A 57,671-nucleotide genomic window follows, 5' to 3' on the forward strand; every position below is an offset into this window, starting at 1 on the left:
TTTTACCCGCATCAATGGTAATAACTTGGCCGTTAGACAGGGTCACGGTCACCGGCGCTTGAGCTTCGTTGCTCAAGGTCGCGGTGTAGGTGATCTGACCGCCTTCGGTGATTGCGGTGTCAGTGGTCGACAGCGTCACGGTGGTGGTGTCGATCGAATCCGAAATGACGGTGGTTGGCGGATTAGTGTTGTCCGGTACCAACTTCTCGAAATTACCGCCAGTAGCGGTGGTGATCGTGGTGCTAACGGTCGAACCGTTGTTGTAGACGTCATTGACCGGAGTTTGGAAAACCACGGTACCCGTGGTTTTACCGGCATCAATGGTGATCACCTGGCCGTTGGACAGAGTCACGGTCACTGGCGCATGAGCTTCGTTGCTCAAGGTCGCGGTGTAGGTGATCTGACCGCCTTCAGTGATCGCAGTGTCGTTAGTCGACAACGTCACCGTCGTGGTATCAACCGAGTCGGTGATCGTTGTCACCGCTGGCGTAGTGCTCGGCACCAGGTTCTCAAAATTACCGCCAGTAGCCGCGGTAATGGTGGTGCTAACCGTCGAACCATTGTTGTAAACATCATTGGCTGGCGTATCGACGACAACCGTCCCGGTGGACTTCCCGGCTTCAATGGTAATCACCGAGCCATTGCTCAAAGTGACGGTCACCGGTGTCTGCGCTGGGTTAGTCAGGGTAGCGGTGTAAGTAATCTGACCGCCTTCGGTCACGCTTTCGCCCGCCGTCAGGGAGACGGTGGTGTTGTCGATCGAATCGGTAATGGTGGTAACCGCTGGCGTAGTCGCCGGCACCAGGTTCTCGAAGTTACCGCCGGTAGTCCCGGTAATCGTGGTGCTGATGGTCGAGCCGTTGTTGTAAACATCATTGGCTGGCGTATCGACGACAACCGTCCCCGTGGACTTTCCGGCTTCAATGGTGATCACCGAGCCATTGCTCAAGGTGACAGTCACTGGCGTCTGCGCGGGGTTGGTCAGGGTAGCGGTGTAAGTGATCTGACCGCCTTCGGTCACGGTATTACCGGCCGTCAGCGTGACCGTAGTGGTATCGATCGAATCGGTAATGGTGGTAACGGCTGGCGTAGTTGCCGGCACCAGGTTCTCGAAGTTACCGCCGGTAGTCCCGGTAATCGTGGTGCTGATGGTCGAGCCGTTGTTGTAAACATCATTGGCTGGCGTATCAACGACAACGGTCCCCGTGGACTTCCCGGCTTCAATGGTAATCACCGAGCCATTGCTCAAGGTGACAGTCACTGGCGTCTGCGCGGGGTTGGTCAGGGTAGCGGTATAAGTAATCTGACCGCCTTCGGTCACGGTATTACCGGCCGTCAGCGTGACCGTAGTGGTATCGATCGAATCGGTAATGGTGGTAACCGCTGGCGTAGTTGCCGGCACCAGGTTCTCAAAGTTACCGCCGGTAGCCCCGGTAATCGTGGTGCTGATGGTCGAGCCATTGTTGTAAACATCATTGGCTGGCGTATCGACCACAACCGTCCCGGTGGACTTCCCAGCTTCGATGGTAATCACCGAGCCATTGCTCAAGGTGACAGTCACTGGCGTCTGCGCTGGGTTGGTCAGGGTAGCGGTGTAAGTAATCTGACCGCCTTCGGTCACGGTATTACCGGCTGTCAGCGTGACAGTGGTGGTGTCGACGGTGTCGGTGATTTGGGTCACCGCCGGCGTGGGGTCGGTGGTCAGCACCAGGTTGTTGCCACCGGTGGTGCCGGTGACGGTGACGCTGATCTGGCTTGCATCGATGTACGGGGTGTCGTTGGGGGCCAGGGGCACATTCACGGTGCCCGTCAATTGGCCGGCCGGGATGGTGATCACCGCGCCATTGGACAGGGTGATGCTCAGGTCGCTGGTGGGCGCCTGCGTCACAGTGGCGGTGTAGGTCAGCACGCCGCCAGCTTCGGTGATGGTCGGGGTCGCGCCCAGGGTCAGGGTGGAGGCTTGCAGCACCAGGCCGCCCGCGTCGCTCGCCTGTCCGCCAGTATTCTGGGTCAGGGCCGAGGTGGTCACACCCAGGCCGGCCGTTGGGAAACCAATGGTCGGCGCGACGCTGGCCGCCGTTGCATCCAGCACTACAAAACTATGGCCGCCACCCGCTGCGCCCGTACCGGCTGCGGTCGGCCCTGCTGCGGTAGCTTCCAGGTCGGTGGTCGGGTCGGCGCCGGCAGCGATGGCTTGCTGCAGCTCGGCAACCGACGGCGCGGCCTGGGCAGTGGCTTGGGCCAGGTCGAGGCTGGAGTCCGGCGTGTCGGCGCTCCACTGGGTTTCACGGCCCAGGTCCAGTGTGCGGCCGTCGGCCAGTTCCAGGCTAACGGCGCCCGAGAGGCCGGTGTCTACCTGATCCCCTGCGAACAGTCGGTCGCCTTCGACAAGTACACGTCTGACTCCTTCTGGAGAAATGACGAAAACTTGGCCAACAATGCTTTTGACGATGGCAACAACACTGCTCATTGAAGATTTCTCCGGCGATCCGTTCGGGTAACTTCCATAGACCTGAGCACTGGTTAGCGTCAGTTTGGAGGTGCTTGGACTTTTGACAGGTGATTCGTCAATAATTTGGCTATAATTTTTCGGAATTAACTTTATGCCAAACTATTGACCTTATGGCCGCCATCCTAAACAATCGCCCCACTAATGTCACATTGATATTTATGCGGCGAACCGTCCTACATGTGTGAACCAGTTCCGCTTTTGAACTTTCCGACGTACGGTCATTACGGTTGCCATTTTCCGACACAGCGACTCGATCTGCTGTGATTTGAGACAAGAAGTCCTGGGGAATTTTTGAAATGCGTTTGCACCTGTTTAAGGCACTGCCGTTCGTCCTCGCCGCGAGTTTTGTACACGCCCAAACATTGCCACAGGCCATGCAGCAAGCGCTCGATGTGCATCCTGAAGTTCAGGCCGGCGTAAATAGCCGTATCGCCGCCGACTACCAATTGCGAGCCGCCCAAGGTGGCTACCTGCCGAAGGTGGATTTGGCCGGCGGCTACGGTCGCGAAGGTGTGGACAACTCCACCACTCGTGCCACCAATGGCCGCGGCAACAACCAATGGGACACGCTCAATCGCGGCGAATCGAGCCTGCGCCTGCAGCAAATGATTTTTGACGGTTTTGCCACTTCCAGCGAAGTAGGGCGTCAACAAGCCACCGTTAACTCCCGTGCTTATTCGTTGCTTGGCACCTCCGAGCGCACCGGCCTGACCGTTGCCCAGGTCTACCTGGACGTGCTGACCCGTCGTGAATTCGTACGCCTGGCTGAAGAGAACCTGCGCAACCACGAGCGCATCTACGACCAGATCAAATTGCGCACCCAGCGCGGCGTCGGTAACGGTGCTGACCTGGACCAGGCTGAAGCCCGTCTGGCTCAAGCCCGTAACAACCTGATCACCGAGCAGACCAACCTGGCCGACTCCCAGACTAACTATCTGAGTGCCGTGGGCCAGATGCCTGACCAGTTGGAGCGCCCGGCACCGTTCATGGCAATGCTGCCAGCCGATCTGAACGAAGCGCGTCGCCAGATGCTCGACAACAGCCCGATCCTGCGCTCGGCTGAATCCGACATCGTTGCAACCGAACAGCAGTACCAAGCCGCCAAATCGACGTTTTACCCGCGTTTTGATGCTGAACTCGGCACCAATGCCGACAACAACGTCAGCGGTGACCCGTCCCACAGCAATGGCTGGGAAGCCATGTTGCGCATGCGCTTCAACCTTTACTCCGGTGGCAGCAACAAAGCTGACCTGGAATCCAAATCGGCCCTGTCCAACCAGGCCCTGGATATCCGCAATAACGCCTTGCGCCAGTTGAACGAAGAGCTGGGCCTGGCCTGGAATGCCCTGAACAACGCCAACGCCCAAGTGCCGATCGCCCAGCAATACGTCGATCACAGCACCCGAGTACGCACTTCTTACCAGCAGCAATTCAGTTTGGGCCAACGTACCCTGCTCGATTTGCTCGACAGCGAGAACGAACTGTTCACCGCTTCCCGCCGTTTGGAAGAGATCAAAAATATTCAGTTATTTACTCAGTACCGAATCAAGGCGACCATGGGCGAATTGCTCAAAAGCCAGGGAGTGGTCGCGCCAATGGCCTCCGTCGTGCAAAACGACGTGAAGCCTAAAGTCCAACTGCCCGGGATGAATTGAGTCCCCCCTCAAGCCCCATCTGTTAGTCGAGAGTGCCCCGCGTGGAATCAGAAGTCAGTCGAGTTCATCTCAGTCATGATCCACGCACGCTGCACGACGACCCGTTACTTGACGGGTTGCTTGCGCTTTGCGCATTGCATCAGAAACCTGCCAGCGCGGCGATGCTCACCACTGGGCTGCCGTTGCCTGCGCAACGCCTGAGCGCCGAGCTGTTGCCTCGCGCCGCCGCACGCGCGGGGCTACAGGGGCGTTTGTTGCAACGCAAGCTGGAGCAGATTCCGACCATCGCCCTGCCGGCCTTGCTGTTGCTCAAGGACGGTCGCAGCACGGTGCTGGTCGGTTGGCATGGCGAGGACGAAGCCCGCATTCTGCTCAGCGAAAGCGACGGCGGTGAAGTCATCATCAAGCGCGACGTGTTGGCCGATGATTACACCGGCAAAGTGTTCTTCGCCCAACCCCAGCACAAGTTCGACGTCAACCACGGTACCTTGATCCCCCGTGCCCGCTCCTGGTTCCGCGACACCTTGAAGCGCTCGCGCTGGCTTTACACCGACGCCATCGCGGCCAGCTTCCTGATCAACATCATCGCCATGGCTGCGCCGTTGTTCGTGATGAACGTCTATGACCGCGTGGTGCCGAACCAGGCCACGGCCACCTTGTGGGTGCTGGCTATCGGTATTGCTGGCGCCTACCTGTTCGACCTGATCCTCAAAAGCCTGCGCAGTTTGTGCCTGGACCTGGCCGGGAAAAAAACCGACCTGATCATCTCGGCGACGCTGTTCGAGCGCATTGTCGGGATGTCCATGAAATACCGCCCGGCGCGGGTGGGCAGCTTTGCCCAAAACATCCACGAGTTTCAGAGCCTGCGGGATTTCCTCGCGTCATTGACCCTCACCAGCCTGATCGACCTGCCGTTCACCCTGCTGATTTTCCTGGTGATCGCTATCCTCGGCGGGCACCTGGTGTGGATTCCCGTGCTGGCGTTCCCGCTGGCCCTAGGCATCGGTTATGCCTTGCAAAAGCCCCTGGTGGCGACCATGGAGCGAACCATGGCCCTGGCCGCCGAGCGCCAATCGAGCCTGATCGAAACCCTCGCCGGGCTGGATGCGGTCAAGGTCAATAACGCCGAAAGCGAACGCCAATACCAATGGGAACAGACGATTGGCACCCTCAGTCGCCTGGAGCTGCGGGTGAAGTTGCTGTCGGGCCTGTCGATGAACATGACGCTGCTGATTCAGCAATTGGCGGGCGTCGTGATGATTTGCTTCGGTGTTTACCAGATCATCGACGGCAACCTGAGCATGGGCGGCCTGATTGCCTGCTACATGCTCAGTGGCCGTGCCTTGAGCCCGCTGGCTTCGCTGTCCGGCCTGCTGACCCGCTACCAGCAAGCCAAAGTCACCATGAAATCGGTAGACCAGATGATGGAGTTGCCCCAAGAGCGCAACTTCGAAGAGCGTCCGATGAGCCGCCGCACGCTGCAAGGTGCGATCGAATGCCGGGGCCTGAACTTCACCTACCCGGACCAGCAAAACGCCGCGCTGAAAAATCTCAACCTGGTGATCAAGCCCGGGGAAAAAATCGGCATTATCGGGCGCAGTGGTTCGGGTAAAAGCTCACTCGCCAAATTGATTGTCGGCCTCTACCAGCCTGACTCCGGCGCCTTGCTGGTGGACGGCGTGGACGTTCGCCAGATCGACGTCAGCGAGCTGCGCCATAACATCGGCTACGTACCTCAGGACATCCAACTGCTGGCCGGCACCCTGCGCGACAACCTGGTATCGGGTGCGCGCTATGTCGAAGACGAAATGGTCCTGCAAGCTGCGGAATTGGCCGGCGTCCACGAGTTTGCCCGCCTGCACCCCCAAGGCTACGAGCTGCAAGTCGGCGAGCGCGGGCAGAACCTGTCCGGCGGCCAGCGGCAGAACGTCGCGCTGGCCCGTGCCTTACTGCTCAACCCGCCTATCTTGCTGCTCGACGAACCGACCAGCGCCATGGACAACACCGGTGAAGAACGCTTGAAACAACGCCTGCTAGCTGTGGTGCAAAACAAGACGGTGGTGCTGGTCACGCACCGCGCCTCGCTGCTGTCCCTGGTGGACCGCCTGTTGGTGGTCGATCGGGGTCAGATCCTCGCGGATGGCCCGAAAGCCGTGGTCATGGAAGCGTTGAAGAAGGGGCAGATCAGTGTCGCTTAAGTCCGTCAAAAACTCGATTGGCCGCTACTTCAAAGGCTCCGACTCCCTGCAAGACCAGCCGCTGCCCGAGGTCAACAAAGCACTGATCGAAGATGCGCCGCGGGTCATCCGCTTGACCATCTGGGCGATCATCGCGTTTTTCCTGTTCCTGGTGTGCTGGGCGTATTTTTCCAGCATCGACGAAGTGACGCGCGGTGACGGCAAGGCGATTCCGTCCTCCAAGTTGCAGAAGATCCAAAACCTTGAAGGCGGCATCGTCGCAGAGCTGTACGTCAAGGAAGGCCAGATCGTCGAAGCCGGGGCACCGTTGATTCGTCTGGACGACACGCGTTTTGTGTCCAACGCCGGCGAAACCGAAGCCCTGCGGCTCTCGATGTTGCTGCGGGTCGAACGCTTGAGCGCGCAGGTGGATGACCGCCCGCTGAACATCCCGGACGACGTGCTCAAGGCCGCGCCAAGCCAGGCCGCCAGTGAGCGCTCGTTGTACGACAGTCGCCGTCAGCAGCTCAAGGACGAAGTCGGCGGGTTGCAGGAGCAACTGGTACAGCGTCAACAGGAACTGCGCGAGTTCTCCTCCAAGCAAGGCCAATACCGCAGCCAGCTGTCGTTGCAGCGCCAGGAAATCAACATGTCCGAGCCATTGGTGGCCCAGGGCGCGGTTTCTCCGGTTGAAGTGCTGCGGCTCAAGCGTGCGGAAATGGAAACCCGTGGGCAACTTGATGCAACCACCCTGGCGATTCCCCGTGCCGAATCGGCGATCAAGGAAGTGCAGCGCAAGATCGATGAAACCCGCGGCAAATTCCGCAGTGAAGCCCTGACTCAACTCAACGAAGCCCGCACAGAACTGAACAAGGCCGCGTCTACCGGCAAGGCTCTGGAAGATCGGGTAAGCCGCACCCTGGTGACCTCGCCGGTACGTGGCATCGTCAAGCAACTGCTGGTGAACACCGTAGGCGGCGTGATCCAGCCAGGCAGTGACATGGTGGAAATCGTGCCGCTGAATGACACCCTGCTGGTGGAAGCAAAGATACGTCCGCAAGACATCGCCTTCCTGCACCCGGGACAAGAGGCGGTGGTCAAGTTCACCGCCTATGACTACACCATCTACGGCGGCCTCAAGGCCAAGCTCGAGCGCATCGGTGCCGACACCATCACCGACGAAGACAAGAAAACCACCTACTACATGATCACCCTGCGCACCGACCGCAGCCACTTGGGCACCGATGAGAAGCCGCTGATCATCATCCCCGGCATGGTGGCTTCGGTAGACATCATCACCGGCCAGAAAAGCATCCTCAGCTACCTGCTCAAGCCGATCCTTAGGGCGCGGGCAGAGGCGTTGCACGAGCGCTGATCCCGACTGCACGCCCGGCCGTCCCCTGTGGGAGCCGGGCTTGCCCGCGATGAGGCCCTCCAAAACACCCAAGCGCCATGGCCTGTACAAAAGCCATATCGATATTCGTTAACGGTATTTAAAATGCCGTTCTTATGACTATAAAGTCACTCTCCTGACCGTCCGGGAGTGAACTCATGTCTGCCACCTCTACTGTTCCAACAGCGAACGACACTGCACAAACCTTTGAGATCCGTCCATTTCCCGGCAGTGTCGGTGCCGAGATCATTGGCCTGGACCTGACCCGCCCGGTCAGCGACCAGGACTTCGCCCGCATTCATCGCGCGCACCTGGACTATCACGTCGTGGTGTTCCGCGACCAACGCATCACCCCCGAACAACAGATCGCCTTCAGCCGCCGCTTCGGTGTGCTGCAAATTCATGTGCTCAAACAATTCCTGCTGGCCAACCATCCGGAAATCCTGATCGTCTCCAACATCATCGAGAACGGCCAATCCATCGGCCTGGGAGACGCCGGCAAGTTCTGGCACTCGGATCTCTCCTACAAAGAGCTGCCGAGCCTCGGCTCGATGCTTCATGCCCAGGAGCTGCCGTCCGAAGGCGGCGACACCTTGTTCGCCGACATGCACAAAGCCTGGGACCAACTGCCCGAGCGCCTGCGCAAGGCTGTCGAAGGTCGCAGCGCCGCGCACTCCTACACGGCGCGCTACAGCGAAACCAAATTCGAAGGCAACTGGCGCCCGACCCTCACCCCTGAGCAGCTCGCTCAGGTGGCGGAAGTGGTGCACCCGATCGTACGCACCCACCCGGAAAACGGCCGCAAGGCGTTGTTCGTCAGCGAGGGCTTCACCACCCGTATCGTCGGCCTGCCGGACGATGAAAGCCGTGACCTGCTGGCTCAGCTCTACGCCCACAGCGTGCTGCCCGAAAACATTTATCGCCATCAGTGGCAGCCCCACGACCTGGTGTTCTGGGACAACCGCTCGCTGATCCATCTGGCGGCCGGCTGCCCAAGCCACCTGCGGCGCAAGCTGTTCCGCACCACCATCCAGGGCGACGCGCCTTTCTGATCCGGAGCATGACCATGTCCAAGAAAATCCCATTGGCGCGCCTGGCTGCCACGGTCGGCCTGGGCGTCAGCCTGCTGGCCGGCAGCCTTGTTGCACCTGCCGCCGCCCAGGCCGAAGGCGAGATTCGCATCGCCGAGCAGTTCGGCATCGTCTACCTGTTGCTCAACGTGGTGCGCGATCAGAGCCTGATCGAGAAGTACGGCAAGCAGGAAGGCATCGACATCAAGGTCGACTGGACCCAGCTGTCCGGCGGCGCCGCCGTCAACGATGCGTTGCTCTCCGGTTCCATCGACATCGCCGGGGCTGGTGTCGGCCCGCTGTTGACCATCTGGGACCGCACCCACGGCAAGCAGAACGTGAAAGCCGTCGCCTCTCTGGGCAACTTCCCTTACTACCTGGTGAGCAACAATCCCAAGGTCAAAACCATTGCCGACTTCACCGAAAAAGACCGCATTGCCGTACCCGCAGTGGGCGTCTCCGTACAGTCGCGCTTCCTGCAATACGCCGCGGCCAAGCAGTGGGGCGACAAGGAATTCAACCGCCTCGACAAGTACACCGTGGCTGTCCCGCACCCGGATGCCACGGCTGCGCTGATCGCCGGTGGCACCGAACTGACCGGGCATTTCTCCAACCCGCCGTTCCAGGAACAGGCCCTGACCAACCCGAACGTGCACGTGGTGCTCAACTCCTACGACATCCTCGGCCCGAACTCGCCGACGGTGTTGTTTGCCACCGAGAAATTCCGCAACGACAACCCGAAAACCTACAAGGCGTTCGTCGAGGCGCTGACCGAAGCGGCCCAGTTCGCCCAGAACGACAAAGGCGCCGCCGCCGATACCTACATCCGTGTCACCAAAGCCAAGATCGACCGCGCCGACCTGCTGAAAATCATCGAAAACCCGCAGTTCGAATTCAGCGTCACACCGAAAAATACTTACCCGCTGGCGGAATTCCTCTACCGCGTTGGCGCGATCAAAAACAAACCCGAATCGTGGAAGGATTACTTCTTCCAGGACGCCAAACCGCTGCAAGGGAGCTGACATGAACGCACCCTTGCAAGGCCACACGGCCAGCAACCCGAAAACCACCGAAGCGTTGCTGTCGGTGGACCACGTCAGCCTTGAATACCGCACGCCGGAACGGGTGGTGCGGGCCACCCACCAGGTCAGTTTCGAGATCGACCCGGCGGACCGCTTTGTACTGTTGGGGCCTTCGGGCTGCGGTAAATCCACGCTGCTGAAATCCATCGCCGGCTTTATCAAACCCTGCGAAGGCGAGATCCGTTTGCTCGGGCAAAAAGTCGAGCAGCCAGGGCCGGACCGCATTGTGGTGTTCCAGGAGTTCGACCAACTGCCGCCATGGAAAACCGTCAAGCAGAACGTCATGTTTCCGCTGCTCGCCTCCAAGACCCTCAAGCGTCGCGAGGCCGAAGAACGGGCGCTGTACTACCTGGAAAAAGTCGGCCTTACGGCCTTTGCCGATGCCTATCCGCACACCCTGTCCGGCGGCATGAAGGCCCGCGTGGCCATCGCCCGGGCGTTGGCCATGCAGCCGAAAATCCTGCTGATGGACGAACCCTTCGCCGCCCTCGATGCGCTGACCCGACGCAAGATGCAGGAAGAGTTGCTGCTGCTCTGGGAAGAGGTGCGCTTCACGCTGTTGTTCGTCACCCACTCCATCGAAGAAGCGCTGGTGGTGGGCAACCGCATCCTGTTGCTGTCGCCGCATCCCGGGCGGGTGCGGGCGGAAATCCACAGCCATCAATACGACCTGCACAGCCTCGGCGGTGTGGAGTTCCAAGCTTCGGCGCGGCGCATTCATCGGCTGTTGTTTGATGAAGCGCCCGAGGCGGAAACCGAGCTGGGTTTCGCCGATATCCGCATCGCTTATTGAAGGGTTTCCACCATGCGCCAGGAATATGAAATCACTCTCGAACCGTTGCCCGGTGTTCGCGTAGAGCGCGAGTTGCCGTGGCGTCAGCGCTTGTGGCAACAAGGCTGGCTGCGTAAAAGCCTGATCCTGATCGTGCTCGCGATCCTCTGGGAAGCGGCCGCCCGTTATCAGAACAATGACCTGCTGCTGCCAAGCTTCCTGCAGACCCTGAGCGCGTTCTACGACGGCATGGCCAGTGGCGAGCTGTTGAGCAAGGTCAGCATCTCGCTGGTGGTGCTGATCAAGGGTTACCTGATCGGCATTGTGCTGGCGTTCGCCCTGACCACCCTGGCGGTGTCCACCCAATTGGGTCGCGACTTGCTGAGCACCCTGACCTCGATGTTCAACCCGTTGCCGGCGATTGCCCTGCTGCCGCTGGCGCTGTTGTGGTTTGGCCTGGGGCAGAACAGCCTGATCTTCGTGCTGGTGCATTCAGTGCTGTGGGCGCTGGCGCTCAACACCTATTCCGGGTTTCTCGGTGTCTCGGAAACCCTGCGCATGGCCGGTCGCAATTACGGCCTCAAGGGCATGCGTTTTGTGCTGTTCATCCTGATCCCGGCGGCGCTGCCGTCGATCCTCGCCGGGCTGAAAATCGGCTGGGCGTTTGCCTGGCGCACGCTGATTGCGGCCGAGCTGGTATTCGGCGCCACCAGCGGCAAGGGCGGGCTGGGCTGGTACATCTTCCAGAACCGCAACGAGCTCTACACCGACAAAGTATTTGCCGGCTTGGCAGTGGTGATCCTGATCGGTCTGCTGGTAGAGAACCTGGTGTTTGACACCCTGGAGCGCGTCACCGTGAAGCGCTGGGGCATGCAACGTTAATCACCTGCTGCTCCCTGTAGGAGCGAGCTTGCTCGCGAAAAATGTCCAGGCAACGCGCCCCATCAGGATGCCCGCGTTACCGTTAACGTTCTTCGCGAGCAAGCTCGCTCCTACAGAGAAGCCTGCTACGATTGCGCCAAGTTCACTCCCAACCTATCACGAGTGCTTGGCATGCAATTACCGGACATGAACCTGCTGGTCGCCCTCGACGCCTTGCTCGACGAGGGCAGTGTGGTGGGTGCCGCACGGCGGATGAACCTGAGCCCGGCCGCCATGAGCCGCACCCTCACGCGAATCCGCGAGGCAGTGGGTGATCCGATCCTGGTGCGCGCCGGTCGCGGCCTGGTGCCGACGCCCAAGGCCCTGGAGTTGCAGGGCCAGGTGCGTAATGTGGTGGAACAGGCGGCGCTGCTGTTCCGCTCGGCGGACGAAGTGGACTTGCGCACGTTGCGCCGCCGATTCAGCGTGCGGGCCAATGACTTTTTTGTCGGGGTGTATGGCGGTCGGCTGTTCGACACCATGGAGCGCATGGCACCGCTGTGCGAGCTGCGCTTCGTGCCCGAAGGCGACACCGATGATGAAGCCCTGCGTGAAGGCCGGCTCGACCTGCGGGTGGGCAACACTATGCCGATCACCCCGGAAGTGAAGGTGCAGAACCTGTTCGCCACCACCTTCGTCGGGCTGGCGCGGGAAGGCCATCCGTTGTTCGATGGAGAGATCACCGCCGAACGGTTCGCCAGCTACTCCCACATCAGCATCTCCCGACGCGGCATCGCCCGTGGGCCGATCGACACGGCGCTGAACGCCCAGGGCCTGGAACGTCGAGTCGCCATGATCGCCCCGGGGTTTCACGGCGCGATGTTCATGCTGCCGGACTCCGACCTGATCCTGCCGGTGCCCAAGGAAGCGCTCTACAGCGCCAATCGCCTGAAGCTGCCGTTGCGCGCATTCACCCTGCCAATCTCCCTGCCCACACTGGTGTTGACCCAGGCCTGGCATCCGCGTTTCGACAAAGACCCGGCCCATAAATGGCTACGCGAGACCATGCGTGAATGCTGCGAGGCGACGTGGCAAGAAGCGCAACCCACGTGAGTCGCAAGTGAGCTCGGTCAATATGGGAGCTGGCTTGCCTGCGATGCGGGCGACCCGGTTTTTCAGGAATAGCGAGGTGATGCCATCGCGGGCAAGCCCGGCTCCCACAGAGATCGCCTACATTTTGATCATTGCGTCTGGTGCACTTATAAGCTTCCTATAAGTCACTTTTTGTCATGTCTAAGCCTGATTAAACTGCTCGGGTATTTCCTATTCCGAGTTGTAGTTCATGACGTCCCTCGCTGCTCCCGCACCCCTGGCCGCAGCCAAGCCGACCGCCATCACCCCGCCCGTTTTCGGCCCGCGCATCATCATCGGCCTGGTGGGCGTGTTGCTCGCAGTGCTGGTGTCCGGTCTCAACGAGATGGTGACCAAAGTTGCCCTCGCCGATATTCGCGGTGCGATGTACATCGGCTTCGACGAAGGCACCTGGCTGGTGGCTGCGTACACCGCCACCTCCGTCTCGGCGATGGCCTTTGCACCCTGGTGTTCGGTGACGTTCTCTCTGCGCCGTTTCACCCTGTGCGCCATTGGGCTGTTCACCGTGCTTGGCGTGCTGTGCCCGTTCGCACCGAATTACGAAAGCCTGCTGATTTTGCGCACCGTGCAAGGCCTGGCCGGCGGCGCTTTGCCGCCGATGCTGATGACCGTAGCGCTGCGGTTCCTGCCGGCCCACGTCAAGCTGTACGGCCTGGCGGGCTACGCCCTGACTGCGACCTTCGGCCCCAGCCTCGGTACACCGTTGGCGGCAATGTGGACCGAATACGTCGGCTGGCAATGGGCGTTCTGGCAGATTGTCGGGCCGTGCCTGCTGGCCATGGCCGCCGTGGCCTACGGCTTGCCTCAGGACCCGTTGCGCCTGGAGCGCTTCAAGCAGTTCAACTGGCGCGGCCTGCTGCTGGGGTTCCCGGCGATCTGCATGCTGGTGATCGGCCTGTTGCAGGGCAACCGCCTGGACTGGTTCGAATCACCGCTGATCACCTCGTTGCTGATCGGCGGCCTGGTGTTGCTGGTGTTGTTCATGATCAACGAGTGGTCGCACCCGATGCCGTTTTTCAAGTTGCAGATGCTCGGCATCCGCAACCTGGCGTTCGCGCTGATCGTGCTTGCCGGCGTGCTGATTGTGCTGCTGGCGGTGACCATCATTCCATCCAGCTACCTGGCTCAGGTACAAGGCTACCGCCCGCTGCAAACTGCCCCGGTGATGCTGATCATGGCGCTGCCGCAGTTGATCGCGCTGCCGTTGGTAGCGGCGCTGTGCAACCTGCGTTGGGTCGATTGCCGTTGGGTATTGGGCATCGGCTTGAGCATGCTGATCCTGTCCTGCGTGGGCGGGGCGCAACTGACGTCAGCGTGGATCCGCGATGACTTCTACGCGCTGCAATTGCTGCAAATCTTCGGGCAACCGATGGCGGTGTTGCCGCTGTTGATGCTCTCCACCGGCAGCATCACGCCGCAGGACGGGCCGTTCGCCTCGGCGTGGTTCAACACCGTCAAAGGTATGGCCGCCGTGGTCGCCACCGGCGTGATCGACGCCCTGACCACCCACCGCCTGCATTTCCACTCGACCATGTTGGTGGACAGCCTGGGCAACTCGCCCCTGGCCGACAGCGATGCCGCCGGCCTTGCCCATCGCTTGCACCAGCAGGCCGTGGTGCTCACTTCTTCGGATCTCTACTACGTCATGGCCGGTGTCGCGGCGGTGTTGATCCTGCTGATTTTCTGGATGCCGACGCGGATTTATCCGCCCCGCGCGCCGACTTGATTGCTCACTGAGCCAAAGGGATCGTTATGAAACGCAAAGACAAAATCGCTGTAACCGTCATCACCGTGTTCGCCGTGGGTGTGCTGGTTTACCTGCTGGCGCCGGGCGTGTTCGGCAGCAAGCGCCAGACCACCAACGACGCCTTCGTCGCCGCCGACTACACCCTGGTGGCGCCACGTGTGGCCGGGTTTATCAAGGAGGTGCTGGTGGAAGACAACCAGCGGGTCAAGGCCGGCCAGTTGCTGGCGCTGATCGATGACCGTGACTTCCGCGCCGCAGCCCAGGCGGCCGACGCCGATACCCTGGTGGCCCAGGCGCAGCTGAAAAACGCCACGGCGACTCTGGAGCGGCAAAGCTCGGTGATCGCTCAAGCTCAGGCCACGGTGGCGGCAGATCGCGCCGAAGTGGCATTTGCCGAACATGAACTGAACCGTTACAACCACCTCGCCGGCGTAGGCGCTGGCACCGTGCAGAACGCCCAGCAAGCCAAGACCCGCATCGACCAGGCCACCGCGCGCCTGGCGAATGCCACGGCGGTGCTGGCTGCCGAGCGCAAGCAGGTGGAAATCCTCAGCGCCCAGCGGGATGCGGCCGAAGGCGGTTTGAAACGTGCCCAGGCCGCACTGGAAATGGCCAGCTTTCAGCTGTCGTACACCCGCATCGTCGCGCCGGTGGACGGCATGGTCGGTGAGCGCGCGGTGCGGGTTGGCGCCTACGTGACGCCGGGCAGCAAGATCCTCGCTGTGGTGCCGCTGGCTGAGGCTTATGTGGTGGCCAATTTCCAGGAGACCCAACTGTCCCACATGCACGCAGGCCAAGCGGTTGAAGTGCGGGTCGACAGCCTCGACGGTGACGTGCTCAAGGGGCACCTTGAAAGCCTGGCGCCGGCCACTGGAGTGACGTTTGCCTCGGTCAAGCCGGACAACGCCACCGGCAACTTCACCAAGGTGGTGCAGCGCATTCCGGTGAAAATCATCCTGGAGCCCGGCCAGGCGTTGACCGAACGCCTGCGGGTCGGCATGTCGGTGGAAGCCAGCGTCGACACCCACGCCGCCGCCCAGCCACGCGAGGTCGCCCAGCAATGAGACGCCTCGCCTGGATTACCTTGAGCTTGTTCAGCCTGAGTGCCTGCACCGTCGGCCCGGACTTTCAGCGCCCGCAAAACCCGCTGGGCAAATGGACCGAGCCTCAGGGCCGACAAGCCGCCAGCCACGCGGTCAACGACCCGCTGGAGGAGCGCTGGTGGGAAGTGTTCCACGACGCACAACTCACCGCGCTCACCCGTCGCGCGCTGACCGATAACCTCGACCTGAAACTCGCCAGCAGTCGCCTGCAACAAAGCCGTGCGGCGCGCCAGGTGATCACTGCCGAGCGCTACCCGACCGTCAACGCCACCGGCGATTACCTGCGCCAACGCAACAGCGCCGATGGCTTGAGCGATCCCTCCGGCAAGAATGGCCACTCGGCCTTTAACCAGTGGGACATGGGCTTTTCCGCCGCCTGGGAGCTGGACTTCTGGGGCCGGGTAAAACGCGAAACCGAAGCCGCCGACGCCACCTTGCAAGTCGCCGAAAATGACCGCCGTGCGGTGCTGTTGTCAGTGCTGGCGGAAACTGCCCAGGACTACATCCAACTGCGCGGCGTGCAAAACACCCGGGCCGTCACCGAGCAAAACCTCGACGTCGCCCGCCACAGCCTCAAGCTGTCGCAGCTGCGCCTGGCCGACGGGGTTGCCACTGACCTGGACGTCGCCGAAGCCGCCGCCCAAGTCGCCGCCATCGAGGCGCGCCTGCCGGACTTGCAGCAACGCCAGGACCAACTGATCAACGCCCTGAGCTTGTTGATGGGCGAACCGCCACAAGCCTTGTATGCCGAACTGTCCAAGGACGCCGCCGTGCCGCAGACCCAGCGTCAGGTTGCCATCGGCCTGCCGTCGCAACTGGCCGAACGTCGCCCCGATATCCGTCAGGCAGAAGCGCGCTTGCATGCCGCCACCGCTTCCATCGGCGTGGCCAAGGGCGACTTCTACCCGCGCATCACCCTGTCCGGCAGCGTGGGCTCCCAGGCGTTGCAGTTGGCAGATCTCGGCTCGTGGAGTTCTCGTGCATTCGCCTTTGGCCCACAACTGAGCTTGCCGATTTTCAACGGTGGCCGATTGCAAGGCATGCTCGATCTGCGCGAAGCCCAGCAACAGGAAGCGGCCCTGGCCTACCAGCAAACCGTGCTGCGGGCCTGGCATGAAATCGACGACCAACTGACTCGCTACAACGCCAGCCAACTGCGCCGCGACAGCCTTGCCGAAGCCGTCCGGCAGAACCAGATCGCCCTTGCCACTGCACAGCATCAATACGTCGAAGGCGTAGTGGATTTCGTCAACGTGCTGACGGTGCAAAGCGCGTTGCTGGCGACGCAAGAGCAGTGGGTGGAAAGCTCCACCGGCGTGTCTCTGGCCATGGTCGGGTTGTACAAGGCGTTGGGCGGTGGCTGGGAATCGGTGTATCCGTTGCAAACCGCCGGACGCTGAATGACAAAGAACTTTGCCAGCCGCGCAACAAGGTGTAATGATAATTGCTCTCAATAACGTATCTGAGCTTTTCATGGACACCGCGACTGACGGCCGGCAACAGCTTCATCTCCTGTATCGCGACCATCACGGCTGGCTGCAAGGCTGGCTGCGCAAACGCCTGGGCGATCGCGAGCACGCCGCCGATGTGGCGCAGGACACCTTCCTGCGCTTGCTGGTATCGGGGCGCTTTCCCGGTGACAAGGAAAGCCGCAGCTACCTGACACAGATCGCCCGCAACCTGGTGATTGATCAATGGCGGCGCCTGCGCATCGAGCGCGCCTACCTGGAAAGCATCGCCCACCTGCAGGAGCCCGAGTCGCCGTCCCTTGAGACCCGCGCATTGATCCTTGAAACCCTGATGCAAATCGACGCCATGCTCGACCGCATGCCCGACAACGTGCGCCGCGCGTTCCTGTTGTCGCAGTTCGAAGGGCTGAGCTACGCACAGATCGCCGAGCGCCTGGAGGTGACCGTCAGCTCGGTGCAGAAGTACATGACCCGGGCGATTCTCGCCTGCTATCAGGTCGTCTACGAAGAATGAGAACCCGGCACGAAGCGCCGATTGCCCCGGCCATTGTGGAGCAGGCCAGCGAGTGGTTGATGCTGCAGTGGGGCGGCGAGATGGACGGCGATCAGCGCCAGGCCTTCGCGCGCTGGCAGGAGGCCGACCCGGAACACCGGCGCGCCTGGAAGCGCTTGCAACAGTTACAGCAAACCCTCGGCGGTGTGCCGGTCGACAGTGCCCGTGCGGTGTTACGCGATACACCGGACACCCAACGCCGCGCCGCCTTGAAACTGCTCGGGCTGTTGCTGGTGGCCGGTGGCAGCGGCTATCTGGTGCAAAGCAGCCAGCCTTGGCAGGCGGCGTTTGCCGAATACCGCACCGCCACCGGCGAGATTCGTCACCTGACCTTGAGCGATGGCACGCGCCTGGACCTCAACAGTAACAGCGCGGTCGACCTGCGGTTCAGCGCCAGTGAGCGGCGTATCCGCCTGATACGTGGCGAGATCCTGCTGACCAGCGGCCACGATCCGTCCCGGCCATTGATCGTCGAAACCCCGGCCGGAGATGTGCAGGCCCTGGGCACCCGGTTTGCCGTGCGTGAAGTGGACGATGGCAGCCGCGTCGACCTGTATGAAGGGCGCGTGCAGGTGCGTCCGGTGCGCGGTGCGGCGGTGCAGATGAATGCCGGGGACAGCCTGTGGTTCAGCGCCAGCCGGACTTCGACGCTGGCGCCTGTGAATGCCAACGCCAGCAGTTGGACCGAGAACCGCTTGATCGCCGAGCGCCAGCCGCTGGGGCAGTTCGTTGCCGAGTTGAGCCGTTATCGCCCGGGGCTGTTGCGCTGCGATGCGGCAGTAGCCGGCTTGCTGTTGACCGGCGTGTTTCCGCTGAATGACACCGACGCGATTCTCGACGCGCTTGCGCGTTCGTTGCCGGTGCAGGTACAGGCGGTGACGCGCTATTGGGTCACGATCAAGGCGCGGGTCTAAAAAAATTTTTTGCCTACGGCTTGTCGGTTTTCCAACCCCGTCCGGGATACCTCTTGAAAGCCAATCAAGAAGCGTTCTCACGGGGAGCCCTGCAATGTCGCACCACCCAATCCAACCTCTGGCCCGCGCCCTGCGCCGTGGCCTGTTTGTCAGTTTGCTGGCGACGGCGCCTGTGGTGCCGAGCGTGGTCCAGGCCCAGGAGAGCGCTGAAGCCCTGCGCCAATACAACATTCCCGCAGGCAACCTCGACCAGGCCTTGAACCAGTTCGCCAGCGCCTCGGGAATCCTGTTGTCGGTGGACGCCTCGCTGACCCAAGGCAAGCGCAGCGCCGGCTTGCAGGGCCGCTACGCCACCGGGCCAGGGTTGGAACGGTTGTTGGCCGGCAGCGGGTTGGTCGCGGTGCAATCCCAGGGCGGCTGGTCGTTGCAGGCGCTGCCGGCGAACGGTGCGCTGCAACTCGGGGCGACGCAGGTCAGTGGCCAACAGGATCAGGAAACGGCCTGGGGCGCGGTCGACGGCATCGTTGCCAAGCGCAGCGCCACCGGCAGCAAGACCGATTCGGCGCTGGTGGAAATCCCCCAGACCATCAACGTCATCACCGCCGCCGAGATCAAGGCGCGCGGCGCCCAAAGCGTCACCCAGGCGCTGCTTTATACGCCGGGCATGACCGCCGGCGGTTTTTCCGACCGCGTCAAACTGTTCGATGAACCCACCTCCCGTGGCTTCTCGCCGACGCCGCTGTACCTCGATGGTTTGCACTTGCCTTATGGCGGCGGCAGCACCGGCGGTGCATTGCAGATCGAGCCGTACTCTCTGGAACGCATCGAAGTGCTCAAGGGCCCGGCCTCGGTGTTATACGGGCAGAACCAGCCGGGCGGCATCGTCAATATGGTCAGCAAGCGCCCCAGCGAAACCCCGGTGCATCAAGTGGTGCTGGAAGCCGGCACCTACGAACACAAAAGCGCCGCCATCGACCTCAGTGGTCCACTGGATGAACAAGGCCAGTTTCTCTATCGCCTCACTGGCCTGGCCAAGGACGAGCAGGGCGAGATCAACTACGTCGAGAACAAACGCCAATTCATCGCCCCCAGCCTGACTTGGCAGCCCAACGACGACACGCGCCTGACCGTGTTCGCCCAGTACCAGAAAGACAAGGGCGTGCCCGAGGCCCAGGGTTTGCCCGCGTCCGGGACGATCTGGGACAACCCCAACGGCAAGATCAAGCGTGATGTGTTTATCGGCGAGCCTGGCGTCAACCAGTACAACCGCGAGCAGTACGTGTTGGGCTATGAGGTGTCCCATCGCCTGAACGACACCTGGACCCTCAAGCAAAATGCCCGCTACGCCGAGGTGGACGACCGTTACACCGCACCGCTGCACGGCTACAGATTTGTACCCAACCCGGCAACTGGCGTGCAAGACCAACGCTACCTGCAGCGCTTCGGCGTGGACTGGTCGCAGAACAACAAAGTGTTTGGCGTGGATAACATTGCCCAGGCGGAATTCGACACCGGCGCACTGTCCCATACGCTGATCGTCGGCCTCGATTACTACCACTTCAACTCGCAATTCCACGGCCTGTACGACCGTAATCCGCCGGTGATCGACCTGTTCAAGCCGGTCTACGGCCAGCGGATGAATTTCGGCCAGCCGTATCGCTGGGACCGCACCGTGACCCAGACCGGCCTGTATGTGCAGGACCAGATCAAACTGGATAAGTGGGCGCTGGTCCTTGGCGGGCGCTACGACTGGGCCAACGTGGTCAACAAGGAGCCGCTGGCCGACACCCGCACCAGCAGCAAAGATCAGGCGTTCACTGGCCGGGCCGGTTTGGTGTACCTGTTCGATAACGGCCTGGCGCCGTTTATCAGCTATTCCGAATCCTTCCTGCCGCTGTCGGGCACCGATATCAGCGGCAAACCGTTTGATCCCTCTACCGGCAACCAGTACGAAGTCGGCCTGAAATATCAGCCGCCGGGCCAGAAGAGTTTTGTGCAGGTCTCGGTCTACCAACTCGACCAGGAAAACGTGCTGACCACCAACCCGGTAGACACCACCTTCAGCACCCAGAGCGGTGCCATGCGCTCACGGGGTGTGGAGCTGGAAGCCAAGGCCTCCCTCAGCGATGCCTGGGACGTGGTCGCCTCGGCAGCGCGCAACGACATCAAATACACCAAAGACAATGACGGCCGCCAAGGCCGACACCCGGCAGGCATCTCACCGCTTACCGCTTCGGTGTGGGTCAATTACACCGTCCTCGGCGACACGCCCCTGGCGGGCCTTGGGGCAGGCGTGGGTACGCGCTACGTTCGCAGCAGCTTCGGTGATTACTACGCAGGAGCGTTCAGCATCCCGTCCTATACCGTCTACGACGCCAGCCTGAGCTACGACCTGGGTGCCTCGCCGTTCAAGCTCAAAGGTGTGAAGCTGGCGATGAATGTGCAGAACCTGACCAACAAAACCTACGTGTCGCAATGCACCAGCGACCTGGATTGTTATTACGGGGAAGGGCGCACGGTGGTGTCGAGTTTGACCTATGACTGGTAAACATTTGCGAACGGCGGCCGTTAACGTGTTTTAGCCAAACACCCTTCAGGAGATTTTCCGTGTCAGTGATCGACAACCCCTACGCGCCGCCGCAGGCCGAATTGAGCCAACCGCTCGCCGCTGCATCCACGTTTTTTGTGGTTGCACCGCGCAAGCTGGTGATCATGATTCTGCTGACCTCGGGTATGTATTTCGTCTATTGGTTCTACAAGCAGTGGACCTGCTATCGGCAGGCGACTGGCGCGAACGTCTGGCCGGTTGTGCGGGCGTTCTTCTCGGTGATTTTCCTTTACCCACTGATCATGAAAATCCGCCGGCAAGTTGAGGTCAAGGCTCCGACGTATCAATGGCAGCCACGCAGCGTGGCCATCGGGTTGGTTGTTTGCGGTGCCTTGCCCTACATGTACTCATGGGCCCTTGCGCCGCTGACCGCGATGAAGATCAGTGCTTGCCTGACGATTGTGCATCTCTACCTGATGGTGCAGGTACAGCGCGCGGTGAACCAAGTGGAGAATGACCTCAGGGGTGAGGTGAACAAGCGCCTGACCTTGGCCAACTGCATCTGGATCGCTATCGGGCTGTGTTTTTACGCGCTCTCGATTGTATCGGCGATGCGGTTAGCTGAGCTGGCGCGGGGTTAGAGGAGGAGCTGCTTCTGAGCTTGCAGCAGCATGAAGGTAATGTCGTCTTCGCCTTGGAGATCATCGAGGCTTTGGCCCGCAATAGCCTTAAGTTGTTCCGCGGGTGAGAGCTCAGCCCAAAAACCGTCAGTGGCCAAGATCCACTTCGTATCAGGGCCTGCTTGCAACGATTGGATATGCGGCTCATGCGGCCTGCGATAGCTCATGCAGTTCCACAGTGTTTTACGTGTAGGGCTGTTGGCGATAAGGTCGTGGCTAAGGTTGCTCTTCCAGTTGGGGCCGCAGTGAGGCGGGCTTAGCCAGTTTACCGCGCGCCCATCTTCCAGCTGTCCCAGGCAACAGTCACCTGCGTGAATGGAAACGGCGGTGTGGCCATGAATCATGAGTACGAGATAGCTGGCGGAGGCTAAGGGGTAATTTGCGCAAAGGGTTGAGCGTACTGCGCTGAGTGAAGTGAGTGTCAGATCAAGGGTTTTGTCGGGACAGGAAATCTCAGAGCGCTTGAGGTTGGAAAAGGAAGCCAGCACATAGTGAGTCAGTGCCCGCGCCAAGGCGCCGCTTTCGGGCTTTGAGGTGCCGTCTGCTATTACGTAAAGGTAGGCACCGCTGTTGTATGCCGAGCCGGCGGCGTCCCTGTTTTCCGCTCGGTTGGTTCCTTGGCGGGTTACGCTCACAGGTAGGGTCAAGCGTGCGCTCCGGATGCAATCATTGTGTTCAGCCGTTCATGAATCAACGTTTCACGATCAGGGTCCTGAGCTGTACTTTGAACCACGTCTAAAAACGCCGTAAGCCTCAGGAGTTCAGAAAGTTGTTGGCTGACGAACGTTCGTAGCTCGCTCGGCGCTTGCTTCATTTCTTCACCCAGCTCTTCGCGGCCATCAACCAATGCGATGATGTCTTCAATGTCGTTGGACATCAGAACATCCCCGTTTCCTCGCCCCTTATAGGCCTGCAGTTTCGCGGCAAGAAACCACGGCGCAGCGAATACCTTGATTCGAATGCCGTCGGGCAGGTCGTGGTAAACAGCATTTTCCAACCCGCCCACGAACCAGGTATTTGAAAACCCTAATACCTTTTCATCCGTCGGCATAAAGTCGACTTTCAGGGCGCCCAGGCGCAAGCGGCAGGTAACAGTGTCTTGTCCGGTATTCTTGAAGCCCTTGGATTTGAGATGATCCTCCAGCCGATACCAGTCAGCGGTACTTGTCAGATGAATGACCAGATCGACATCGTCGGTGCCACGAATGGATTCCTGAGTGAATTCATCGGTGATAAGCAGGACAGTGGTGCATCCGCCGACGAAGGCCACTTGTTCCCGCAGCTCCTCCCCCAGCGCCTCAGCAACCTCTCCAAGCATGCGCAGCATCATTGTTCTGTTTGAGTTCAAAGGATCCACTCCCGCAGCATGGCGTCGGCCACTTTGGTTTCTCGTGGGCCACCGATACGAATGGCGTCGACGAGGGCGAGGAAGTGGTAGAGAAGCTCGTCCTTTTTTACTGCGCCCGGGACAGTTTTATATAAGGGTGTGATTTCCTGACCTTTACTTTTGCCATAGGCATCAGGCCAAACAGGCATGAGGTCGCCGCCACTCATGACTTTCCCTGCCAGGATCGGGGCTGCGAATGCAGTCGGAATGCCTCTCACAATAGGGCCGGGCTTCACGGGAAATATATAGCGAATGCTGTAGGTCACCAGATCGAGAAGCGCTTTGCTTCTAACCAGTGGTGAACCGTCGGAGTGGTTTGTGTAAATCAGGCCAATGTCGCGGCAGCGATTGAGTGACGAGGACACTTCGGTTTTGCTTAGCCCGAGTGCGGAAGATAGAGCTCGCACGGAATAGCTTTGAAGATTGCCCTTCTCTACTTCTTCGTCGCGATCATCCCAGCCACGCCAATCTTCCGGCTCGGAAAACTGATAGGTCTTGAGATAACTGAAGGTGCCGTCAGAGTGCTGCATTCTCTGGGCCCATGGGTCATGCTCGTCATTGGGGACGGTAAATTCGCGCTTTTTTACGCGCTCCCCTTTTGCCCGCAGTTCAAGACTGATTAGTTTGAACAGAACTACGATATCTTGACTTTTCATGGGGCTCCGGTTCCGAGTGTCCTCTGTCCGCGGACAGAGGACACTTTCTTGCATAAAGTCTTAATCCGTGTCAAGCATCAGGTCGGATTCTGCAAAAACACCACATACCCACGAAACCACTCATTCCCCTTCAAATACCCCGGCTCCTCCCATTCCCCACCCTGAATCAACCCAATCTTGAACGGCACTCCCAGACGGTTCATGCGTGGCAGGTACGCCGCGTAGTCTGGGATGCTGTGGCGGCCCTGGTAGGTTTGCACCACCACTTCATCAATCACGCCTTTGAGTTGTGCGATGGCAGCCGGGTCAGCATTGCTGCTCCAGTCCATCAGCCCGGTGATGCTCAGGCGCAAATCCTTGGGCAGACGTTGGCGCAGGTCGCGCAGGAAGTCGGCGTATTCGTTGAGGTATTGCGTGCGTGCGTCGAAGTCGATCTGGATGCCAACCACCGGGTTGCCCGCGTCTCGCCAGCGTTGTACCTGGCCGAGCATCTGGCTGTAGACCGACTCGGGCCAGTGCAGGGTGTGGGCGCGGTACACCACCCAGATTTCACCTTGGGTGATGCGCGGCACACTCATGCCCTGGGCGATGAATTGCACGCCACGCTGGGGCGCGCGGCGGGTTGAGTTGATCTGGCCCTGGAGGATGTACAGGGTTTTCGCCTGCTTGAGCACCGGCTGCGGCGCGACGCCGCTCCACAGCCAGAACGCATCATGGTCGCGGGCGTCTACCGCGCCGAAGGCCGGGCTTGCCAGCAGGAGCAGGGCCAGCCAGAAGCGCTTCACGGCTTACCAGTAGTACTGCTGCGACTTGCCCCACTGGGTATCGGCAAACCCGGTTTTCAGCTGGCGGAACCAGCCTTTGCGCACCGCCTTGTCGACGTCTTCGCCACCGCAGCTGTTGTAGCCCGAAGGCCCATAGCAATTGATGGCGCGAAACAGTGCGTAGGCCTTGTCGTTGTGAGGGGCCTTGGGATTGCCGATCACCCGCTTGTAGCCTTCGAGCCGCGAGAAGGTTTCACCCTTGAAGGGCGAGGCGGTACTGCCCAGGCTGCCGGCGGAGCGCGCTTGTTCCAGGGGCATGCCGTCCAGACCGTTACGCAGGACGAATTCACCCAGGCAGTTCAGGCCCTGCGGGTTTTTCGGATCGGCCTGCAGGGTGCTGGCGATTTGCGCGATGCTCGGGCAGGTGTAGCCGGACTCGGCCTTGTCACCGTTCCATTGAAACAGTTTCAACGACTGGCCGCCGCCGTAGACGTAACCCAGGCTGGTGCCGAGCTTGTCGTCGGGAGCCGAGGCAGGCAGTTGTTTCAAGTCCTCGGCGAAGGTCTCGAATTGGCCGCGCATCAGGTCTTTATAAAGCAATGTGAATTGCGCGGTCTGACGCTCTACCGGGTCGCTGGCATCGGCAAGCCGTTGGCGCAGCAGATCGGGACCGGCGACGTTGCGCAGCAGGATATAGCGCACCTGTGTGGCAATGATCGGCGAATCGGCGGCGAATACCTTGGCCAGTTGGCCGCTGCGTTCGTAGTTCATCGCCAATGCCAGCTCCAGCTGGTCACGTTGCAACGGTTGCTTGGCCAGCGGCAGCAGTTGCAGCCACAGCGTTTCGGCGGCTTTCCAGTCTTCCTTGGCTTCCAGTGCCAGGCCGCGCAGGGTCTGCTGGCTGAAGGCGAAGTAATCGAGGTTCGACGGCACGTCCTGCGGCAACAGCTTCAAGGCGCGATCGGGTTGATGCTCGACGTACACGGCAAACGCCGCTTGCACGTAGGCGTACAGCGCCGGTTCCTGGGCGAATATCGACTTTTGCCCGTCAAGGGCTTCGCGAGTGAGCCTTGGCGGTTCACCTGCGCGCATCCACATCAGGTCGTTGAGGGCCAGGATCAACGGATTGTCCACGGGTGCCGTGGTGGTGGTCAGCAGCTTGGTGTCGGCTTCCTGCACCAGTTCATCCAGCGATACGTTGCGCTGGGCATCGGTGGCCTGGGTCAATTGCCAGGCAAAGTCGTTTGCCAGTTTGTCGGGGTTGGGCGCCAGCCAGTGCACCCGGCGCAGCAGTCCACGGGCGGAAGCGGCGTATTCGCCCTGTGGATAAGTTTTCAGGTAATCATCGAATCCAGTCTCGGCCCGTTGCAGGGCAGACTTATCCACATGCTCAAGCGAGGGGGTGCCGTATTCGTCGAAAGCATTTTGCTGGGCCTCGTTCAGCCCGGTGCGCGCCGTCATGTACAGCGCCGTTTCCTTGAGCCAGGGCAGCGAACTGCTCGTCAGCCCGGCAAAGCCTTTTTGTGCGTCGCTGAAGCGCCCGCTGTAAAAATCCCCGGCCGCTTGCAGGTAGGCCAGCAATGCCTGGCCGTCTGCCGATTTCAACTGATCAGCCTCGCCCGCAGGGACGCCGTCCGAGGAACAGCTGGTGAGCATCTGCAAGCGCAGTTTGGCCAGCAACTGGCGCTCGGCCTGCGGTACATCGGCCTTCACCACCTGGCTGATAAACGCGGCGGCGCTGTCATCGGCGTTGCTGCGGCAACGGCTGCCTTCGCCGGAAAGGAAGGCTTCACCGGCGGCCTTGTAGTCATCGCGCTTGATGCCCAGTGGGCTGAGCAGTTCATCCAGTTCGGCGGTGCGCGAGTCGTCGGGCTGGTTGTCGGGCTCATCCGCTGCGGGCGTGAGCCGATACGCCGGGAATGGCACCGGGCCAAAGCCTTCGGAAAAATCCTGCTCGCCCAGGTCATTCGGTGCCAGCGGCATGACGTTTTTGTCTGCCAGCAGCAGCCGCAGGTTGACCCGGCTGTCATTGCCCGGGCTTAAAAACGGCAGGTTGCTGCACACGTCCAGGCTGTTACGCGACACCCGCCAATCCGGGTAGCACGAATCATCGCCGCTGGCGTGGGCCTGAAGGGGAAGGGTGGTGAGCAATGCCAGTGCCAGGGGTGACAGAAGACCGATGCGCATGAAGTGTCCTTGATCCTGAATCCATGGAAGGCTGCAATCATAGCCTGATCCGGCCAACGCGTCGGAGAAGCCCTGCGCAAAATTCAGATTTGTCCGATTGGCGGATGGCGGCTCAAAACGAGCAAAACAGCGGGCGAATCGAGGTCTTTTCACCTAGAGTGGCGGGTGTTCGCGCAAGCGCAGGTTTGGTAGTGGGTGAGGAAGTAGAGGTGCGACGCTCTGTGGCGGAACAAGACAACAAGGCCGGGGCCTTTCCCGTGGTCAATCCTGGCCTGTGGGAGCATGCCGGTTGGCTCGCTCGATTGTGGTGGGTGCCGCTGGTGGCATTGGCTATGACCGTGCGCTTCTATGGTTTGACCGCCTCCGCGATTTGGGGAGATGAAGGTTCAAGCCTGCTGCTCGCCGAGTACTCCCTGGAAGACCTGTGGTTTCACGCCGCCCATGACGTTCATCCGCCGCTGTATTTCTTCATGCTGCGCGGCTGGATCGAGCTGTTTGGCGATAGTATTTTCTCCCTGCGCAGCATGAGTGCGATCCCAGGCGTGGTCGCCGTCGGCCTGGGCGTCTGGCTGACGCGCCTGGTCGCGACCCGCCGCGCGGCGGTACTGGCCGGAATTCTGTTGGCGTTGCTGCCCACGGCGGTGCGCTACAGCCAGGAAGTGCGGATGTATTCGCTGCTGGGCGTGTGGCTGCTGGCTGCCACCCTGGCATTGGTGTATTGGGTTCGCCAGCCTGAGCGCAAGCGGTATCTGGTGGTCTATGCGCTGTTAATGACCGCCGCCTTCTACACCCACTACTTCACAGCGTTGTGCGTGCTGGTGCACTGGGCTTGGCTGGTATTGCTGCGGCTGCCTCGGGCCGGCGGCCTGCGCCTTGTCACCCGTCCGGGCTGGTGGTTGGCCAACGTGGCGATTGTGTTGCTGTACTTGCCCTGGCTGCCGAACTTGCTCGGCCTGGTGCAGCACACTGAAGAACTCAAGGTGGGGGGTGATATTGGCTGGGAAGACCCGGTCAACCTGTATTCCCTACCGTCGATGGTGTGGCAGTTCCTCATTCAGGACCCGGGCGACCATGTGTGGCGGCCACTGTTTGTCGGGTTTCCGTTGTTGCTGGTAGCGCTGGTGGGCGTGACCGCCTGGCGCGATCAAAGTCGCTATCGCTTTGGCTGGTTGCTGGCGCTTTTCTTCATGCTGCCGGTGCTGCTGGTCTATGGGGTGTCGTTTATTTCCCCGGTGTTTATCGAACGGTATCTCACGGCCTACGCGATGAGCTTGCCGATCATCGTGGCGGTGGCTGTCGACCGTCTGTCGCACCGCGTGTCACTGGCCGCGGCGGCGCTTTTCGTGCTGTTTGTCGGGGTCGAACTGGTGGGCGTGAAGACCAACTCCACCGTCGATGAACATGATCAATTCAACGTCGCGGTGGAGTTCGTCAACCGCAACTACCAGGAAGATGACCGCATCGTCATCAGCGACATGCTGTGGTACTTGCCCTACGTCTATTACGACGAGACCGACGCCCAGTTGCAGCTCTTCACACCGCCGACCGCCACCGGCAAATCGACGCGGCCGAATGCCTATGGTTTTGGCACTTTGGTGGACCAGGATGGCGGGCGAATTTACCTGGATCGCCTGTCGGCGTTGCCGGCGGAAATCCAGCGTGTCTGGCTGATCAGCGCCGCTGACGGCCCGGATGATTTTGCCCCATTACCGGCAGGATGGCGCCAGCTCAGTCAGCAGGATGGCGGTGGCGCACGGGCCCGACTGTTTGTGCTGTGCAACGCGCCGGCAGGTGTTCACCGCACTGGCTGTGATTAATCTGCGCAGCACCTCAGAGGTTCTAGACTCAGATGAGCCCTCCTTCAGGAACACATCATGGAATCTCCAGTCCACAGCTTGCCGTCATTGTTCAAACAGCTTGGCTTGCCGGATGACCCGGTGAGCATCGAGCGCTTTATCGCGGTGCATTCCCCGCTCAAACCCGAACTGCATCTGGCGGAAGCGTTTTTCTGGACGCCAGGCCAGAAGGCGTTTTTGCGCGAAGAGATTTTGGAGGATGCGGATTGGGCGGAGGTGGTGGATGAGTTGAATTTGCGGTTGAGAGAGGGGCGAGGGGTGTAAAAAGAAATCTATAAAACCCCACTAATGTAAAAATAAATGGTGAGAGGTAAAAAAAACTGAGCTTTAATCTCCCTAGTTATTTTTTTCTAGGGACGCTCACCATGCCCGTCGTTGGATACGCTCATTTATGTGAGGCGTTGAGCCTTAAGGTCATCGCTCCCAAGCGCGTCGCCATGATCAAACCGGTGACCCGCATCACCTTGATTGGTGATTGCCTGGCGGTCCCGCAATCGGTAGCACCCGGACAAGATTCTTTATTCGAGCATGTGCTGTTCGCCCTCAAGCATGAAGGCATCAACCTGCCTGTTTTGGCTCAGACATTTGAGCAGTTTGGCCCTGAGCCTTTTCTGGCTGAACTCGCCAAGTCTCCCAATGGTGTGTTTATTCGCAAAGCCTGCTTCCTGTGGGAAGGGCTCACTGGACGCTCGCTGGATTACACGACGCCGGTGCGCGGAAGTGTTGTTTTTTTGTTCGATCCCAAGCGCTATGTAACTGGCCCCAGTACCCGCAATAGCCGCTGGCGAGTCGATTTCAACGGCCTGGGCTCGTTGCATTACTGTGCCACCGTAGAGCGCACTCCCCAGATAGAGACGTTACTGGCGCTGGATGTCTTGGGCCGCGCCAAGTCCTTCATGGCCACCCTCCCGCCTGAAATGATGGACCGCGCCATCCAGTGGGCTTACCTGCATGAAACCCGCGACTCGTTCGCCATCGAAAAAGAACAACCCAGCGAAGAAAAGTCCCGTCGCTTCGTTCAACTGCTGCGCCAGGCCCATGAAGGTCGCCTGCTCACCGAGGACTACCTGGTAGAGCTGCAAAACAGCACTGTATCCAATCCCTTCGACAAAGCGGTCGCCTTCCGTCACGAGCAGAATCACCTGCATAACGGTCTGAGGGGCGCTGCGGGCGTCAGCTACGTGCCCCCCGCGCCGGATTTGTGCCAGGAGTTGATGGAAGAGCTAATGGCTTTTGCCAACCAGCCAGTGCGAGACGTCGACCCATTGGTTGCAGCAGCAGTGACCGCCTTCGGTTTCGTGTTCTTGCACCCGTTCATGGACGGCAATGGGCGCTTGTCGCGCTTTCTGGTTCATCAGACGCTCTGTCATTACGGTGCTTTGGAAAACGGCCTGCTGCTGCCGGTATCGATCGCGATGAAGCATGAGGAACAAGCCTACCTGCAAGCCCTCAAGGCATTCTCACAACCCTCCCGGGAATTCTGGAATGTCACCTGGCTGGATGGCGACCAGATGGCCTTTGACTTCATTGGCCATCCTTCGATTTACCGCTATTGGGATGCCACCCGCTGCGTTGAATTCACCCTGCAGATGGCCCGCCGGGCTCTTGAAGTAGAGCTACGTGAGGAAACCGAATTCCTGGACCGTTACGACCGTGTGGTTAAAGCGGTGAACGAGCGGTACGACGTGCGCGGCAGCGATCTGTCAAAGCTGGTGATGATGTGCCTGGATAACGAGGGCAAGGTTTCCCGGCACAGGCGTAAGCAGTTCCAGTACAGCGTTGCGCAGGAGGTGTTTGAGTTTATTGAGGAGGAGGTAGGACGGGTGACGGCATAGCGGCGATCGGCTCGGTGCAAAAAAATCGCCTTTCGCACGGACGTTTCCGGCACATGAACTAGGGTAAAGAGCAGCGGTTCCTTGGGCTGCGTCGCTTCGCCACCTATCCGCAAATTTGTATCAAAACTTGACTGCTTTGGATCCATCGACCATATTGATAGTTAGCAAACTAACTGTATGCGAAGAATCCATTGTCCCAGACCCTCGAACAACTCCAGATGAACATCAGCAGCAGCATGGTGGTAGGTGCCAGAACCTGGCGCAAAATCTGCCAGACCACGCTCGTCAGCTATGGCATCTCCGAAGCCTGCGCCGTGCCGCTGCTGATGATCGGCCGCCTCGGCGACGGTGTGCATCAGGTCAAGGTGGCCCAGGCCGCCGGGATGGAAAGTCCGTCCCTGGTGCGTCTGTTGGACCAGCTGTGCAATTCCGGCTACGTGTGCCGCACCGAAGACATCCACGACCGCCGCGCCAAGGCCTTGAGCCTCACCGAGCGTGGCCGCGAGCTGGTGCAGGCGGTGGAAGAACAGTTGGTGCGCCTGCGCCGCGAGGTGCTGGCGACGATCGATCCCGATGACCTGGAAGCTGCCCTGCGTGTACTGCGGGCCTTTGAAGGCGCCAATCAACATCCCATGGTTGTGAGTTCTTGAACGGATTTTTTACCGGCATGCCGCCGGCCAAGGATTGGTTCTATGGCGTAAGGACATTCGCCGCTTCAATGATCGCGTTGTACATCGCCATGCTGATGCAAATGCCGCGTCCGTATTGGGCGATGGCCACGGTGTACATCGTTTCCAGCCCGTTCGTCGGCCCTACCAGCTCCAAGGCGCTGTACCGGGCGGTCGGTACCTTCATGGGTGCGGCGGCGGCGGTGTTTTTTGTGCCGATGTTTGTGCAGGCGCCTTACCTGCTGGTGGTGGTGATCGCGCTGTGGACCGGGATTCTGCTGTTCCTGTCCCTGCACCTGCGCACTGCCAACAGCTATGCGCTGATGCTGGCCGGCTACACCTTGCCGCTGATCGCCCTGCCGGTGGTGGATAACCCGCTGGCGGTGTGGGATGTGGCCGAGGCGCGTACCGAAGAAATCTTCCTCGGCATCGCCGTGGCGGCGGTGGTCGGTGCGATGTTCTGGCCGCGACGCCTGGCGCCGGTGTTCGATGACTCGGTGAGCAAGTGGTTTGCCGACGCACAGGTCTACAGCCAGCGCTTCCTCAGCCGCAACGTGCAGCCCGAAGAAATCAGCACCCTGCGCGGCGGCATGGTTGCCACCTTCAACACCCTGGAGTTGATGATCGGCCAGCTGCCCCATGAAGGCTCGCGACCGCAAACGGTGCGCAACACCAAGGAGCTGCGCGGGCGGATGATCCACCTGCTGCCGGTGATCGATGCTCTCGACGATGCCGTATACGCCCTGGAACACCGCGCGCCGGAATTGCTCGATCGCTTCACACCATTGCTGGCCGCCGCCAACGAGTGGCTGGACAGCACGCAAAAGGACGCGCCCCTCGAGCGCTGGCGTGTTCTGCGCGACCAGATCGAAGCCCTGCAACCCGATGCCGACGCCCTGGATGACCGCCACCAGTTACTGTTCTCCAACGCCCTGTATCGCCTCGGCGAGTGGGTGGATTTGTGGCAAGACTGCCGCAGCCTGCAAGCCGCTATCCAGTGCGAAAGCCAGGACAGCTGGCGTGCGGTGTACCGCCACTGGCGCCTGGGCCGGCTGACCCCGTTCCTCGACCGTGGCCTGATGTTCTACTCGGCGTTTTCCACCGTCACCGCGATCATCGTCGCCTCGGTGCTGTGGATCCTGCTGGGCTGGACCGACGGTGGTAGTGCGGTGATCCTTGCGGCGGTGGCCTGCAGCTTCTTCGCCTCGATGGACGACCCGGCGCCGCAGATCTACCGGTTCTTTTTCTGGACGGCGATGTCGGTGCTGTTCGCCAGCCTCTACCTGTTTCTGGTGCTGCCCAACCTGCATGATTTCCCGATGCTGGTGTTGGCGTTTTCGGTGCCCTTTATCTGCATCGGCACGCTCACGGTACAGCCGCGCTTCTACCTCGGCATGCTGCTGACGTTGGTTAACACCTCATCGTTCATCAGCATCCAGGGTGCCTACGACGCGGACTTCCTGGCCTTCGCCAACTCCAACCTGGCGGGCCCGGTGGGCTTGTTGTTCGCCTTTGTCTGGACCCTGATTGCCCGGCCGTTCGGCGCCGAACTGGCGGCCAAGCGCCTGACCCGTTTCAGCTGGCGCGACATCGTCACCCTGACCGAGCCCGCGACCCTGGCCGAGCACCGCAAGATGGGCGTGCAAATGCTCGACCGCCTGATGCAACACCTGCCGCGGCTGGCCATGACCGGCCAGGACACCGGCATCGCCCTGCGCGAAGTTCGGGTGGCGCTGAACCTGCTGGACCTGCTGGCGTACTCGCCGCGCATCCTCGGGGTTCCGCGTGTGTTGTTGAACCAGGTGGTGGAAGGCGTCGGCGGTTACTTCAAGGCCTGCCTGAAAGCCGGTGAACGTCTGCCGGCCCCCAGCGGTCTGCTGATGACCCTCGACCGTACCCGCCGCGCCCTCAACGGCCAGGGCCTGCAAGGTGAGGACGAAACCCGCCTGCACCTGCTGCACGCCCTTAGCGGCTTGCGCCTGGCGTTGTTGCCCGGCGTGGAATTTCTTGGTGGCACAGAGATGGAAGCGCCGTTACCCGATGGAGCGCCTTTATGATCGGTGATCTGGATATCAGCGGGGTGTTCCTGCCCACGCTGCTGGTGCTGATGGGCATTACGTATGTGTTGTACCTGGTGGTGCACGGGCTGTTGACCCGCGTCCACTTCTATCGCCTGGTCTGGCACCGGGCATTGTTCAATGTGGGTCTCTACGCTCTGTTGCTGGGCGCAGTGGACTCACTCAGTCGATACCTCATGACATGAAAAAACCTTTTTTGACCATCGGCCGTGTAGTCCTGACGTTATTGGTGGTGACCTTCGCCTGCGTCGTGGTGTGGCGCATGGTGATGTACTACATGTTCGCCCCCTGGACCCGTGACGGCCATATCCGTGCCGACATCGTGCAGATCGCCCCGGACGTGTCCGGGCTGATCCAGCAAGTGGACGTGCGTGACAACCAGTTGGTGGTGCGCGGCCAGGTGCTGTTCTCCGTCGACCAGGACCGCTTCAAGCTGGCCCTGCGCCAGGCCCAGGCCGCTGTGGCCGACCGCCAGGAAACCCTGGCCCAGGCTGTGCGCGAGAACAAGCGTAACCGTGGCCTCGGCAACCTGGTGGCCAGCGAGCAACTGGAAGAAAGCCAGTCCCGCGTGGCCCGTGCCCAATCGGCCCTGGCGGAGTCGCAAGTGGCGGTGGATGCCGCGCAGCTCAACCTGGACCGCTCGGTGATCCGCAGCCCGGTGGACGGCTACATCAACGACCGTGCGCCGCGTAACCAGGAGTTCGTGACCGCCGGGCGCCCGGTGTTGTCGGTGGTGGACAGCAACTCCTTCCACATCGACGGCTATTTCGAAGAGACCAAGCTCGACGGCATCCACGTCGGCCAGAGCGTCGACATCCGCGTGATCGGCGACAACGCCCGCCTGCGCGGGCATGTGCAGAGCATCGTCGCCGGTATCGAAGACCGTGACCGCACCAGCGGCTCCAACCTGCTGCCCAACGTCAACCCGGCGTTCAGCTGGGTGCGCCTGGCCCAGAGGATTCCGGTGCGCATCGCGTTTGACGACGTGCCGGCGGACTTCCGCATGATTGCCGGGCGCACTGCCACGGTGTCGATCATCGACGACCAACCCAAGTCGGAGAACAAGCCATGAAACGGCTTTTAGCAACCGCCGGGCTGGGGTTGTTGCTGTCGGCCTGCCAAGTGGTGGGCCCCGATTACAAACTGCCGGACAAGGCTGCCGTGAACCGCGGTGACCTTCAGGGCCAGTTGGCCGGGGAGGGCAACAATGTGGTGTCGGCGCCGGTGCCGGCCGACTGGTGGAAGCTCTATCAAGACCCGCGCCTGGATAAGCTGGTGGAGCAGGCCATGGCCTCCAACACCGACCTGCGGGTGGCTGCGGCCAACTTGCAGCGCTCGCGCTATCAGGTGCAGCAAGCCGAATCTGCCGGCGGCTGGAGTGCCGGGGCCAAGGCCGAAGCCCAGCGCTTGCAAGAATCCGGTGAGGCCTATTTGCTGACGGAAAAAGTCCCTGTGGCCAATATCGGCGCCGCGAGCATCAGCACCTCCTACCAATTCGATTTGTTCGGCACCTTGCAGCGCGGCATTGAAAGCTCCCAGGCCAGCGCCGATGCGGCCCAGGCGGCTGCCGATATCGCCCGTATCACCCTGGTAGCGGACGTGGTGCGGTCTTACACCCAAGTGTGCGCGGCCAACGAAGAGCTGGCGATCGCCAACGAGTCCCTCGACCTGCAAGCCCAGAGCACGCACCTGACCCAGCGCCTGCGGGATGCCGGGCGTGGTGATGAAACCCAGGTCACCCGTTCGCAAACCCAATACAAATCCCTGCGCGCCGAAATGCCGCGTTATGAAGCGTTGCGCCAGGCCGGGCTGTTCCGCCTGTCGATGCTGCTGGCCAAGCCACTGAATCAACTGCCGGCCGGCACCGCCCAATGCGCCGAGCTGCCGCATATCGCGCAATTGCTGCCGGTGGGCGACGGCGCCACGCTGCTCAAGCGTCGCCCTGATGTGCGCCAGGCCGAGCGCCAACTGGCGGCTGCCACTGCGCGCATCGGTGTGGCCACCGGCGCGCTGTACCCGGATATCAGCATCGGGGCCACCGTCGGCACCGTGGGTATTCTGGATGACCTGGGCACGCCAGCCACCAACCGCTGGGGCTTTGGCCCGCTGATCAGTTGGACGCTGCCGACCAACGGTGCCCGCGCGCGTATTCACGAAGCCGAAGCCGCGACTCAGGGCGCCCTGGCGCATTTCGATGGCGTGGTGCTCAACGCCATCCGCGAAACCCAGACGGGCCTGGCGCAGTACACCGCGCAACTGCAACGTCGCGATGCGCTGGCCGATGCTGGCGCGTCGGCCAAAGAGGCGGCGGAGCAGACGCACCGCTTCTTCCAGGCCGGCCGCGCCTCATTCCTGGCCGACCTGCAAGCCACCCGCACCTACACCGATGTACGAGCGCAACTGGCGGCGGCGAACACCCAGGTTGCCATGAGCCAGATCGATTTGTTCCTGGCCCTGGGCGGCGGCTGGGAAAGTGGACGAACGCAAGCCACACAAGCCAGCAAACCCTGAGCGGATTGCTATGCTTTGACTGGCGGGTTGTCTTGATGACCCACTTGTCACTGCTCGCGTTTGCTCATGGGGATTCCAATAATGAAAAACCCTTATGCTCCCGCTTTCTGGTGCGTGTTCTTCGCACTGGTGTTGCTATCGGCGACGTACTTCTACGGCATCATGCTGGCCCATCAAATCGACAAGGCCATGGTGTTCCTCGACAGCGCCAGCGCGCTGATCGCGGTGCTGTCCATCGGTGTGGTGGCCTGGGCCACCTACCAGGGCCAGCGAATCAAGCGAAGACTGCTCGAACAAGGCAAGACCCGCGTGGCAATCTGGGACACCAAAGTCGCCCTGCGCCGGGTCGAGACGGTGTTCGACCGCTACTTCTGGGGCAGCTACTGGCAACCGGGGCGCACATTCCAGGAAGTCATGGGTGAACTGACCGGCACCCCGCTGGAAAAAAGCCTCGAAGCCCTGAAAAAACAATGCGTGATGCTTGATCGGCAAGTCGCCGACGGACGGCATTGGCTGAATAACGCCCGGGAATTATCCGACGTGGCCACCGCGATGGCGCGGGAGCGTTATCAGCTGGATTTTTATGATCCCAAGTCGGATACCCCGGGCAACGCGGTGATTCACCGCGAATTTGAAGTGCTGGTGTACACGTGGACGGCACGGCTGAAGAGCTTTGATCATCAATTGGATGAGATCGATACCGAGTATTCCTGAAGTCTGTGGTGTCTGTACTGACGCCTTCGCGAGCAAGCCCGCTCCCACCTTTGATCGAGTTGCAGCTTTGGAATGCGGTCGAAGGTGGGAGCGGGCTTGCTCGCGAAGGCGCTTTACCGTTCACCGCTGAAGTCTGCGCCTATTGAAAAATTGGGCTGCATACGCCAGCCAATGCTAATCTTCCCCGGATTTCGGCGGGCTTGAGCCGACACCCTTCGGGTGTTCAGGGAAGACAGCCCATTTCACAGGATTTGATCAGGTCACTACATGAATAAGCCAGCAGTCGTTCTCTTGGGTATCGTCGTCGCCATTGGTGCAATCAGTGCAGGCGGTGCCTGGTACACCGGCAAGCAACTGGAGCCGGTGCTGCAAACCGCCATCCAGGATGCCAACAAGGAACTGCAGACCTCCATGGCCGGCGTCGACGGCACCGTGACCCTCGAGCTCGTTTCCCTCGACCGCCAGCTGTTCAGCAGCACCGCGCACTATCGCCTCAAGGCCCAAGGCGCAGTGTTCGGCGAAAACCATCAGGACACCGAACTGCTGTTCGTCGACCATATCGAACACGGCCCGCTGCCGTTCTCGCGTCTGGTGTCGCTGAAGTGGTTGCCAGTCATGGCCACCAGTCACTACGAGCTTGAGAAAAACGCCACCACCGAAAAATGGTTCGCCGCCAGCAAAGACGTGTCGCCGCTCAAGGGCGTGGCCAACATCGGCTACAACCGCTCGGTTAACGGCAATGTTGAACTGCTGCCTCTGGAACTCAAGGACGACAAGTCGGCCGTGAGCTTCTCCGGTGCCAACCTGGACTTCGATTCGACTGCCGAAGGCAAGAAGGTCAAGGCCAGCGGCTACATGGACAGCCTCAAGGTCTCGGTTGTCGATGCCAACAACGCCAAGCTGGATGCCGAGCTGAGCGGCCTGACCATCGCCAGCAACCTGGAAAAAACCACCTTTGGTTTCTACACCGGGCAAAACACTGTCGAGCTGACCAACACCAAGGTCACCTTCGGCCCGCAGCAAGCGGTGCTGACCCTCAAGAACTTTGAGCAGAAAGACAGCAGCGAAACCAAGGACAACAATCTGGCCGGCCGTGTCGACTACAAGATTGACGAGATCGGTTACCAGGGCAAGCCAGTGGGCTCGGCGGCCATGGCGGTCAGCATGAAGAACGTCGACATCCCGTCGATGCTGGTGCTGACCAAGCTCTACCAGGAAAAAGTGCAACCGGCCCAAGCCGCTGCCGCTGCAGGCCAGCCAGTGCCTGAGTTGCAACTGACTGAAGCCGAGCAAACCCTGGCCCAGGCCAATGTCAATCAACTGCTGGCTGCCAAGCCGCAAGTGGCGGTAGAAAACCTGTCGCTGAAAACCACCAATGGCGAGAGCCGTTTCAACCTGGTGGTCGACCTGGCCAAGCCGTCGAGCATGGACCTGCCGCCGGTTGAACTGGGCAAGCAAATCGTTGCGCTGCTGGACGCCAACCTGACGCTGTCCAAGCCGATGGTTCAGGACGTTGCCGCCCTGCAAGCGCAGATCGGTGGTGTGACCGACCCGAAAGCCATCGAGCAGCAATCCCAGATGGCCAGCGAGATGATCAGCGGCATGGCCGTGGGTACTCAACTGGCGACCCTGGTGGGCACCGATGTCGTTTCCAAGCTGCACTACGCCAACAATGAAGTGACCTTCAACGGCCAGAAAATGACCGTCGAGCAATTCATTGGTTTTGTGCTGGGCAAGTTCGGCGCGGTCAGCGGCGCTCAATAAAACTCGGCTCAAAGTGATGTAGGCCAATTCTGAATAATTGTTCGGAATTGGCCTTTTTTGTACCCCTCTCAAGGATATTGCGCCCCAGGAAAGCTTGGCTGCGTCATCAGATGTCGGCCGCCTGGTGTGTCGTGCAGGTGAATTTATCACTACAGCTTTCCCTGGTGAGGAAGCTGACGACATGTCGCGTAATGTTCATCCCTTTATCCGTCTGGCCCTGTGTAGCCAGTTACTCTGGCCTGTCGTGGTGTCGGCGGATGCTGCCTATGATTCGCTGATCAACCAGGCCCGTAGCGGCAACTATGGCCCGGCCCTCAACCTGTTGCGCCAATTGCCCGCCGAGCGTCAGACGACGGGGCAGGTCAGCGATCACCTGTTGATTGCCAGCTGGGCACGCCAGGACGCCGAAGTGCTTTCGGTCTACGAGACCCAGGGCCGCAGTCGTACCCTTACTTCCCAAGCGTTGGCCACGGTCGCCCGTACTTATCGCAACCAGCAGCGTTGGGAGCCGGCAATTGCCGTGTATCGCCAGGCGCTGCAACGCGAGCCGAATAACCCGGACCTGCAATTGGGCCTCGCCCTGACCCAGGCCGACGCCGGCCAAACTGCTGAAGCCGTACAGCGCACCCGCGCTCTAGTGGCCGCCAAACCCGACGACGCCGACCGCCGCATGGCCTTGGGTTACGCCCTGACTCGCGCCGGTTCAACCTATGACGCGCTGTTCGAGTTCGACCAGGCCTTCATCCGCGCCGGCAACAAACCCGAAGTCGCCCGCGAATACATCGTCGCCCTGCAACGCGCGCGCCTGCCGGAACCAGCCCTGCGCCTGGCCGCCCGGCGCCCGGGCCTGTTGGACCCGGTCACCCAGCGCCGCCTCGAAGGCGACCTGGCCGCCGAGCGCGTGCGCCTGGCCGAGTTCGCCTCACGCAGTGAAAAAGAGCGCTATGTCATCGCCGACCGCGCCCTCAAGGATTACGACCAACTGCTCACCACCTGGACACCGGATGCCACTGCCCATGACGACGTGGTGCGCTGGCGCATCGACCGCCTGGGCGCGCTGAAGGCCCGGGCACGCACCGCCGAGGTGGTCCGCGAGTACGAAGTGCTGAAGGGCGAAGGTGTGCAACTGCCGACCTACGCGCTGCGTTGGGTTGCTGCCGCTTACCTCGACCAACGCCAGCCGGAAAAGGCCGCCCCGCTGTATCGCCAGGCGCTGGTGGCCAGCGATGCGGATGCGGGTGATCACGTCGAAGACAGCACCGCGCTGTTCTACGCCTTGCTCGAAAACGATCAGGTGGTGGAGGCCCGCGAAGTCGCCGATAACCTGGCGAGCACCCAGAAACCCCGGGTCGAACTCAAGGGCCTGCCCATCGGCAACCCCAACGACGCCTGGATGGACGCCCAACAATTGGCCGCCCAGGCCGGCACCTATGGCGCCGACCTTCCCGCCAGCGAAAAAGGCCTGGAAGCCCTGGTGCAGCAGGCGCCCGGCAATATCGGCCTGCGCCTGGCCCAAGCTGATATGTACCGCGCCCGCGACTGGCCACGGCGTGCCGAAAACACCCTCAAGGAAACCGAAGCCCAGGCCCCGCGCGACATCGGCCTGGAAGTCTCCCAAGGCCATACCGCCCTGGATCTGCAGGAGTGGCGCCAGCTCGATGCACTCACCGACGACGTGGTCGACCGCGCCCCGGACAACCGCCAGGTGCAGCGCCTCAGCCGCCTGCGGGATGTGCATGACATGGCCGAATTGCGCGTCGAGGCCTACACCGGCAAAAGCAACGGTGGCGGCGATAACGGTGCGGGCGCGGTGTCCGGCAGCCGCGATTTCGGCATCGAAACCTTGCTCTACAGCCCGCCCATCGATGAAGACTGGCGCGTGTTCGGCGGTGTCGGCTACGCCACTGCCGACTTTGAAGAAGGCAACGGCCAACACCGCTGGCAGCGCCTCGGTGTAGAGCGGCGCACCCGCGACATGACCCTCGAAGCCGAAGTGTCCAATCACTCCTACGGCTTTGGCTCCAAGCAAGGCGCGCGGGTCGCGATTGCGCGGGACATCAATGACCAATGGCAGTACGGCGGTAGCCTCGACTACCTCTCCGCCAGCACCCCGCTGCGGGCGCTGAACGCCGACATCACCGCCAACGGCGGCAGCGGTTTTATCCGCTGGCGCGCCAACGAAAGCCGCGAATGGAAACTGGCCCTCAGCCCGTCCCATTTCAGCGACGGCAACAACCGCCTCGAAGCACTGCTCACCGGACGCCAGGGCGTGTACAGCTCGCCGGGGGTGCAAGTCGATCTGGGCCTGGAAGTTGGCACCAGCCGCAACACCAAGGAAGACACGCCGTACTTCAACCCGCGCTCGGACTTCAGCGTGCTGCCCACGGCCACCGTCAACCACGTGCTCTACCACCGCTACGAAACCCAGTGGAGCCAGCAGTTCCAGGTGGGGGCGGGCACCTACAGCCAGCGCGATTACGGCACCGGCGGCGTTGCATTGGTGGGCTACGGCCAGCGGTTTCGCTGGAACGACGTGCTCGAAACCGGCGCCAACCTCAGCTGGATCAGCCGACCTTATGACGGTGAGCGCGAAAGCGATCTGCGCCTGATCGTCGACCTCACCTACCGCTTCTAGAAGAGTCCGATCATGCCTGTTTTGTCCCGTTGCCTGTTGGCCCTGGGGTTAATGCTGAGCAGCGCTTGCGCCCAGCAACCCGCGCCTTTCACTCCACCCGCCGAGCGGCTCAAGCCCGCCAACGAAGCGCCGTGGCCGAAGAACCACTTTCTCGGTATCGCCTACCACGACATCGAGGACCGCGACCCCGATCAGGCGGTGGTGGCGGTGCGTACCGAGCGTTTGATCGAACAGCTGGCGTGGTTACGGGAAAACGGCTACCAGCCGGTCACCGTTGACCAGATCCTCGCCGCCCGCAACGGCGGCCCGGAGCTGCCGGCGAAGGCGATCATGCTCAGCTTCGACGACGGCTACGCGAGCTTCTACACCCGTGTGATGCCGATCCTGCGCAGCTACAACTGGCACGCGTTGCTGGCGCCGGTGGGCTCATGGGTGGATACGCCGCTGAACCAGCCGGTGGATTTCGCCGGCACACCACGGCCGCGTTCGGACTTCCTGACCTGGCAGCAGGTGCGCGAAATCGCCCAATCCGGCCTGGTGGAAATCGCCGCGCACACCGACGCCAATCACAAAGGCGTGCTGGCCAACCCACAGGGCAACCTGCAACCGGCCGCCACCACCCGACGCTTTGACCCTGCGACCAATCGCTACGAAACCGAAGCCCAGTTCCAGGCACGGATGCGCACCGACGTGGCGGCCATCTCCAACAAGATCCGCGCCGTCACCGGCAAGGCACCGCGTGTGTGGGTGTGGCCATATGGCGCCGCCGACGGTACTTCACTGGCCGTCGTGGGCGAGCAGGGCTACCAGATGGCCCTGACCCTGGAAGACGGTCTCGACAGCCTCGGCAACCTGATGAGCAGCCCGCGTTTCCTGGTGGCCTCCGACCCGGACGGCGAGCACTACGCCAACGCCATCGTCGCGACCCAGGCAGAAGCGCCATTGCGGGTACTGCATGTGGACCTGGACAACGTCTACGATCCGGACCCGGAGCAGCAGGTGCGCAACCTCGACAAGCTGATCCAGCGCGTGGTCGACATGGGCGCCAGCACCGTATTCCTGCAAGCTTTCGCCGACCCCAAGGGCGATGGCCTGGTGCATTCGCTGTACTTCCCCAACCGCCATTTGCCGGTGCGCGCCGACCTGTTCAACCGCGTCACCTGGCAACTGCGCACTCGGGCTCACGTAAACGTATTTGCCTGGATGCCGGTGCTCAGCTTCGCCCTCGATTCGAAGCTGCCCCGTGTCACCCGTTGGGACCCGGAAACCGGCAAGGTCGCCATCGACCCGGACCAGTACCAGCGCCTGTCGCCGTTCGATCCGAAGGTGCGGCAGATCATCGGCGAAATCTACGAAGACCTGGCCCGCACCAGTGCCATCGACGGCGTGCTGTTCCACGACGACGCGGTGCTGTCGGACTTTGAAGACGCCAGCCCGCTGGCGCTCAAGGCCTACGCCGCCAACGGCCTGCCGGACACCATCGAAGCCCTGCGCGCCGACCCTGCGGTGATGCAGCGCTGGACCCGTTTCAAGAGCCGCTACCTGATCGACTTCACCCATGAGCTGACCGCCAAGGTCCGCACGCTGCGCGGCCCACAAGTACAGACCGCACGCAATATCTTCGCCGAGCCGATGCTCAATCCGGGCAGTGAAGCCTGGTTCGCGCAGAACCTCGACGACTTCCTCACCAGCTACGACTGGACTGCGCCGATGGCCATGCCATTGATGGAAGGCCAGGACCTCAAGGGCTCCAATGCCTGGCTGGAAAAACTCGTGGCCACCGTCAAGGCCCGCCCCGGCGCCTTGCAACGCACCGTCTTTGAGTTGCAAGCCAAGGACTGGCGCACCCAGGCTGCCCCGGATCTTTCCGGCGCACAAATGGCCGAGTGGATGGGCGTGCTCAAGCGTCAAGGCGTGACCAGTTTTGGCTACTACCCCGACAACTTCCTGGAGAATTCGCCGGATCTGAAAACCGTGCGTCCGGCCCTTTCCAACCAGTGGAATCCTTGACTCATGTTCGACAGAATCCTCGCGCTTATCGTTTTGTCGTTGGTATTGGGTGTGCCCCTTGGCCTGATCTTTCTGGTCACCGGGCAGTTCCTGATGGACTTCGTATTCTTCTATCCGCTGTTTATGTCCGGCCTGTGGATCGCCGGCGGCCTGTACTTCTGGCTGCACTGGGAGCGCCACTGGCCGTGGGCGGATGACACCCCGGCGCCGGTACTCGCCGGCGAGCCGCTTATCTCGATCCTGATCCCTTGCTACAACGAAGGCGACAACGCTGCCGAGACCATCGGCGCCGCGCTGGCCCAGCAATACCGCAACATTGAAGTGATCGCGATCAACGACGGCTCCAGCGACAACACCGCCGCGGTGCTCGATGCGCTGGCGCTGAAAGAGCCGCGCCTGCGGGTGCTGCACCTGGCGCAAAACCAGGGCAAGGCCGTGGCCCTGCGCATGGGCGCGGTAGCAGCACGCAGCGAATATTTGGTGTGCATCGACGGCGATGCGTTGCTCTCGTCGAACACCGCGGCGTACCTGGTGGCGCCGATGCTCGACAACCCGCGCCTTGGTGCCGTCACCGGCAACCCGCGCATTCGCACGCGCTCGACCTTGATCGGCCGGGTGCAGGTGGGCGAGTTCTCTTCGATCATCGGTTTGATCAAGCGCACCCAGCGGGTCTTCGGGCGGATCTTCACCGTCTCCGGCGTGGTGGTGGCGTTTCGGCGGGCGGCCCTGGACCGGGTCGACTACTGGAGCACCGACATGATCACCGAAGACATCGACGTGAGCTGGAAGCTGCAACTGGACCACTGGAGCATCTTCTACGAGCCCCGCGCACTGTGCTGGATCCTGATGCCGGAAACCCTCGGCGGCCTGTGGAAACAGCGTCTGCGCTGGGCCCAGGGCGGCGCCGAAGTGCTGTTCAAGAACATCCGGGGCATCTGGCAATGGCGCCATCGCTACCTGTGGCCGCTGCTGTTCGAGTACTGCCTGTCCACCGGCTGGGCCTTCACCTTTTTGCTCTCGGTGATCTTCTGGGCCGTGGGTAAAGTCGTGATGCTGCCCGCCGCCATCGCCGTCGACTCGCTGATGCCGCCGGCCTTTACCGGCCTGTTGCTGGCAGTGGTGTGCCTGGTGCAATTCGCGGTGAGCATCATGATCGACCGGCGCTATGAAAAGGGCCTGTGGAAAACCCTGTTCTGGACCGTCTGGTACCCGCTGGTGTTCTGGCTGGTCAGCCTGTTCACCACCCTGGTCAGCTTCCCCAAAGTGTTGTTTCGGCAACACCAGAAACGCGCGCGCTGGGTCAGCCCGGATCGCGGTATCAAAGCCCCCACCAAGGAACTGCAACCATGAACCTGATCCGAACCCAACAGCGCCCGGTGATGTGGGCGATCGACGTATTCCTGACCCTGCTGGCCTGGGCTGGCCTGATCCTCTTGCTGGTGCGCGGCATGGTGCCGATGCTCGACAGCCACGGCGGCCCGCGCATTGATGCACCGATTTTTGCGGCACTGGATACCTTGCAGATTTACCTGTGGATCGCTGTGTTCAACGCGGTGGTACTGATCGGTTGGGCGCGTTACCAGCAACAGCGCGGCAAGCGCTTTGCCCAGCGCCGCTCGGCGGCCAAGGCCTTGAGCGACCAGCGTTTGAGCCACAGCTTCAGCCTGGGGGAAGGTGACCTGGAGCAACTGCGCCGCCCGGGTGTGCTGGTGATTCATAACGACCATGAAGGTGGCGTGCAGGAAGTGACAGCGCATGTATCCCGCCATGTGGAGCGGCCAGGGTTGAAGCTGGTGCCGGGGCAGGAGCGGGCGAAAGAGGTCGGTTAACCTGAATGCCGAAAAGTGGGATCCAATTCACAAAGTAGCCGCGAACTTTTCCGGTTTTTTGGCTACTAACCAGTCGTGATACGGGATTGATGGCTAAGTAATGGCAATTGTAAGCCCCTTAGCCGAAGTTGTATCAATACTGTTACCGCTTGTCGGAATAAAAATTCCAATTGCAAGCGATTAAGCGTTGCATGATTTATTTATTGTTAATAATCAGCAACTTAAAGGCCTATTAAACATAACTTCCAACTAAGTCAGATTCTTGGCCGACCGGAAGTTCGATGTTAGTTTGCCGGCCCCCGCTTTCTCGACGGATCGAACATGTCTTTATTACTGCCACGGACTCGGCTGCTGCTGGGCGTTTGCCTGCTGACTTGCTTTGCACTCAATAGTGCGACGGCTGCGCCTACGCCTGGCGATCAGGACCTGATCCGTGATCGGCAAAACCGTCTGCTGGAAGAACAGCGCCGGCGCCTTGAAGACCTCAAGGAACTGCCCGGCAAAGAAGCCAAGCCCGAAGCGCCTGCCACCCCGGCCGACACCCGTTGCTTCCCGATCAAAGACATCGAACTCAAGGGCGCCGACAGCCTGCCTGCGGCCGACCGCGAGCGCCTGCTCAAGCCTTATATCGGCCAGTGCCTGGGCGTGTCCCAGCTCAATCAAGTGCTCAAGGCGATCACCGACTACTACATCGACAAAGGCATGGTCACCAGCCGTGCTTACTTGCCGCAGCAGGACCTATCCACCGGCCACCTCCAGGTGTTGGTGGTGGAAGGCAAACTCGAAGGCTTGAAGGGCGCCGACGGCAGCAACCTGTCCCCGCGTGAACTGGCCATGGCCTTTCCCGGCAAGGTTGGCGAGCAGCTCAACCTGCGGGAAATCGAGCAGTTGGTGGACCAGTTGAACCGCTTGCCGTCCAAGCAGGCACAAATGGAACTGACCCCCGGCAGCCAGGTGGGCGGCAGTGAAGTGCAGGTCAAGAACGTCCCGCAAAAACCCTGGCGTGCCAGCCTGTCACGCAATAACGACGGGCAGAAAAGCACCGGCGAACAGCAGTGGGGCGCGGGTCTTGAGTGGGACAGCCCGCTGGGCCTGGCCGACCAGTTGGTGTTGCGCGGCGGCCACGATGCCGTCAGCGACCACCAGAAAACCTCGAAAAACACCATGCTCTACTACAACGTGCCGTGGGGCTGGTGGAGCTTCAGCTACACCTACAGCGAGAGTGATTACCGCACCTTTGGCGTAACCAACGACTTTAAATTCAAACAGAACGGCGACAACGAAAACCACCAACTGCGCGCCGAGCGGGTGATCCATCGTGACGACGTGAGCAAGACGTCGGTAAACGTCGGCCTGTCGCACCTGCGCACCAACAACTACATCCTCGACGTGCGCACCGAGCCCAGCAGCAACCGCCTCAGCGAACTGCAACTGGGCATCAACCACGGCCGCCGCATCGGCAATGCCTTCGTCAACCTCGACCTGGGCATGCAAAACGGCATCGGCGCTTTCGATGCCCAGCGCAACGACCAACAGCGCGACCGCCTGGGCAACCTCACGCCAACTCCCGACTACCGCAAATACACCGCAACCGTCAGCTACCTGCAACCGTTCACGCTGTGGGGCGAGTCGTTCACGTTCACCAGCCTGGCTACCGGTCAGCGCAGTGAGGATGTGCTGTACAGCCCCCAGCGCATGAGCCTGGGTGGCTCGTCGTCGATCCGTGGGTTTAAGGACCAGCAACTGACCGGCGACAGCGGCGGCTATTGGCGCAATGACGTGCGCTGGGCCCGTCCGGTGACCTTGAGCTGGCTGCGCCCGGCCTTCGCCGAATACGGTGCCAGCGTCGGCTATGACCAGGGCGTTATCCGCAACGACCGCTACAACGACAACCTGCACGGCCGGGTCTCGAGCAACTCCCTGGAGCTGTTCGCCCGTGGCAAATACGTCAGCACCAGCGTGACCTTTGCCCATTCCCTGGAACGCCCGGCAGTGATGAGCGAGCGCGAAGCGCCGATCTACTTCCGCATGGATTTCTTCCTGTAATTCAACGCCCCGTTACATCGAGAATATGACAATGGATGTTCGCCACTTTGCCTTCCTGGCCCGCCAACCTTCTGCTGCGCTGAAGCCGCGAGACTCGTTCTTCGGCCTGCCCAAGCGCGGCCTGGTGCTGATCCTGGCCAACGCGCTGTTCTGGCAGCCGCTGCTGGCCCAGGCCGAAGGCATTGTGGTCAGTGCGCCGGGCACCACCGTCGGCCAGGCCGGCAATGGCGTACCGGTGGTGAACATCGCCACCCCCAATGGCAGTGGCTTGTCCCATAACCAATTCAAGGACTACAACGTCGGCCCCAACGGCGTGATCCTCAACAACGCCAACGGCCCCATGACGAACACCCAACTGGGTGGCTACATCGTCGGCAACCCCAACCTCAAGGGCGGCGCGGCCAGCGTCATCCTCAACGAAGTCAACGGCGGCAGCCCCAGCCAACTGCGCGGCTACACCGAAGTGGCGGGCCAGTCGGCCAAAGTCATCGTCGCCAACCCGTACGGCGTTACATGCAGCGGCTGCGGCTTCATCAACACCCCCAACGTGACCCTCACCACCGGCAAACCGGTACTCGACGCGAGCGGCCAGTTGCAGCGCTACCAGGTCGATGGCGGCGCCGTGACCATCGACGGCCAAGGCTTGAATGCCAGCAACGTCGACCGCTTCGAGATCATCACCCGCTCGGCCAAGATCAATGCGCAGATCAACGCACGGGAATTGACCGTGATCGCCGGGCGTAACGACGTCGATGCCAAAAGCCTGAAAGCCACCGCGCGCGCCGATGACGGCAGCGCCAAGCCAGAGCTGGCCATCGACTCCTCGGCATTGGGCGGCATGTACGCCGGCGCGATCAAACTGGTGGGCACCGAGGCCGGCGTGGGCGTGAAGCTCGACGGTACGCTGGCCGCCAGTGGTGGGGATATCCAGTTGGATGCCAATGGGCGCCTGAGCATGGCGCAGACGGCGGCCACCGGTAATATCAAGGTCACCGCGCAGAACGTGAACCTGACCGACAAGGTCTACGCCACCGGCAATGTGCAGGTGAGCAGTGCCGAAGAACTGGTCAACCAAAAGAGCCTGGCCGCGGGTCAGCGCATCGAACTCAACGCGATCAAGGTCACCAACCCGGGCATCATCGAAGCGGGCGTGCAGGCTGATAACAGCCGCAATGCCACCGGCGACCTGGTGGTGAACGCGCAGACCGTGAACACCAGCGGTGACCTGCTGGCCAGCCGCGCGTTGGCGATCACCGCCGCGCAGGCGCTGACCAACCAGGGCAGCATCATCCAGGGCAAAACCGTCAGCGTCAGCACCGCCAAGCTCACCAACCAAGGCGCCACCGCCCGTGTGTACGGCGAGCAAAGCCTGGCGATCAGCGCACCGGCGATCGTCAACCTCGGCGGGTTGATTCGCTTCGGTGAAGGCCAGGCCGCTACCCTCGACAGCGCCTCTTTGGACAACCGCCAAGGCCGCATCGAAATGTCCGGCGGCAGCCTGGTGCTGACCAGCGCCGCACTCAACAACAGCGGCGGGCAAGTGATCGCCAACGCCCTGACCGTCAACGCCGGCAGCCTGAATAACCAGAACGGCAAGCTGATTGCCGGCGCCCTCACGGTGAACGCCAGCGACCTCGACAACAGCCTCAAGGGCCTGATCCAGGCCGACAACGGCGCACTGAACCTCACCGTTGCCAATGGGTTCAACAACAGCCAGGGTTTTGCCCAGGCCAGCACCGACCTGAACCTCAACGCCGGCAACCTCAGCAGCAACGCCAACGGCGTACTGAGCGCCAACACCGGCAAGTTGACCCTCGTCACCGCGCAACAGCTCAATAACGCCCAAGGCCGCTTGCAGGCCGGGCAGGGCGATGTCGAGTTGCACGCGGCGAACCTGGATAACCAGAGCGGCGTAATCGTCGGCAAACAACTGCTGCTCGACGTGACCGGCGGTGACATCGACAACCGCGCCGGGCGCGTGGTGGGCGACCAACTCGACGTGCGCGCCTCCGGCCTCGACAACCGCAACGCCGGCCTGCTGGCCGGTGGCGCGCCGGGCGTGAGCCTGCTGCTCAAAGGCCCGGGCCAATTGCTCAATGCCCAAGGCCGTATTCAAAGTGAAGGCCTGTTGCAGGTACAAGGCGAGCGGCTGGACAACAGCGCCGGCATCCTGATCGGCACCTCGGTTGACGTCACCGCGCAGACCCTCAACAACAGCAACAAAGGCTCGCTGGTCAGCAATGGCGGCGACGTGACCCTCAACGTCAGCGACCTGCTGACCAACGCTGGCGGTGTCATCGACGCTGGCGAGCGAGCCGTGCTGGTCAAGGCGCTCACCACCCTCGACAACAGCGGGGGCACCCTGCGCGGCAAGCGCCTCGACATCGCCGCGCAGCACCTGAACAACGATGGCGGCCAGCTGCTGGCCGGTAACCAGGGCCTGAGCTACAGCGGCCAGGACGCGACCAACCGCAAAGGCCTGATGCTCAGCGGCGGCGCATCTACCCAACTGGATACCGGCAGCCTGGATAACACCGGCGGCACCGTGCAAGGCGACACCCTGACCGTCAACGCCGACAGCGTAAACAACGCCAGCAACGGCACGTTGGCCAGCCTGGTGGGCAACCTGCAACTGACCGTCGAAGCCCTGGCCAACCAAGGTGGCAAGCTGTTCGGTAAAGAACAGGTGACGATCACTGGCAACACCCTCAACAACAGCGCGGGCGGCCAGATCAGCGGCAACCAACTCAACCTGACTTCACGCGACACGCTCACCAACCAAGGCGGCCTGATTGAAGCCAACCAGGGCCTGACCCTCAACGGTGGCAACCTCGACAACAGCGCACGCGGTCAACTGCGCGCGCTGGCCGGTGCCAGCAGCAGCCTCAACCTCAGCGGCACCCTGAACAACCAGGACGGCACCCTCGAGTTCGGCAGCGCAGCCTTCAGCCTCGATGCCACGCACCTGAACAACCAGGGTGGCCAGTTGCAGCACGCGGGCAACGGCCTGTTCCGCATCAACACTGCCAGCCTCACCGGCAGCCAGGGCAACATCAATGGCATGGGCACCGCTGACTGGGCATTCGGCAGCATCGACGGCCTGGGCCGTCTGCAACTGAACGAAGTGCTCACGTACAAAAGCAGCCAGGGTCTGACCCTCAAGGCCGGCGACCGCATGGCCAGCAGCAAGGGCCTGATCCTCAATGTGGCCAGCCTGGACAACGGCGGCGAGCTGCTCAGCGACGGTGACATCAGCATCACCACCGGCGATATAACCAACAGTGGCCGCGTATCGGCCCTGCAAACCCTCACCGTCGCCGCGAACACTCTCAACCAGAACGGCGGCCGCCTGGCGGCAACCAATGCGCGCCTGACGCTCAGCGGCACCCTGGCCAACCTCGGTTTCCTCACCGCCCGCCAGCAACTGGATATCGCCGCCGCGCAAATCGACAACCGTGGCACCCTCGGTGCCCAGGGCGCGGTGAACCTCACTGCGGTCAACGGCATCACCAATGCGGCCGACACGCTGTTGTTCAGCGGCGGCGACCTTACCCTGCGCGGTAACAGCTTCAGCAACCTCTACGGTGATGTCTACACTAAGGGCAACCTGACCTTTGCCGCCGTCAATGGCGCACGCGCGGCAGGTTTCAGCAACCTTTCCGGTACTGTGGAAAGCGAAGGCAATATCGGCATCAACGCCGCCTTCGTGGAAAACGCCAAGGCTGAATTCGAGTTGGGCCAGACCGTCACCACCGGCAGCCTCAATTGGCAGTGCGGCCAGCACTGCGGCGGGCACGACTCGTTCAAGCGCGGTCAAATCACCATTAACCAGACCTTCCTTGAATCCGCGATCAAGGACTCGGCCTCTGCGCGCTTGGTGGCGGGCAAAGACCTGCTGATCCAGGGCGACAACGTCCAGAACCGCTACAGCCTGCTGGCGGCCAATGGCAACCTGAGCATCACCGCCAACGACCTGCTCAATCAGGGCGCGGGCACCCGCACCGGCCAAAACACCATCGTCGTGGGTACACCCAAAAGGATCGACATCGATTATTGGGACCAGATGGAGTTTCGTGACGTCCCAGCGTTCAATGCCGCCGTCGCCGCCGGCAACTTCGACCTGGCGCGGTTTGAAGCACTCAAGGCGCGGTCTTCCGATGACCGTTTTGCCGAGGTCAGTAATGTCACCACCTGGACCGACAACGGCGGCCCTGGCTACGCGGCCACGCTACAAGCCGGCGGTACGGTCAACCTCAACGTTGCTCGCACCCTGCAAAACGGCACCCTGCACGAAAACACCCTGGCGCAACTCACTGGCACCCTCGGCGAAGACCAGACCGGCATTCCCGTCGGCGGCATCAACATCAACCTGAGCCAACACGCCAACGACCCGAGCGCCCAGGCGCCCGGCAGCGTATTGCCTGTAGTGGGCGTGGCCCCCGGCGGTGGCTTCGTGCCCGTGGACTACACCGGCACGCCGTTCGCCCCGGTCGACCCCACCACCTCGCCGTACTTCCAGTTGCCCAAGGGTGAATACGGCCTGTTCGTCAAAAGCGCCGACCCCACCAGCCACTACCTGATCGAAACCAACCCCGAGTTCACCACGGCATCGGGCTTCTTCAGCTCCGACTACATGCTCGGCAAACTCGGCTTCAACAGTGACAACGCCTGGCGCCGCCTCGGCGATGGCCAATACGAGACACGCCTGATTCGCGACGCGGTACTCGCACAAACCGGCCAACGCTTCCTCGCCGGCGGCCTGCTCAGCGACGCCGACCAGTTCCGCTACCTGATGGACAACGCCCTCGCCAGCAAAGACGCCCTGCGCCTGAGCGTCGGCGTGTCCCTCACCGGCCAGCAAGTCGGCGCCCTGACCCACGACATCGTGTGGATGGAAAACCGCGTGGTCGACGGCCAGACCGTCCTCGTGCCGGTGCTCTACCTGGCCCAGGCCGAATCGCGCAACGTGCGCGGCAACAGCCTGATCCAGGGCCGCGACCTCAACCTCGTCACCGGTGGCGACCTAGTTAACGTCGGCACCCTGCGCGCCAGCAACAACCTCAGCGCCGCGAGTGGCGGCAGCCTCTACAACGGCGGCCTGATCGAAGCCGGCAACAACCTGAGCCTGCTGGCCCAAGACAGCATCCGCAACGCCATGGGCGGCGAAATTCGAGGCAATCAAGTCAGCCTTACCGCCCTCAAAGGCGACATCACCAACGACAACACCGCGATCCAGGTACGTGACGGCGCCGGCATGCGCACCCTCACCGATGCTGGCGCGAGCACCATTACCGCGCGTGGCAACCTCGCCATCGACGCCGGCCGTGACCTCACCAACCGTGGCGCACTCACCGCAGGCAACGACGCCACCCTGACCGCCGGCCGCGACCTCAACCTCATCGCCGCCAGCGATACGCGCGTGAAACACGAGTTCAGCGACGGCGGGCACAAATCCACCATCACCACCGACGTCAAAAACCTCGCCGCCAGCGTCACGGCGGGCGGCAACGTCAACATGCAGGCTGGGCAAGACGTCAACATTATTGGCAGCACCGCTACTGCCGGTAAGGACCTGAATATTCAGGCTGGGCGCGATTTCAACGTGACCTCTGTCAGCGATGTGCACAACGTCGAGGGCAAAGAAAAAGACGGTAAAAAACGCATCAAGACGGCCGATGAGCAAACCACGCAGCTGGCCAGTGTGCTGACGGCGGGCGCGGACTTTAAGAGCCAGGCCGGGCGCGACACCACACTGGTGGCGAGCAAGATCAGTGCGGGCAATGAGGCGTATCTGTACAGCGGGGATAAGTTGAACCTGCTGGCGGCTGAGAACAGTACGCATACGTTGTATGACATGAAAAAGGTCAGCGGTTGGGGCAACAAAAAGACCCAGCGTGACGAAGTGACTCGCGTGACCAACGTCGGTACTGAAATCAAAACCGGTGGTGACCTCGTGCTTAAGAGCGGTGGTGATCAGACTTACCAGCTCGCCAAGCTTCAGAGTGGGAAAGACATCACCCTGGACAGTGGTGGTGCCATCACCTTTGAGGCGGTAAAGGACCTGCATCAGGAAAGCCACGAGAAGACTAACAACAATGCGTTTTGGGTCTCTTCCAAAGGCAAGGGCAATACTGATGAAACCCTGCGTCAGAGCCAGTTGATTGCCGAAGGCAACGTGGCAATCAAAGCCGTCGATGGTTTGAAAATCGACATCAACCAGGTTAACCAGCAAACCGTCAGCCAGTCCATTGATGCGATGGTCAAGGCGGATCCGCAGTTGGCGTGGATCAAGGAAGCGGAAAAGCGCGGTGATGTGGATTGGCGTCAGGTCAAGGAAATCCACGACAGCTTCAAGTACAGCAACTCGGGGTTGGGGCCGGCTTCGCAGATCATTATTGCGATTGTGATGGCAGCAGTGGTTGGGCCTATGGCCGCCGCCGCTGCAGGCGGAAGTACGGTGGGCGCCGTCGCAGGCGCGGTTGCGGCGGGAGCCTCAACGAACGCGACCGTCAGTGTGATTAATAATCGAGGCAACCTTGGCGCGGTGCTTAAAGATGTGACTTCTTCGGATGCTATGAAGGGGTACGTCATTGCGGGTGCTACGGCAGGTCTGACGGCAGAGTTTTTCGGTGATTGGACTGGAACCGAAACAAACACGGCGACTGGGAAAATTACAACGCCGGGCATCCTGAATAGCTGGAGCGGTGTTGGTCAATTCGCAGCCAACCAAACGCTGCAGAGCGGCACGTCCATGCTGTTGAGCAAGGCGCTCGGACAAGGTGGCAGTGCCAGCGATGCGCTGAAAAACGCGTTGTTCAATACCTTGGCGGCTGCCAGTTTCAATTTGTTGGGTAATTACACCAAGAATGTGTTCGCAGACGGTTCCGCACCGAAAGTTGCGATTCACGCCATGGTCGGTGGGTTGCTGGCAGAGGCCACTGGAGGAGACTTCAAGACCGGCGCCTTGGCAGCAGGGGCGAGCGAGGCATTGGTCACCCATCTGGACGGCTTGGTTAAAGGCGACGATAACTTGCTTACGATGAGTTCGCAGATCGTCGGCGTGCTGGCGGCAGCAGCACAAGGCGACGTGGACGCGGCTGCGCTGGAAAAAGGTAGTTGGGTGGCGCAAAACGCAACGCAATATAACTATCTGAACCACAATCAGCTTGAGAGAGCAGCCAAGAAGATAGCGGCGTGCACGGACACTTCCTGCATTGAAGACACCACACGTAAATTCAAAGAGTTGAGTCTTCAACAAGATATTGACGCGATCGCCGGCTGTAAGGCTGATCCTTCTACGTGTGCAGCGCGGTCTAAAGAAGTCGCCAATACCATGGCGGATCTCAACCCAATCAAAGACATCGTGGAGTACGGCTCGCCGAAGGCTCGAGAAGCAGTACAAAACCTCATTAATTCGAACTTTGAATTCCAGGAGATGTTAGCGACAGCGACGACTGAGCACACGGTCGGGGCGATGGTCGATACGCTTAAAGCAAAATGGAATTTGAGCGACGCGCAGGCGCAGGAAATTACGAACGATCTCAAAATCGCGCTTGCAGTTGGGTTAGGTACAGCGGCGGGAGCCTTGGCTTACAAGCGCGCCGTTGCGGCCAGTAAGAGAGAGACCCCGCCACCTTCAAGGCCGGATCTAATGCCGCCGGAAAACGGCAAAAATGTTTGGGATCTTGAACCTCGGGCGAGAGGTAGGCAGATTGAGACAACGCTTACTGATACGGACTATAAGGACTGGGCCCGGACGGACAACCTCATCAATCCCAAGACCGGGCAACCCTTTAAATCCAATAACTTCCCAGTTATTGACTTCCAACTCGACACTAATGTGGTGAGTTTGAAAACGATTGATACCCGAGGTAAAGGGTGGTCTTATGACATGAGAACCCATATGGACACCTTGCAAAGTTCAAAAATTACCGTGGATGGCGTACCGGCAACGAAAATTTTGGACATCCGAGTTCAACCGGGCGGAATGGCTGACGCGAGCAAGCTTATAGAGTATGGAAAGCAACGTAATATTACTGTGATTATTAAAGAGTTCGGTGGCTAATCATATGGCTGAAATTGAAATTGTCTTTAGCGAGAGGCTACATGATGGCGCTTCAGTTGTATGGGGGCGGCTAATACAACAGCTCAAAAACTTTAATGAGGATGCCGTCATTGATGGCTTTACCGGCAAGGAAATAGGGTTGGCGGACGTTTCGAATTACTTGAAGAAAAACAAGTGTCAGAGTTTTTTTATTGAGCTGGCAAACGGTTCTGTCGAGTTTTCGTATGTGGCAGATAAAGCGTTTTATCGGCTTGATATAAAACACTTGGCGAATTCGATTGAAGTGGCACAGCCTTTGATTGAAGCGTTAATCGATGAGCCCGGCTTTGTTCAGGCTCGAATTTACGACGGCGAGTATGATCGATGGCAAAATGCCGAGAGTCTTACGCTCTTTGAAGTTGAGCGCGTTGAGCACGCTCATCTGCCTAAGAAAAGTAATGGGCTGCCTTTTCCGCTGACCCAAGAGATCGTAGATATATCAAAAAATCCTGGGCGTTGGATTTTAAGAAACGGCTACATTGAGGCGGTTGGCGCTTTCATGTGGGTAAGCAAATCCTTGCTTCAGTTAGTGGGTGTCGACGAAAAGAAGTTAATGGATATCGACTGCTTTGCAGTAGAAGATTTGGGCGGCGTTTTGAAGATTGCTGCCTATAACCAGTGCTTCACTGCAGCCGTAGGGGCTCAGGCAGAGAGGCAGGACTTGCTGAGAAAAGTTTTGTTTAACGCGTGAATTAGAGCGAGAGTCGGGCGCGGGAAATAGGGTTCAGGCCACGGTTTTCTAATTAAAGTATTAATGGTGGTCTGACCCCTATTTCTCGGTCGATGATATAACAGGATTGCCGAAAAGAGACTATCGTAAAGGGGACGGATTTATTTAAATATATAGAACTCCAGATGAGTTGATTAAATAAATCCGTCCCCTTTGAGTCGGCTTGTCCATTTAGTAGCGGTAAAAAATCATGGCAGCAGAAAAGGAACTTCAACAATGAAATATTGGAGCGTATACCGGAAAGCTCTTTACCTCTTCACCCTGTTCAATCTAACTCTATTAACAGGCTGCGCAGGAATTCCCTACGAAAGGCTCGAGGACCAGATTTCCATCCAAAAGGATCTTTCCGTAAGGCCTGACGAGATTGTCACGATGAGTCAGGTGACTTGGTGCACCTATCCTTATGGTGACATGATCCCGTGTCACCCACAGGATGCACTTGCGGTACAGACACGTACAAAGCTGATACTTGCCAGTTATAGCGGTCAGCACTACAAACCCGACTTAACAGTAACGGTCAGTGACGTCATGTGCGCCCACCTCTACGAGTCCAGAGAGACATCGCCGAATTTCTATTTATTCACCAAAGAGTATGGGCTGCAGATTTGGACATTCGATGTGCACAATAAACCGGACATGAAGAAGAAAAAACTCATGCTCGACGTCATGGTGCAGCCAGGCAAAAAAGCTTATGTCGGGCCAGAGGGTAATTTTGTAGAAGCCTCCGGGCGGACCAGTGAGGCAACTTATGTTACGAAGTCTCCTGCTATTGTCTATACAACAAATACAGAGATAATGCAGATGATCAATCCATGTGGTCGGGAGCTAAAAAAAGAAAAAGGGGCGGATTTATCTAATTGAAATGCGTTGTCCTATAAGACGAGAAATATAGAGCAGGCAATGTTTTTCTAATTAAAGTATTAACAGTGCTATGACCCCTGTTTCTCCAGTAGATAAATAATGCCCTACGAAAAAATTACGTATGACGAAATTCAGCAGGTAGTGCAGCGGCTTTACAATAAGGCGTTGGGAGAGCTGAATTTAAAGCCTGAGCAGGCATTCGCCTACGTACAAGATGAGTCTGAGCTTCTCCATAATGATGACCCTGTCACTAATGTTGTTTTGCAAACAGCTATATATAAGTGGGGTGCAGTTCATGGAGTTAAACTTTCGAAGGAGAGTGTATATGCTCAGGATATGTTGGAAGTTCTATCTGATGCATGTAGAAAGTTTGATTTATTGAGTGAGGCCGAGAAGGGTGGGTTGGGTGTTAAATTCGAGCTGGTTGCTGCAGAAATCTCAGCTGTTAAAGAGCTTTATCTATAAGGTTAGGAAAATCGGGATCACTCCACGATTATTGAGAAGGCAGATATTGGTGGTCTGTCCCTATTCACCCCTTAATCAATTACCCATAACAGCTTGATATGTGAGCTTGGGAGTTATCTTGAAGAATCTTTTGCTAGCCTTCTTTTCTGCTTTGTTCCTGAGTGGCTGCGGCTCCACTAGCTATGAGAAGCCTATTCCCTACGATCAGGCAACCACCGCACGCATCCGCCTTTTTGGGAATAACGGTTTGCCGGTTGCCATCAATCCCGGACAAGACTGCGCTTCGAGTAAAGAGCCTCTTTATGCCTACGGTTATACCGTTGCGGATAAGGTCAATTCCACCCTGGGGCAACACACCAAACGAAGTGTCGGAATGCCTGCTTCCTGGAGAAGTGATCACCTGAGCTACGGCGAGTCTTACGCGGAGTTTGTTATACCCGCGGGTTTACCGTCTGTAGTCGTGATGAAAATGCTTTCCGGCGAGGCGTTTTGTGTGCCAGATCCCCGCGTGTTTGTTCCTGAGGCGGGTAAAGACTATGAGGCATACCTTCAGAGGCAGGGCGGGCAATGCGGTGGGGTAATTCGGTTGCTCTCCGGCGTAGAGGCGCCTGGCGCTGTCGCAGAGGTGCCGTCGAGTAGATGCGCAAAAAAATAGGTGTGTTCATCGGTTTGAGTCGGCAGCTATTCACGCTTGGCGTGCAGCGCAATAGCCGGGGTACAGAGAGGCGGACCACAGGTGAAGGAAAACGGGGTCAGATCACGATTTTTCTGGGGGGAGAAGAATAGTGGTCTGTCCCCTACTTTCCTAGTTAAAGATGGGAGAATAGTTAATGGACAATAAAGAAGCCCTTAAAGTCATTAATAGTATGATGTGGATTAAGAA

42 protein-coding genes (1 of these 42 running past the window's edge) are annotated in these 57,671 nt (G+C 60.4%); 36 read left to right on the forward strand and 6 right to left on the reverse strand.

The genetic code is table 11. The annotated features are described in order from the left end of the window. Positions 1 to 2,470: retention module-containing protein (locus SNL23_RS30090; RefSeq protein ID WP_318304560.1), on the reverse strand; the 2,470-nt coding region annotated here is incomplete at its 3' end. Between the two features lie 338 nt (positions 2,471 to 2,808). On the opposite strand from SNL23_RS30090, the gene SNL23_RS30095 reads away from it, so the two are divergent. The 15 genes from SNL23_RS30095 (at position 2,809) to SNL23_RS30165 (ending at position 21,649) form a co-directional block, all read left to right on the forward strand. After that, a complete protein-coding gene (locus tag SNL23_RS30095; RefSeq protein ID WP_076015599.1) occupies positions 2,809 to 4,167 on the forward strand; it encodes a TolC family outer membrane protein in 1,359 nt (452 codons plus the stop codon). 41 nt (positions 4,168 to 4,208) lie between these two features. Then, positions 4,209 to 6,365 carry a type I secretion system permease/ATPase gene (locus tag SNL23_RS30100; protein WP_167665619.1) on the forward strand — a complete coding sequence of 719 codons (2,157 nt, stop codon included), beginning with the start codon at positions 4,209 to 4,211 and terminating at the stop codon, positions 6,363 to 6,365. Beyond that, the gene (locus SNL23_RS30105) at positions 6,355 to 7,719 is read left to right on the forward strand and encodes an HlyD family type I secretion periplasmic adaptor subunit (RefSeq protein WP_318304561.1); all 1,365 of its coding nucleotides are present in this window, start codon (positions 6,355 to 6,357) and stop codon (positions 7,717 to 7,719) included. Before SNL23_RS30100 ends, SNL23_RS30105 begins: the two co-directional genes overlap by 11 nt. Positions 7,720 to 7,895: 176 nt before the next feature. Further along, positions 7,896 to 8,789, forward strand: a complete 894-nt coding sequence (locus tag SNL23_RS30110; RefSeq protein ID WP_318304562.1) for a TauD/TfdA dioxygenase family protein — start codon at positions 7,896 to 7,898, stop codon at positions 8,787 to 8,789. Positions 8,790 to 8,803: 14 nt separating this feature from the next. After that, the gene (locus SNL23_RS30115) at positions 8,804 to 9,829 is read left to right on the forward strand and encodes an ABC transporter substrate-binding protein (RefSeq protein ID WP_167665622.1); all 1,026 of its coding nucleotides are present in this window, start codon (positions 8,804 to 8,806) and stop codon (positions 9,827 to 9,829) included. A gap of 1 nt (position 9,830) precedes the next feature. After that, a complete protein-coding gene (locus SNL23_RS30120) occupies positions 9,831 to 10,682 on the forward strand; it encodes an ABC transporter ATP-binding protein (protein WP_318304564.1) in 852 nt (283 codons plus the stop codon). A 12-nt stretch (positions 10,683 to 10,694) separates the two neighbouring features. Continuing rightward, complete coding sequence (locus tag SNL23_RS30125) at positions 10,695 to 11,543, forward strand: ABC transporter permease (RefSeq protein ID WP_003218225.1); 849 nt, start codon at positions 10,695 to 10,697, stop codon at positions 11,541 to 11,543. Positions 11,544 to 11,714: 171 nt separating this feature from the next. Further along, positions 11,715 to 12,635, forward strand: coding sequence for a LysR family transcriptional regulator (locus SNL23_RS30130; protein ID WP_318304565.1), 921 nt, complete (start codon positions 11,715 to 11,717; stop codon positions 12,633 to 12,635). A 229-nt stretch (positions 12,636 to 12,864) separates the two neighbouring features. Beyond that, complete coding sequence (locus SNL23_RS30135; protein ID WP_318304566.1) at positions 12,865 to 14,400, forward strand: MFS transporter; 1,536 nt, start codon at positions 12,865 to 12,867, stop codon at positions 14,398 to 14,400. A gap of 26 nt (positions 14,401 to 14,426) precedes the next feature. Beyond that, entirely contained in the window at positions 14,427 to 15,485 is a 1,059-nt protein-coding gene (locus SNL23_RS30140; protein WP_063033665.1) for an HlyD family secretion protein, read from the forward strand. Next, positions 15,482 to 16,924, forward strand: a complete 1,443-nt coding sequence (locus SNL23_RS30145; RefSeq protein ID WP_318304567.1) for an efflux transporter outer membrane subunit — start codon at positions 15,482 to 15,484, stop codon at positions 16,922 to 16,924. The genes SNL23_RS30140 and SNL23_RS30145 overlap by 4 nt, the downstream gene beginning before the upstream one ends. Before the next feature lie 73 nt (positions 16,925 to 16,997). Beyond that, positions 16,998 to 17,507 (forward strand): sigma-70 family RNA polymerase sigma factor, encoded by a 510-nt coding sequence (locus SNL23_RS30150; RefSeq protein ID WP_167665626.1) that lies wholly within the window; start codon positions 16,998 to 17,000, stop codon positions 17,505 to 17,507. Beyond that, the gene (locus tag SNL23_RS30155; protein ID WP_076015590.1) at positions 17,504 to 18,460 is read left to right on the forward strand and encodes a FecR domain-containing protein; all 957 of its coding nucleotides are present in this window, start codon (positions 17,504 to 17,506) and stop codon (positions 18,458 to 18,460) included. Before SNL23_RS30150 ends, SNL23_RS30155 begins: the two co-directional genes overlap by 4 nt. A gap of 94 nt (positions 18,461 to 18,554) precedes the next feature. Continuing rightward, positions 18,555 to 21,008: a TonB-dependent siderophore receptor gene (locus SNL23_RS30160; RefSeq protein WP_318304569.1), complete on the forward strand. Its 2,454-nt coding sequence runs from the start codon at positions 18,555 to 18,557 to the stop codon at positions 21,006 to 21,008. A gap of 65 nt (positions 21,009 to 21,073) precedes the next feature. Beyond that, complete coding sequence (locus SNL23_RS30165) at positions 21,074 to 21,649, forward strand: hypothetical protein (protein ID WP_318304570.1); 576 nt, start codon at positions 21,074 to 21,076, stop codon at positions 21,647 to 21,649. Here SNL23_RS30165 and SNL23_RS30170 read toward each other — a convergent pair. The 5 genes from SNL23_RS30170 to SNL23_RS30190 all read right to left on the reverse strand — a co-directional run bounded on the left by SNL23_RS30170 (position 21,646) and on the right by SNL23_RS30190 (position 26,682). Further along, on the reverse strand, positions 21,646 to 22,335 hold the full coding sequence (locus SNL23_RS30170) for a protein phosphatase 2C domain-containing protein (RefSeq protein ID WP_318304572.1): 690 nt from the start codon (positions 22,333 to 22,335) through the stop codon (positions 21,646 to 21,648). The two genes, SNL23_RS30165 and SNL23_RS30170, sit on opposite strands and share 4 nt — an antisense overlap. Then, positions 22,332 to 23,015, reverse strand: coding sequence for a hypothetical protein (locus tag SNL23_RS30175; protein WP_083676690.1), 684 nt, complete (start codon positions 23,013 to 23,015; stop codon positions 22,332 to 22,334). The genes SNL23_RS30170 and SNL23_RS30175 overlap by 4 nt, the downstream gene beginning before the upstream one ends. A gap of 17 nt (positions 23,016 to 23,032) precedes the next feature. Further along, on the reverse strand, positions 23,033 to 23,731 hold the full coding sequence (locus SNL23_RS30180) for a hypothetical protein (protein WP_076015585.1): 699 nt from the start codon (positions 23,729 to 23,731) through the stop codon (positions 23,033 to 23,035). A gap of 77 nt (positions 23,732 to 23,808) precedes the next feature. Next, positions 23,809 to 24,516 (reverse strand): DUF3142 domain-containing protein, encoded by a 708-nt coding sequence (locus SNL23_RS30185; RefSeq protein ID WP_076015584.1) that lies wholly within the window; start codon positions 24,514 to 24,516, stop codon positions 23,809 to 23,811. Positions 24,517 to 24,519: 3 nt separating this feature from the next. Next, positions 24,520 to 26,682: an outer membrane assembly lipoprotein YfiO gene (locus tag SNL23_RS30190; RefSeq protein ID WP_318304575.1), complete on the reverse strand. Its 2,163-nt coding sequence runs from the start codon at positions 26,680 to 26,682 to the stop codon at positions 24,520 to 24,522. Positions 26,683 to 26,903: 221 nt separating this feature from the next. Here SNL23_RS30190 and SNL23_RS30195 point away from each other — a divergent pair, with 221 nt between their 5' ends. From SNL23_RS30195 to SNL23_RS30295, 21 genes are all read left to right on the forward strand, one after another. Beyond that, positions 26,904 to 28,499, forward strand: a complete 1,596-nt coding sequence (locus SNL23_RS30195; RefSeq protein ID WP_318304576.1) for a glycosyltransferase family 39 protein — start codon at positions 26,904 to 26,906, stop codon at positions 28,497 to 28,499. A 57-nt stretch (positions 28,500 to 28,556) separates the two neighbouring features. After that, entirely contained in the window at positions 28,557 to 28,802 is a 246-nt protein-coding gene (locus SNL23_RS30200; RefSeq protein ID WP_258343086.1) for a DUF2789 domain-containing protein, read from the forward strand. 101 nt (positions 28,803 to 28,903) lie between these two features. Next, positions 28,904 to 30,373 carry a Fic family protein gene (locus tag SNL23_RS30205; RefSeq protein WP_318304577.1) on the forward strand — a complete coding sequence of 490 codons (1,470 nt, stop codon included), beginning with the start codon at positions 28,904 to 28,906 and terminating at the stop codon, positions 30,371 to 30,373. A 218-nt stretch (positions 30,374 to 30,591) separates the two neighbouring features. Next, entirely contained in the window at positions 30,592 to 31,023 is a 432-nt protein-coding gene (locus SNL23_RS30210) for a MarR family winged helix-turn-helix transcriptional regulator (protein WP_003218197.1), read from the forward strand. Continuing rightward, the gene (locus SNL23_RS30215) at positions 31,020 to 33,098 is read left to right on the forward strand and encodes an FUSC family protein (RefSeq protein ID WP_318304578.1); all 2,079 of its coding nucleotides are present in this window, start codon (positions 31,020 to 31,022) and stop codon (positions 33,096 to 33,098) included. The genes SNL23_RS30210 and SNL23_RS30215 overlap by 4 nt, the downstream gene beginning before the upstream one ends. Then, positions 33,095 to 33,304, forward strand: a complete 210-nt coding sequence (locus SNL23_RS30220; RefSeq protein WP_003218193.1) for a DUF1656 domain-containing protein — start codon at positions 33,095 to 33,097, stop codon at positions 33,302 to 33,304. The genes SNL23_RS30215 and SNL23_RS30220 overlap by 4 nt, the downstream gene beginning before the upstream one ends. Next, positions 33,301 to 34,191 carry an efflux RND transporter periplasmic adaptor subunit gene (locus SNL23_RS30225; RefSeq protein ID WP_003218191.1) on the forward strand — a complete coding sequence of 297 codons (891 nt, stop codon included), beginning with the start codon at positions 33,301 to 33,303 and terminating at the stop codon, positions 34,189 to 34,191. The genes SNL23_RS30220 and SNL23_RS30225 overlap by 4 nt, the downstream gene beginning before the upstream one ends. Then, positions 34,188 to 35,630, forward strand: a complete 1,443-nt coding sequence (locus SNL23_RS30230) for an efflux transporter outer membrane subunit (RefSeq protein ID WP_076015578.1) — start codon at positions 34,188 to 34,190, stop codon at positions 35,628 to 35,630. The genes SNL23_RS30225 and SNL23_RS30230 overlap by 4 nt, the downstream gene beginning before the upstream one ends. An 81-nt stretch (positions 35,631 to 35,711) precedes the next feature. After that, positions 35,712 to 36,344, forward strand: a complete 633-nt coding sequence (locus SNL23_RS30235; RefSeq protein ID WP_318304579.1) for an NADH:ubiquinone oxidoreductase subunit N — start codon at positions 35,712 to 35,714, stop codon at positions 36,342 to 36,344. Positions 36,345 to 36,611: 267 nt separating this feature from the next. Beyond that, positions 36,612 to 38,108 carry a YdgA family protein gene (locus SNL23_RS30240; protein WP_076015576.1) on the forward strand — a complete coding sequence of 499 codons (1,497 nt, stop codon included), beginning with the start codon at positions 36,612 to 36,614 and terminating at the stop codon, positions 38,106 to 38,108. A gap of 181 nt (positions 38,109 to 38,289) precedes the next feature. Next, positions 38,290 to 40,743: a poly-beta-1,6 N-acetyl-D-glucosamine export porin PgaA gene (gene pgaA / locus SNL23_RS30245; RefSeq protein WP_318304580.1), complete on the forward strand. Its 2,454-nt coding sequence runs from the start codon at positions 38,290 to 38,292 to the stop codon at positions 40,741 to 40,743. 12 nt (positions 40,744 to 40,755) lie between these two features. After that, the gene (gene pgaB / locus SNL23_RS30250; protein WP_076015574.1) at positions 40,756 to 42,753 is read left to right on the forward strand and encodes a poly-beta-1,6-N-acetyl-D-glucosamine N-deacetylase PgaB; all 1,998 of its coding nucleotides are present in this window, start codon (positions 40,756 to 40,758) and stop codon (positions 42,751 to 42,753) included. A gap of 3 nt (positions 42,754 to 42,756) precedes the next feature. Then, complete coding sequence (gene pgaC / locus SNL23_RS30255; protein WP_318304581.1) at positions 42,757 to 44,103, forward strand: poly-beta-1,6-N-acetyl-D-glucosamine synthase; 1,347 nt, start codon at positions 42,757 to 42,759, stop codon at positions 44,101 to 44,103. Next, on the forward strand, positions 44,100 to 44,582 hold the full coding sequence (pgaD, locus tag SNL23_RS30260; protein WP_076015572.1) for a poly-beta-1,6-N-acetyl-D-glucosamine biosynthesis protein PgaD: 483 nt from the start codon (positions 44,100 to 44,102) through the stop codon (positions 44,580 to 44,582). Before pgaC ends, pgaD begins: the two co-directional genes overlap by 4 nt. Positions 44,583 to 44,903: 321 nt before the next feature. Beyond that, positions 44,904 to 46,628, forward strand: coding sequence for a ShlB/FhaC/HecB family hemolysin secretion/activation protein (locus SNL23_RS30265; RefSeq protein WP_318304582.1), 1,725 nt, complete (start codon positions 44,904 to 44,906; stop codon positions 46,626 to 46,628). A 31-nt stretch (positions 46,629 to 46,659) separates the two neighbouring features. Continuing rightward, the gene (locus SNL23_RS30270; protein ID WP_318304583.1) at positions 46,660 to 54,693 is read left to right on the forward strand and encodes a two-partner secretion domain-containing protein; all 8,034 of its coding nucleotides are present in this window, start codon (positions 46,660 to 46,662) and stop codon (positions 54,691 to 54,693) included. 4 nt (positions 54,694 to 54,697) lie between these two features. After that, positions 54,698 to 55,423: a hypothetical protein gene (locus tag SNL23_RS30275; RefSeq protein ID WP_318304584.1), complete on the forward strand. Its 726-nt coding sequence runs from the start codon at positions 54,698 to 54,700 to the stop codon at positions 55,421 to 55,423. Positions 55,424 to 55,678: 255 nt separating this feature from the next. Beyond that, positions 55,679 to 56,323: a hypothetical protein gene (locus SNL23_RS30280; protein ID WP_076015568.1), complete on the forward strand. Its 645-nt coding sequence runs from the start codon at positions 55,679 to 55,681 to the stop codon at positions 56,321 to 56,323. Positions 56,324 to 56,422: 99 nt separating this feature from the next. Beyond that, on the forward strand, positions 56,423 to 56,788 hold the full coding sequence (locus SNL23_RS30285) for a hypothetical protein (RefSeq protein ID WP_076015567.1): 366 nt from the start codon (positions 56,423 to 56,425) through the stop codon (positions 56,786 to 56,788). A gap of 118 nt (positions 56,789 to 56,906) precedes the next feature. After that, the gene (locus SNL23_RS30290; RefSeq protein WP_143503592.1) at positions 56,907 to 57,443 is read left to right on the forward strand and encodes a hypothetical protein; all 537 of its coding nucleotides are present in this window, start codon (positions 56,907 to 56,909) and stop codon (positions 57,441 to 57,443) included. A 175-nt stretch (positions 57,444 to 57,618) separates the two neighbouring features. Beyond that, a protein-coding gene (locus SNL23_RS30295) for an Imm6 family immunity protein (RefSeq protein ID WP_318304585.1) crosses the window boundary here: on the forward strand, positions 57,619 to 57,671 show its start. The gene runs 415 nt beyond the window's last position; 53 of the gene's 468 nt are visible here — the first part of the coding sequence; it begins with the start codon at positions 57,619 to 57,621; the stop codon falls past the right edge of the window.

Source organism: Pseudomonas sp. SED1 (genome assembly GCF_034044025.1).
Taxonomy (GTDB): domain Bacteria; phylum Pseudomonadota; class Gammaproteobacteria; order Pseudomonadales; family Pseudomonadaceae; genus Aquipseudomonas.

Bases quoted from the DNA above. Each gene is read 5' to 3' on its own strand.
- SNL23_RS30230 (WP_076015578.1), top strand. From the start codon at position 34,188: ATGAAACGGCTTTTAGCAACCGCCGGGCTGGGGTTGTTGCTGTCGGCC.
- SNL23_RS30125 (WP_003218225.1), top strand. From the start codon at position 10,695: ATGCGCCAGGAATATGAAATCACTCTCGAACCGTTGCCCGGTGTTCGC.
- SNL23_RS30275 (WP_318304584.1), top strand. From the start codon at position 54,698: ATGGCTGAAATTGAAATTGTCTTTAGCGAGAGGCTACATGATGGCGCT.
- SNL23_RS30265 (WP_318304582.1), top strand. From the start codon at position 44,904: ATGTCTTTATTACTGCCACGGACTCGGCTGCTGCTGGGCGTTTGCCTG.
- SNL23_RS30120 (WP_318304564.1), top strand. From the start codon at position 9,831: ATGAACGCACCCTTGCAAGGCCACACGGCCAGCAACCCGAAAACCACC.
- SNL23_RS30190 (WP_318304575.1), bottom strand. From the start codon at position 26,682: ATGCGCATCGGTCTTCTGTCACCCCTGGCACTGGCATTGCTCACCACC.
- SNL23_RS30095 (WP_076015599.1), top strand. From the start codon at position 2,809: ATGCGTTTGCACCTGTTTAAGGCACTGCCGTTCGTCCTCGCCGCGAGT.
- SNL23_RS30110 (WP_318304562.1), top strand. From the start codon at position 7,896: ATGTCTGCCACCTCTACTGTTCCAACAGCGAACGACACTGCACAAACC.
- SNL23_RS30115 (WP_167665622.1), top strand. From the start codon at position 8,804: ATGTCCAAGAAAATCCCATTGGCGCGCCTGGCTGCCACGGTCGGCCTG.
- SNL23_RS30140 (WP_063033665.1), top strand. From the start codon at position 14,427: ATGAAACGCAAAGACAAAATCGCTGTAACCGTCATCACCGTGTTCGCC.
- SNL23_RS30225 (WP_003218191.1), top strand. From the start codon at position 33,301: ATGAAAAAACCTTTTTTGACCATCGGCCGTGTAGTCCTGACGTTATTG.
- SNL23_RS30285 (WP_076015567.1), top strand. From the start codon at position 56,423: ATGCCCTACGAAAAAATTACGTATGACGAAATTCAGCAGGTAGTGCAG.
- SNL23_RS30175 (WP_083676690.1), bottom strand. From the start codon at position 23,015: ATGCTGCGCATGCTTGGAGAGGTTGCTGAGGCGCTGGGGGAGGAGCTG.
- SNL23_RS30205 (WP_318304577.1), top strand. From the start codon at position 28,904: ATGCCCGTCGTTGGATACGCTCATTTATGTGAGGCGTTGAGCCTTAAG.
- SNL23_RS30130 (WP_318304565.1), top strand. From the start codon at position 11,715: ATGCAATTACCGGACATGAACCTGCTGGTCGCCCTCGACGCCTTGCTC.
- SNL23_RS30235 (WP_318304579.1), top strand. From the start codon at position 35,712: ATGAAAAACCCTTATGCTCCCGCTTTCTGGTGCGTGTTCTTCGCACTG.
- SNL23_RS30155 (WP_076015590.1), top strand. From the start codon at position 17,504: ATGAGAACCCGGCACGAAGCGCCGATTGCCCCGGCCATTGTGGAGCAG.
- pgaB (WP_076015574.1), top strand. From the start codon at position 40,756: ATGCCTGTTTTGTCCCGTTGCCTGTTGGCCCTGGGGTTAATGCTGAGC.
- SNL23_RS30135 (WP_318304566.1), top strand. From the start codon at position 12,865: ATGACGTCCCTCGCTGCTCCCGCACCCCTGGCCGCAGCCAAGCCGACC.
- SNL23_RS30150 (WP_167665626.1), top strand. From the start codon at position 16,998: ATGGACACCGCGACTGACGGCCGGCAACAGCTTCATCTCCTGTATCGC.
- SNL23_RS30280 (WP_076015568.1), top strand. From the start codon at position 55,679: ATGAAATATTGGAGCGTATACCGGAAAGCTCTTTACCTCTTCACCCTG.
- SNL23_RS30180 (WP_076015585.1), bottom strand. From the start codon at position 23,731: ATGAAAAGTCAAGATATCGTAGTTCTGTTCAAACTAATCAGTCTTGAA.
- SNL23_RS30200 (WP_258343086.1), top strand. From the start codon at position 28,557: ATGGAATCTCCAGTCCACAGCTTGCCGTCATTGTTCAAACAGCTTGGC.
- pgaD (WP_076015572.1), top strand. From the start codon at position 44,100: ATGAACCTGATCCGAACCCAACAGCGCCCGGTGATGTGGGCGATCGAC.
- SNL23_RS30240 (WP_076015576.1), top strand. From the start codon at position 36,612: ATGAATAAGCCAGCAGTCGTTCTCTTGGGTATCGTCGTCGCCATTGGT.
- SNL23_RS30270 (WP_318304583.1), top strand. From the start codon at position 46,660: ATGGATGTTCGCCACTTTGCCTTCCTGGCCCGCCAACCTTCTGCTGCG.
- SNL23_RS30160 (WP_318304569.1), top strand. From the start codon at position 18,555: ATGTCGCACCACCCAATCCAACCTCTGGCCCGCGCCCTGCGCCGTGGC.
- pgaC (WP_318304581.1), top strand. From the start codon at position 42,757: ATGTTCGACAGAATCCTCGCGCTTATCGTTTTGTCGTTGGTATTGGGT.
- pgaA (WP_318304580.1), top strand. From the start codon at position 38,290: ATGTCGCGTAATGTTCATCCCTTTATCCGTCTGGCCCTGTGTAGCCAG.
- SNL23_RS30210 (WP_003218197.1), top strand. From the start codon at position 30,592: ATGAACATCAGCAGCAGCATGGTGGTAGGTGCCAGAACCTGGCGCAAA.
- SNL23_RS30220 (WP_003218193.1), top strand. From the start codon at position 33,095: ATGATCGGTGATCTGGATATCAGCGGGGTGTTCCTGCCCACGCTGCTG.
- SNL23_RS30145 (WP_318304567.1), top strand. From the start codon at position 15,482: ATGAGACGCCTCGCCTGGATTACCTTGAGCTTGTTCAGCCTGAGTGCC.